The organism is Sulfitobacter sp. SK025 (assembly GCF_003352105.1).
Taxonomy (GTDB): Bacteria; Pseudomonadota; Alphaproteobacteria; order Rhodobacterales; family Rhodobacteraceae; genus Sulfitobacter; species Sulfitobacter pontiacus.
Genome location: NZ_CP025808.1, coordinates 1,560,887 through 1,616,555 on the forward strand (window position 1 = coordinate 1,560,887; position 55,669 = coordinate 1,616,555).

Here is a 55,669-nt window from a genome sequence, read left to right on the forward strand (position 1 = left end):
CGGGGCAGGGATCACCGCCCTGCGCGATTGGTCCCGTCAGATGGGGCTGCGGACATTGGCCGAGATGGGGCTGAACCCCGAGGATCACCCAGAGGTGGCACGCCTCTCTGCCGGTGCATCCTCGATGAAGGGCACGCCCTTCGCGCTGACGCAGGACGAACTGATCGCCATCCTGCGCGCCTGACGCTTATCGGGGCGGGTTACAGCCCCAGCGATTTGCGCAGCATGTTCAGCGCCACGAGGATCAGGAAGACCGCAAACACCCGTTTCAACGGTTTCGGGTCCATCGCATGGGCCAGCCTAACCCCCAGCGGCGCGGTGATCAGCGTCATGGCGATGACAATGGCAAAGGTGGGCAGGTTCACCGCCCCCACCGTCAGCGGCGGGCTGTTGGGCGCGGCATCAACCAGCAGGAACCCGATGACAGAGGGCACGGCGATCAGCACGCCAAACCCCGCAGCGGTGGCCACGGCACGGTGGATCGGCACGTTGAACAGGCTCATCAGCGGCACGCCAAAGCTGCCCCCGCCGATCCCCATCAGCACCGATAGAAACCCGACTGATGGCGACAGCGCCGCGCGGGCGGCCCCACGGGGCATCGCCTGTCCCAAGCGCCAATGCGCCCGCCCAAAGGCCATGTATAGTCCGACGACCAGCGCCAGCCCGCCAAAGATGCCCTGCAAGACGCTCGTGCGCAGCTGTGCCACCACCAGCATCCCGATGATGGCCCCGATCACGATCCCCGGTGCCCATGTCTTGAGGATCGCCCAATCGACCGCGCCCTTTTTATTGTGGCTGTGCACCGACCGCAGCGAGGTTACGATGATCGTCGCCAGCGAGGTCGCCAGACACATCTGCATGAGCTGCGGGCTGTCATAGCCAAGCGCTCGAAACGCATAGAAAAACGCGGGCACCAAGACGATGCCGCCACCGACACCCAGCAGCCCCGCCAGCACACCGGCAAAGGCACCGATGGCCATGATCATAAGGACAATTTGCAGAAGGAGGGTGGGGTCTTGCATGGGGGGCGATCCTGAATGTCGAGTGGTTGCCCCTGTTGCTATACCGCTTCTTGCGCCTCGGCCAGTGTTTGCATCGCGTCCAGCGCCTCTAGCAGCACCTGACGGTCGGCACCGGGGCGGGAGGCCTGCTCGGACAGGGTACGCCGCCAGACCCGTGCGCCGGTGCGACCGGCAAAGAGCCCCATCATATGGCGCGTGATCTGGTTCAGCTTGCCGCCGCCGTCGATATGCGCGTCGATATAGGGCAGCATCTGCGCCACGACATCCTCGGGTGTGGTGTCTGCGCCGGTGCCGTAAATGCGGCGATCCGCCTGCGCCAGAATATCGGTCGGGTTATGATAGGCGCTGCGCCCGATCATCACGCCATCCAAACCGGCGTCCAGAAACGCCTCTGCCTGATCGAGCGAGGTGATGCCCCCGTTGATCGAGATATGAAGGTTCGGGAACAGCCCCTTCATCCGGTGCACCAGCTCGTAGTCCAAGGGGGGAATGTCGCGGTTTTCCTTGGGGCTGAGCCCCTGCAGCCACGCCTTGCGCGCGTGGATTGTCACCCGTTCACAGCCCGCGCCGACGATCTGCGCCAGAAACTCGGGCAGCACCTCGGCGGGGTTCTGGTCATCCACGCCGATCCGGCATTTGACGGTCACGTCCACATCCACCGCGCGGCGCATCGCCGCGACGGATTTGGCCACCAGCGCCGGTTGCTCCATCAGCACCGCGCCAAAACAGCCCGATTGCACGCGATCCGACGGGCAGCCGACGTTCAGGTTGATCTCGTCATACCCCGCCTGCGCCCCGATCCGCGCCGCCTCTGCCAGCTCGTCCGGGTCAGACCCGCCAAGCTGCAAGGCCACGGGATGCTCAGAGGTATCATGATCCAGCAAATGCAACGCACCGCCGCGTACCAAGGCAGGCGAGGTCACCATTTCGGTATACAGCAACGTCTGCTTCGAAAACAGCCGATGCATGTAGCGACAATGCCGGTCGGTCCAGTCCATCATCGGGGCGACCGAAAGCCGTGCGGCGCGGGTGAGATCGGATCTATGTCCCATGATGGTCTAAGCCTTATCGTCTATCGAGCTGGAAATATGGGGGTTCGGGAGGGTCAATGCTATAGCGGGGCGGGCATGGCAAGGGGCAGGGGGCCGATATCACGCGCCTGTTGTCTGCCTAAATCCGCGGCATTGGGCCGGAATGTGCAGGGCCTGATGCGTTTATTACCCTGATTTTGCCCAAATACTGCCATATCTTAACACTTATATCACACTGTCGGAGCCAAACTACCGACAGGCGACCGAGAATCGAATCGACCGGCGCACAAATTGAACGACCCGAGAGATGGCAGAGATGAACATGACAGATACAGCGCAAGACCCGCAGACCAATATCCTTCGCTTCGTGCCCGCAGCGGCGACGTGGCAATGCGTGACCGTGGCGCAGCATTTTGGGGCGACCCCCGTGGTGCCAGCGGCGAATGACAATTACGCCCCGCAAGATCACGAAGGGGCCCAGACCAGCAGCGAAATGCTTGATTTTCTGTACCGCGTGGCCCGCTGAATCCTCTTCAACGGTTCGGACGGCCTAGCCGGTTCGCCAGATCAGCCGATGCTGTCACGCTTGAGCCGCGCAGAACGGCCCCCCCGCCGCTTCGTCAACGCACCCGCCCGCGATGGCAGCTCTGCCATGATGCTGCGGCGCTCCTCGGGCGTCATACGCGACCACGCGCCGATCTCGTCAATGGATCGGTAACACCCTGTGCACAGGCGCGTCTCGGGGTGCACCACGCAAAGTTTCACGCAGGGGCTTTCGACTTCGTTCCGCTTCCAGATCTCGTCACTCATCGCTTTATCCTCGCGCTGTCGCGCTTATCTGGCCTCAGGCCGACGCGCCCTGCGCCTTGATCACACGCAAACGGTCCAGCACCCCTTGCAGGATATAGCCCGCGGCCACGTGGTCGATCACCTCGGCGCGGCGGCGACGCGATGTATCGGCCTCCAGCAGCGCACGCTCCGCGGCGACCGTGCTCAGCCGTTCATCCCAGAACCCGATAGGAATATCTCCCAGCCGGTCAAAGTTCCGCGCAAAGGCCCGTGTCGACTGACAGCGCGCGCCTTCCGATCCGTCCATATTGCGCGGTAGGCCCAGCACCACCCCGCCGATCCCGCGGGCGGCAATGATCTCTGACAGGCGGGTGGCATCAACTCCGAATTTCTTGCGGCGCACCGTTTCCAGCGGGGTGGCGATCGACAGAAAACTGTCGCTGACCGCAACGCCGATGGTCTTTTCCCCAAGGTCCAGCCCGATCAACGCCTGCATCGGGGGCAGGGCGGCGGCGAAATCTGTTATGTCGTCATAGATCATTCGGTTACCCCGGCGCGTTCGCCCGCGCGCTGAATATCATCCATCGCGGCGGGGTCATCGGCAAAGACCTCTACCGCATTCTCGTAAATCGCCCGTGCCCGTGCCGTTTCCCCCAGCACGCCAAGCGACGTGATCAACCGCGCCCAATCCTCGACCGGCCCGCCCTGGCTGGCAAGCCGCGACGACAGGCTTTCGACCATGCCGCCGATCATCTCCATCCGTTCGGCAGGGGTCATATCCTGCGCCGCGTCGATATCCTCGGCCGAGGGGCCGCGCAGCGCGCCGCTGCCAATCTCGGGCACGGTATAGTCCACACCGGCCATCGTGGCGATAGGGGTGATCTGCGCCAGGATTGGCGCGATCCACGGGGCATCCTCAGGGCCGCGGCGCAGCAACCCGTCCCACATGCGGAACGCCAGATCAGGGCGCCCGGTTTGCACCAGCATCAGCCCCCAATAATACCGCGCCGTGCCGTTTTCGACATCACGGGTCAGCACCGCGCGCAACACCGCCTCGGCTTCGGGCGATACATAGCCCCCCGCCGCCATCACCAGCAGCTCCGCATAGCCCGACACATCGTCAATCGAGGCTTCCGCCCCCTTGAGGCGCACAACCTTGCCCTGCGCGGCGGCGGCGGCGGCATAGTTGCCAACGCGCGCCTCGTTCTGGGCCAGCAGGACATGGCCCTGCACATCATCGGGCCGCGCGGCAACCGTTTCGCGCAGGCGGGTCAGCAGCGCTTCATATTCGGGGCTGAGCTCGGGCGGCAGATCGGCGGCGGGCAGCTCTGCCTCGGCGGTGGCCTGATCGGGTCGGTTCCGGCGCATGTCTTCGGCCCGCGCGATACGGTCCTGCAACGCCAGATCCCCATAGCCCGGCGCACCCAACTGCCAGTAGAGCCCAAGGCTTCCGCCCAGCAAGACCAACGCGATCACCACGATGACGATGGGCGACGGCGTGCCACTTGCGGCGGGAGTATTTTGTCCGGCAGCATCCGCGGCCAGAATACGGCGCGAGATTTCGGTGCGCACGCGGATGGCGTCTGCTTCGGGCAACACCCCGCGCGCGACATCGCGTTCAACCTCGGCCAGCTGGTCGCGATAGACCTGCACGTCATGGGCGGCACCGGTCTCGGCAGGCGCGCTGGCCCCACGGGTCAGGGCACGCGCCAGCAACACGGTCACAAGGGCGGCACCGGCGGCGGCGATGATCCAGAAACTCATAAAGATGCGGTCCAGTAATTATAGGTGCTGCACATCTAACCGCTACGGCGGGATGACAAAAGAGCCCATATTGCTGCACCTTGTCGCGGCGGCGGGTTGGTTTTTGCCAGATTGCGGCGGATGTCGTAAAACTGTTAAGGAATGCCGCGCCGGGTATCCTCTTTTTCGCCCGAAGACCCAGAAAGAAGCCAAGCCTACGCCACGGCGTACGAATCTTTGCCGGAGACCGCTTTCATGAAGAAATACTCAGCCTTTGCCGTCGCCCGCGAATCCCTGCGCCATCATACCGGCTGGCAGCGGGCCTGGCGCGATGCGCAGCCGAAGAAACGCTATGACGTGATCATCGTCGGGGCCGGGGGGCATGGTCTGGCGACGGCCTACTACCTGGGTAAAAACTTCGGCATCACCAATGTCGCCATTCTAGAAAAAGGCTGGCTCGGGGGCGGCAACACGGGCCGCAACACCACGATCATCCGGTCCAACTACCTGCAAGACCCCTCCGCTGCGATCTATGAAAAGGCGCGCTCGCTCTACGAGACGATGAGCCAGGATCTGAACTATAACGTGATGTTCAGCCCGCGCGGCGTGATCATGCTGGCGCAGACCCAACACGAGGTGCGCGGCTACCAGCGCACGGCCCATGCCAACGCGCTGCAAGGGGTGCAGACCGAATTCATCGCGCCCGAAAAGGTCAAGGAACTGGTGCCGATCATCAATATCGACGGGCCACGCTACCCGGTTCTGGGCGGGCTCTGGCAGCGCCGTGGCGGCACGGCACGCCATGATGCGGTGGCCTGGGGCTATGCGCGGGCCTGTTCCGACATGGGCATGGACGTGATCCAGAAATGCGAGGTCACCGGCATCCGTCAGGAAAACGGCAAGGTGACGGGCGTGTCGACCAACCGTGGCGATATCGACTGTGACAAGCTGGGCATGGTGGTCGCCGGCCATTCCGGCCATCTTGCTGATATGGCGGGCTTCCGTCTCCCGATCGAATCTGTCGCCCTTCAAGCGCTGGTGTCAGAGCCGATCAAACCCTGCATGGATGTGGTGGTCATGGCCAATACCGTGCATGGCTACATGAGCCAGTCCGACAAGGGCGAGATGGTGATCGGCGGCGGCACGGACGGCTATAACAACTACACCCAACGTGGCTCTTTCCATCATATCGAGGAAACGGTCCGCGCCTTGGTCGAGACCTTTCCGATGGTGTCCCGTCTCAAGATGTTGCGCCAATGGGGCGGTATTGTGGATGTGACGGGGGACCGCTCTCCGATCCTGTCCAAAACGCCGGTCGAGGGCGTGTTCGTCAACTGTGGCTGGGGCACCGGCGGGTTCAAGGCGATCCCCGGCTCGGGCTGGGCCATGGCCGAGCTGATGGCCAAGGGGCGGTCGCCGCTGACGGATGCCTTCGGCCTGAACCGGTTCCAGGAAGGGCGGTTCATCGACGAATCCGTGGCCGCCGGGGTGGCGCATTGATCGGCGCGCGGAAACCTGCCCGCACAATGGGGCTGTGGAACTTTTTGCCCGTGAACGGGGTTTGCACTTCATATCAAGTTTATGAAGGACCATTCCCATGGCTACGCCTGACAACAACCAAGCGCCACACACCACCGTCAACAAAACCAGCGGCACCGGATCGGGGATCGTCATCGGCGTTCTCGTCGTTCTGGTCCTTGGCTTCGGCTTTTACTTCTTCGCCGGTGGCAACCCGATGGACGACTCTGGCGACATCAACGTCAACGTCGAAGGCGCGGCCGATGGTGCTGCCGATGCTGTTGAAGGCGCGGCCGAGGAAGCAACCGGCAACTAAGCCGCTTTCCACTCTATCCAATATGATCAAGGCTGGCCCTCGCGCGGGGGCTGGCCTTTTTGCGTTTCAACCGACCCTAGAAAGGAGCGCCCCATGCTGACCCTGACATGCCCCAACTGCGGCATCACCGCCGAGGAAACCGAATTCCACGCGGGCGGCGAGGCGCATCTGAAACGTTTTGGTCCGGGGTCCTCTGACAGCGACTTCGAAAAATACCTGTTCATGCGGGAAAACCCCAAGGGCGTGCATTTTGAACGCTGGCGGCATGTCTATGGCTGTGGCAAATGGTTCCACGCCGCGCGCGATACCATGACGCTCGAAGTCTTCGGCACCTATACCGCCCAGACCAGCACGGTCCCGCAAGAGATCATCGACAAGATACAGGACCGTCGCCCCGATTGGCAGGCCTCCGCCGCCCCATGACCGCTGCCGTTCTTCATTTTGCCAAGAAAACTCCCGCCGGAGGCGCCCGCGCTTTCGCCCCACACCAAGGTTTGACTTCATGAGCACCAGAATTGCCACAGGCGGCCGCCTGCTGAACAAATCAAATGCTGTCAGTTTTTCGTTCAACGGAAAGCAGCTGCGCGGGTTCGAGGGCGATACCCTGGCCTCGGCCTTGCTGGCGAATGACCAGATGCTGGTGGGGCGGTCGTTCAAATACCACCGTCCGCGCGGCATCGTGGCGGCGGGCCCGGAAGAACCCAACGCGCTGGTGAACCTCGGGCAGGGCGACCGGTTCGAGCCCAACCAACGCGCCACGACCACCGATCTGTTCGACGGGCTCAAGGCGGAAAGCCAGAACCACTGGCCCAGCCTCGAATTCGACATTGGCGCGATCAACAAACACCTGAGCCGCTTTCTGCCCGCGGGCTTCTACTACAAGATGTTCATCCACCCGCGCCCCTTCTGGAAGCATGTCTACGAGCCGATCATCCGCCACTCTGCCGGTCTGGGCAAAGCGCCCAAGGAGACCGATGGCGATACCTATGAGCATTTCCACGCCTTTTGCGATGTGCTGATCATCGGCGGTGGTGTCGCGGGGCTCGAGGCCGCGCGCACGGCGGCCCTGTCCGGTGCCAAGGTCATCGTGCTGGAACAGACCGCCCATTGGGGCGGCCGCGCGCCTGTGGATGGTGGAACGGTCGATGGCACGCCTGTCGCCGATTTCATCGACGCGCTGGTGGCAGAGCTGTCGGGGATGGCAAACGTCACCCTGCGCACCCGTGTCATGGGGGCGGGGGTCTATGACCACGGCTATGTGCTGGGCTATGAACGTCTGACGGACCACGCGCCCGAGACTGCCGGGCCGCGCCACCGGCTCTGGCGCATTCGCGCCGGTCATATCGTGACCGCCACCGGCGCGATTGAACGGCCTTTGTCCTTTGCTGGCAATGACATCCCCGGTGTGATGCTGGCCGCATCTGTGCGGGATTATCTGGTGAACTATGGCGTGTTGGTCGGGGATCGCACGGTGGTGGTCACCAATAACGACGACGCCTACCGCACCGCCATCGCCTTGACCGAGGCCGGTCTGACCGTGCCCGCCATTCTGGATGCCCGCGTGCTGCCGCAGGATTCCGCGCTGATGACGCGCGCCAAAGATCTGGGCATTCGCGTGATGATGGGTCATGCCGTGGCGCGGGTGACGGGCGGCAAACGCGTCACAGGCGTAGAGGTGTGCAGCCAGGCGGGCGAGGGTGCGGTGCTTGAAACCTTCCCCTGTGACGCCGTGGCCATGTCGGGCGGCTGGTCGCCGGTGGTGCATCTGTGGTCCCATTGCGGCGGCAAGCTGACCTGGGATACCGCCGGGGCCATGTTCCGCCCCGATGTGAACAATCCGCCGCTGGGGGCGGACGGGCATGGTTTTGTCACCGCTGCCGGTGCCGCGGGTGGGTTCTTTGCGCTGGATGACATCTTGCACGACGCCCATGCCGCCGCGGATGGGGTGGTCACGACGCTGGGGTTCAAGCTGCCCGCCGATGCCGTCTCGCCGAATGCCGACCGGCAAGAGGAAGCGCCGCTCGCCCCCGTCTGGATGATGCCCCAAGGCGCAAATGTGAAGCTGCGCGAGAAGACGTGGCTGGATTATCAGAACGATGTCAAAGTGTCAGACGTGCGGCTTGCCGCGCAAGAAGGCTTTGTCAGCGTCGAACACGCCAAACGCTATACCACGCTTGGCATGGCGACGGATCAGGGGAAGCTCAGCAATATCAACGGGCTGGCAACGCTGGCGGGCGCGATGGATGCGGATATTCCCGCCGTTGGGACCACCACCTTCCGCCCGCCGTACCACCCGATTTCGATGGGCGCGATTGCGGGCGAGGCGCGTGGCGATGTCTTCCAGCCGATCCGCCGCACCCCGCTGCATGACTGGCACGAAGCGAACGGCGCTGAATGGGAGCCCGTCGGCCAATGGCGACGCCCCTATGCCTATCCGCGCAAGGGCGAAACCACCCATGACGCGGTGATGCGCGAGGTCACCAACACGCGTAGCAAACTGGGGATGCTGGATGCCTCCACCCTTGGCAAGATCATCGTCAAGGGACCGGACGCGGGGCGTTTCCTCGATATGCTTTACACCAATATGATGAGCACGCTGAAACCGGGTAAATGCCGCTATGGCCTGATGTGCTCGGAAAACGGGTTCCTGATCGACGATGGTGTCGTTGCGCGGATCGATGACGACACCTTCCTGTGCCACACAACGACAGGCGGCGCGGAAAGCATCCACCAGCATATGGAAGAATGGCTCCAGACCGAGTGGTGGGATTTCAACGTCTATGTTGCCAATGTCACCGAGCAATATGCGCAGATCGCCGTGGTCGGCCCCAATGCACGCAAATGTCTGGAAAAGCTGGGCGGCATGGATGTCAGCAAGGACGCGCTGGCCTTTATGGAGTGGGCGGACGGCACGCTGGGGGGCTTCAAGTGCCGCGTTTACCGGATCTCTTTCTCGGGCGAGCTAAGCTACGAGATCGCGGTGGATGCAGGGCAGGGGCAGGCCTTCTGGGATGCGCTGATGGTGGCGGGCAATGATCTGGGCGTGATGCCCTATGGTACGGAATGTCTGCACATCCTGCGCGCCGAAAAAGGCTTTATCATGATCGGGGACGAAACCGACGGCACCGTGATCCCGCAGGATCTGGGGCTGAACTGGGCGATCTCGAAAAAGAAGGATGACTATTTGGGCAAGCGCGCGCAGCAGCGGTCCCATATGGTGGACCCGACGCGCTGGAAACTGGTGGGGCTGGAAACAACCGACGGCAGCACCCTGCCGGATGGGGCCTATGCCGTGGGCGAGGGCGAGAACGAGAACGGCCAGCGCAATATGATCGGGCGCGTCACCTCGACCTATCATTCGCCGACCTTGGGCAAGGGGATCGCGATGGGGCTGGTCCTGAACGGGCCGGACCGCATGGGCGAGGTGCTCGATTTCCCCGGGACCGACGGCAAGACCTATCAGGCGAAAATCGTCGATCCGGTGTTCTATGACAAAGAAGGGGCCAAGCAAAATGTCTGAGGCGGTAAGCGCATTGAAAGCGGCGGAATTCACCGGCGGCATTGCCGAGGTCACCCTGATGGACCCGATTGGCATGATCTCTGTTCGCGGGGATCTGGGGGCGGGCTATATGAAGAAGGCGCTGAAAAAGGCCGTCGGCCTCGGCCTTCCCGACACCCGCAGCGTCCAGATCAACGGGGATCGCGGTGTCGCGTGGATGTCACCGGACGAGCTGTTGTTGCTCTGCCCCTACGATCAGGTCAGCGACACCATCGACATGCTGACCAAATGCTTTGGCAGCAATCACACGCTGGCGGTCAATGTATCCGATGCGCGGGCGGTGTTTCGCATCAGCGGGGCGCACAGCCGCGATGTGCTGGCCAAGCTCGCCCCGGTGGATCTGTCGCCAGAGAGTTTCACCCCCGGCATGATCCGCCGCACGCGGCTGGCGCAGGTGCCCGCCGCGTTCTGGATCGAGGACGGTGACAGCTTCCGTCTGGTTTGCTTCCGCTCGGTCGCGCAATATGTGTTTGATCTGCTCAAAACCGCGGCACAGGCCGGGTCCGCCCCCGAATATCATAGCACAGCGCGGTAAGCCGCTGGTCAGGGGCAGGGCGGCAGACTGGCGGGAACATTCGCCCCAGCCAGCCGTTTTACCCTTAAGTGGGTGACGATAGAAGCGCCCCGTCAGCCGTGCCGGTTTCCCCCTTGCGGGTCGATCAGCACTTGACCTTATGACGGGACGGGCTTCATGTGACCCAGACGCAATTCAATAACGGAGGCTTTTCTCATGGCTTTTACTCTTCCTGATCTTCCCTATGCCCACGATGCGCTTGCATCCAAAGGTATGTCCAAGGAAACGCTGGAATATCACCACGATAAGCACCACAATGCCTATGTGACCAACGGCAACAAAGCCATTGAAGGCACCGAGTGGGAAGGCAAGACCCTCGAGGAAATCATCAAGGGCACCTACAACCCTGACGCGGTTGCGCAAAGCGGTATCTTCAACAACATCAGCCAGCTGTGGAACCACAACCAGTTCTGGGAAATGATGTCCCCCGAAGACAGCAAAATGCCGTCCGAGCTGGAAAAAGCGATCACCGAAAGCTTTGGCTCTGTCGATAAGTTCAAGGATGAATTCAAGGCAGCCGGTGGCGGTCAGTTCGGCTCCGGTTGGGCGTGGCTGGTCAAGGACACCGACGGTGGCCTGAAAGTGACCAAGACCGAAAACGGCGTGAACCCTGTCTGCTTTGGTCAGACCGCACTGCTGGGCTGCGACGTTTGGGAACACTCGTACTACATCGATTTCCGCAACGCGCGCCCCGACTACCTGTCGAACTTCCTCGACAATCTGGTCAACTGGGACAACGTCGCATCGCGCATGTAATCGCGATATGATGGGTTAAGGCATCACGCCAACCTGTTGAAATATTTATATGAAAGGCCCTGCAGCAATCCGCTGTGGGGCCTTTTCTTGTGGAACCACCAACGTGATTGGGGCGTTTTACCTGTGAACCCACAAGATGAGAAGGAGACCACGATGGCAGAGCGTCACAGATCGAAGGACGGCGTCAAGGAAACCGACAAATACATCAGCGAAGCCGATGATATTGACCATCAGGGCCGCTCGGGCGGGGGGCTGCAACGCGATGTCGGCACGCAAGACGAAGAGAAACAGGTGGTCGACAAACCCGGCGCTGACACCCGCGTCACTGGCGAAGACAAACGCAACCACGGAGAAGACGCATGACCAAGATTGAAAATGGCACTTGGGTGCTGATCGCAGACGGTGAAAAAGCGCTGTTCATGGTGAATGAAACCGACGGAGAGGATCCGTTCCTGCAGGTCTTCCGCGAGGAAGAGCAGGACAACCCGCCGAACCGCGATCAGGCCGCCAATCGTCGTGGACGCTTTAATGATGGCCCGTCTGTGCACCGCTCGGCTGTAGACGACACCGACTGGCACCAACTGTCCAAGGACCGCTTTGCCAGCGAGCTGGCGGATATCCTGTACAAACAGGCGCATAAGGGCAAATTCGACAAGATCATTCTGGTCGCACCGCCGAACACTCTGGGTGAGTTGCGTCACGAGATGCACAAAGAGGTCGCAGACAAAGTCGTGGGCGAAATCCCCAAGACGTTGACGAACCACCCCATCGAAGAGATCGAGAATATCGTGAAATCGACGCTTGAAACAGCGTGAGGATGTGGCCGCATAGCAACAGTTGAATTCTGGCTATGCGGCCGGATCTATAGGTATTCGGGTTGCCGCAGGGCGGTGATTTGAAAGGGCATCCAAACCTGGGTGCCCTTTGCTGTATCGCGCTTGCTATCGGCGAACAGGGTGAATGGCGTTGGCGGTTTTCACCTACCGCCTATAGCACTCCTGATCCTGCTTCGCCGCCGATCAACCCGTTGCCGCGCAGGCGTTTTCTGCACCACCGCGCGGGCTGCCGTGCCTCACTTTACGCGGTCAGGCTGCGGCGCAGAACGTCCAGCGCGCCGCCAACGTCATCGACCGTATCCACATAGCCAAGCAGGCTTTCTTCGGCAAAGCCACAGGCGACGACATGATCCAGAAGCGCTGTTAGGGGATTCCAGTAACCATTTGTATTCAATAGGATTACCGGCTTCTGATGTAGCCCCAACTGGCGCCAGGTCAGCACTTCGAACAGCTCGTCCAGTGATCCGGCACCGCCGGGCAGGACCACCACGGCATCGCAATTCATGAACATCACCTTTTTGCGTTCATGCATGGTTTCGGTCACGACATAGGTGGTCAGATCGGTCTTTCCGACCTCCCATTTCACCAGATGATCGGGGATCACGCCAAAGGTCGTGCCGCCCGCCGTTTGTGCCGCGCGTGCAACGGTGCCCATCAGCCCCACGTCCCCCGCGCCATAGACCAGCCGCCAGTCGTTCTGGGCCAAAGCGCGGCCCAAAGCGTCGGCTTGTGCGGTATATTCGGGGTCATCACCGGGGCGTGAGCCGCAGTAAACACATACGGATTTCTGGACCATAAACGGGGGTCCTTTTTGCGAATATGCACATGGCATGCAGCTGCATTTTGACCCGTGATAGCCTGCTTGGTACAAGTCCTCAATGTGGGGAAGTTCAAAGGGATGAACGGGATGTCGGTGTTTCAAACGCGGGGTGCTCAGTTTGCGGGCGCCGCGCTGGTCGTGGCGGTTGCCGTTGCGGGATATATCTGGTCGCAAGATGCGGGTCCCGTCGTGCCGGATACGGCGAAGGACACCGCGGCCCAGCCGAAACCCGCGGCCCAGCCCCCCGCGCAGACCACCACCGCACCCAAAGACACCACGGCCGCCGCCACGGTTCCCCCTGCGCCCCAAACGCCTGATCCCGCCGCGTCGCCCGCCACCCCCAGCTTTGACGAGGTCCGCCGCGAGGGGGACGGGATGACCGTGATCGCAGGCCGCGCAGCACCAGGGGCCCGCGTCAGCGTCATCAGTAACGGGGCAGAGGTCGCCAGCGCGCAGGCCGACCGCTCTGGCAAGTTCGCCACGCTTGCCATTTTGCCGCCCGACGGCAGCGGCAAGATCCTGAGCCTGAGCGCGGATGCAGAAACAGGCCCCGTCGCCTCGGTCGAGGAAGTCATCTTGGCCCCGATCACCGCACCTGCCGTGGCACAGGTGGCACTGGCGGCACCGGCAGACGTATCCATCGGTGCCACATCAGAGGCCACGCCCGACGACACGGCCCCTGAAACGGCCTCCGCTCCGGTCGTGGAACCGCTGGGTGAAGCACCCGAGGACAGCACCCCCGAGATGACCGAGGTCGCCGCCGTGGCGCCGCAGCCCGATCCCGCGCCCCCGTCTGCTGATACCCCCGTCGCCCTGTTGAAATCCGACGCCGATGGTGTGGAATTACTGCCCGGCACCGCGCCCGAGGTAACCGACCGCATCGCGCTCGACACGATCACCTATTCGGATGAGGGCGAGGTCCGGCTGGCGGGGCGCGCACAGGCGCAGGCGTCTTCCGTGCGGGTCTATCTGGACAACCGCAGCGTCGGCGCGCTTGAGGTGGACCCCCAAGGCCGTTGGCGCGGCGATATCGAGGATATCAAGACCGGCATCTACACCCTGCGCGTGGATGAGCTGGATCAGGGCGGCGACGTGATCAGCCGCGTGGAAACCCCCTTTAAACGTGAATCCCCCGAGGTGCTGGCCCGTGCCACCGCAGACAACGACGGCCCGATCAAGGCGGTGACCGTGCAGGAAGGGGCCACGCTTTGGGCCATCGCCCGCGAACGTTACGGCGACCCGACGCTCTATGTGCGCGTCTTTGCCGCCAACCGCTCATCAATCCGCGATCCCGATCTGATCTACCCCGGTCAGGTCTTTGATCTGCCCGATTGACGCGCGGCTATGCGGACAGATGAAACTGCTGCACTGGCATGATCCGGCTGACGGCCCTATGTAAGGGACAACCACACAGGATCGTTCATGTCAGCCGATAGCCCGCGCACTGCCAGCCAGCCCAAACCCGCCACCCAATATCCCATGACAGAAGAGGAGATCGCCCAAGCTGCAGAGCGGCAGTCGAACCTGCTTGTCTTGCGCAAAGTGGCCCCGTACCTCTGGCCCGACGATATGCCTTGGGTCAAGAAACGCGTGGTCTGGGCGTTGATCTTCTTGGTGGTGTCCAAGCTGATTTCTGTTGTTATTCCCGTACTTTACAAAGACGCGGTGGATGCGCTCGCGAATGAGGGCGTGCCGTTTCTGGCGCTTGGCGCGGTGGGGCTGACGATTGCCTATGGTATGGCCCGCGCGATGAACGTGGGCTTTCAACAGCTGCGCGACGCGGTCTTTGCCCGTGTCGGCCAGCGCGCCCTGCGGATGCTTGCGCTGGAGACGTTCGAGCATATTCACAAGCTGTCGATGCGCTATCACATCACGCGCAAGACCGGCGGGCTGAGCCGGATCATCGAACGCGGGGTCAAGGGGGTGGAATTCCTGCTGCGCTTCTTGCTCTTCTCGATCGGGCCGCTGATTCTGGAGCTGCTGCTGGTCGGCATCATCCTGACCGTGCTGTTTGACGCGTGGTATCTGCTGATCGTGACGGTCACCATCGGGCTTTACGTCTGGTTTACCTTCGCGGTGACCGAGTGGCGCGTGAAGCTGCGCCGCCAGATGAACGACCGCGACACAGATGCCAACCAAAAGGCCATCGACAGCCTGCTGAATTATGAAACCGTCAAGTATTTCGTCGCCGAACAGCGCGAGGCGCAGCGTTATGACGCGGCGATGGCGGGCTATGAAGAGGCGGCGATCAAGACGAACTACTCGCTTGCCTTCCTGAACTTCGGCCAGTCGTTGCTGATCACCTGCGGGTTGGTCGGCGTGATGATCCTGGCCGCCATCGGGGTGCAGAACGGTGATCTTACCGTGGGGGATTTCGTTATGGTCAACGCCTATATGGTGCAGTTGACCGTACCGCTGAACTTCCTTGGCACCGTCTATCGCGAAATCCGGCAGGCGCTGGTCGATATGGGTCAGATGTTCACGCTGCTCGATCAACCGGCCGAAATCTCGGACAAGCCTGATGCCCCTGCGCTGCACGTCTCGGGTGGGCGTGTCACGCTGGACAACGTGCGCTTTGGCTATGACAACGACCGAGAAATCCTCAAGGGCGTGTCGATCGAAGCCGCCCCGGGAGAGATGGTGGCGATTGTCGGCTCTACCGGATCGGGGAAATCCACCATCGGGCGTTTGCTGTTCCGGTTCTACGATGTGCAGGGCGGTGCCGTGCGTGTGGACGGGCAAGATGTGCGCGATGTGACCCAAGACAGTCTGCACCGCGCGATTGGCGTGGTGCCTCAGGATACCGTGCTGTTTAACGATACCATCGGCTATAATATTGCCTATGGCCGCGATAACGCCACGCAAGAAGACATCGAAGCGGCAGCAAAATCGGCGCAGATCCACGACTTTATCCAGCGTTTGCCCCACGGGTATGAAACCGCTGTTGGTGAACGCGGGCTGAAACTGTCGGGGGGGGAAAAGCAGCGTGTCGGTATCGCGCGGACCCTGCTGAAAAACCCGCCGATCCTGCTGCTGGACGAAGCCACAAGCGCGCTGGATAGCGAGACGGAGCACGAGATTCAGGATGCCCTGCGTCAGGCGGGCAAGGGGCGCACGGTGCTGACCATCGCGCACCGCCTGTCCACCGTGGCCGAGGCCGACCGTATCGTCGTGCTGGAACAAGGCGAGGTGGTCGAGCAGGGCACCCATGACGATCTGCTGGCACGCAACGGGCGTTACGCGCAACTGTGGCAACGCCAGCAATCCGAGGGCGAATAGCTGGCGTTACCAAGGTTTGGTCGGCGCGGGGGTTATTCCTCCGCGATGGCCTTATCGGTGAGCTTGTCCAGCGCGCCGGTCATTTTGGTCAGATACTCCGCGTCATCGGGCAACCCGTGGTCTGCGGCCAATGTGGCGGGGTCGTGGTAGCTGACATGCACCATGCCGCTGTCATCGGCATAGGCCAGCACGCGCATGGGCAGGTCCAGACCGGCGGTCTGACCGTCCAGCATTGCAGGCGTGCCCAGCTTGGGGTTGCCAAAGATCAGCAGCGTGGTCGGGCGCAGCTCCATATCCACTTTGGTCGCCCCTTCGGCGTGGTCCACGCGGGCAAAGACCGTGGCACCGGCTTCGGTCACGGCAGTTTCCAGACGGTCGATTGTGTCGGGCACGGAATGGGGGCTCTTCTTGGTGATGATGTCGGCGGCGGCGGGCAGGGCGGCCAGTGTCGTTAGAGCGAGCGTTGTCGCGGCGAGTGTCTTGCGGATCATGAGGTCTCTCCTTTGGTTTGCGCGGCCCGCAGGCCACGGCTTCCCTCTGGAACCTAGTACGTCTTGCCCCATGAACGAGCAAAATTCGATCAACAAGCAGTGAATTGCCGGTATATGCATACAAACAACATGGTGCATTCTTGCCGTCGGGGGCATATGTGCTAGCTCAGCGCTGGCCGAGCGCCACGACGCGCGGCACCCCCACAGCCTTGCCCATAAATTTGAAGGACTACCCATGCCTGCCGGAATGTTCCGTACCGCCATTATTCTTGGCTCTATCTGTGTGACAGGTCCTTTTGCCATCGACATGTATCTGCCTGCCTTGCCCGCGATCGAAGAGGCGCTGGATGTCTCTGTCTCGGCGGCCCAGATCACGCTGGTCGCCTATTTCCTCGCCTACGGCGTGTCGCAGCTGGTCTATGGGCCGCTGTCCGACCAGATCGGGCGTAAAAAGACCCTTGCCATCGGGATGAGCATTTTCTGTGTCGGCGCGGTGATCTGTGCTGTCGCCCCCGACATCGAGACGCTGGTGCTGGGGCGTTTGGTGCAGGGCATCGGCGGGGCGACGGTGATGGTCATTCCCCGTGCCATCGTGCGCGATATGTACACCGGTGCGCAGGCGACGCGGTTGATGTCGTCGATCATGCTGGTGATCTCGGTCTCGCCCATGCTGGCGCCCTTGGCGGGCAGCGCGGTGGTCAGCTTTGGCAGCTGGCGCGAGATTTTCCTCGCCCTTGCGATCCTTGCGGCGGCGACGTTGACGATGGCGCAGATCGCGCTGCCCGAGACGCTGACCGCAGACAAACGCCGCAAGGTCAATCTGCGCGAGCTGTCGCGCAGCTGTGGTATCCTGTTCCGCGATCCGGTGTTCGTCGGCCTGACCTTTATTGCGGGTTTCGGCATGGCAAGCTTCTTCTTGTTCATCTCCAGCGCGTCCTTCGTCTACACCGGTCAATTCGGGCTGACCCCGACCGAGTTCTCGCTGGCTTTCGCCTTTAACGCGGTGGGGTTCTTTATCGCCACCCAAGCGGCGGGGCGTCTGGCCGATATGTGGGGGCTCGCCACGCTGATCGGGCGCGGTGTCACCGGCTTTGCCGTCTGCTCTGCGCTGTTGACGGGCGTTGTGCTGGCCGGTTTCGGCACGCTTCCGGTGCTGTTGATCGGGCTGTTTCTGGCCTATTCCTTTCTGGGGGTCGTTGTGCCTTCGGCGATGGTCGCGGCACTTGATGCGCATGGGCGGCGCGCGGGTATGGCGTCCTCGCTCAGCGGAAGCCTGACAATGCTGACGGGGGCCTTTTGCATCGCTGCGACGACGCCGTTCTTTGACGGCACCGCCGTGCCCATGGTGGTGAGCATCGCGCTTTGTGGTGTGGCTGCATTGGGGCTGGTGATCTTTACCATGCCCAAGCTGCGCCAGCAGCAGGAGGCCGCGGCGGCCGACCAGATGCCCGCCGCGGCCTAAGGGTCACTCCGCCGGTGGGGTATGGGCCGGCGGTCCGGTGTCCTCCCACTGGATCACGGTTGTTTGCAGCCTGCGTGCGTCGCGCGCCAGCGCCCAGTCCTGCGCGGATTTGCTGGCGCGCCCCAGCGACATTTTGGCAAGCAGCCGCGCGATCCAGCGGGCATAGGTGGTGGCCCACACGCGGATCGCCAACAGTGACGGGGTGACCAGCAGCGTCAGCACCGTCGCGATGCCCAGACCAAAGACCACCGCTGTTGCGAGCTGTTTCCACCACAGCGCTGTGGGGCTGTCGATGGTGTAGCCGCCATTGGCAAAGTCGAGGCTCAGCCCGAACATCATCGGCGCAAGCCCTGCCATCGTGGTGATGGTGGTCAGCAGAACGGGGCGGATACGGGCCTGCGCCGTGCGAATGATCGCCTCGATCCGCGGCATGTACTGGCTGAACTCCTGATAGGTATCGATCAGGATGATGTTATTGTTCACCACGATCCCCGCCAGCGCCACGATCCCCGTGCCCGTCATGATGATCGAAAACGTCTGATCCATCACCAACATGCCAATCAGTACGCCCGTGGTCGATAGCACCACCGCCAGCAGCACCAGCACCGAGTTGTAGATGCTGTTGAACTGCGCAAGCAGGATGATGAACATCAACCCCAGTGCCGCGGTAAAGGCCGAGGACAAGAACGCCTGACTTTCGGCCTGATCCTCTTGGTCGCCGGTCCATTCATATCCGACGCCCGCGGGCAGGGGCCGGGTTTCCAGCCATTTGGTCAGCTCCGCAATCCGTTCGTTGGCATTGATCGGGATCATGCGCAGGGTGCCATTGTCCAGCTCTTGTTGCAGATCGACACCTTGGGCGGCATTGGTCCGGTTGGTGATCTTGAAGGACGCGCCCTCTGGCCCCGTGATTTCGCCAGCGTCCCCCGCAGGGCGCATCGTAGCGAGGGTGATTGTCGTCTCGCCCGCCTGTGCCGTGCCCGCCTGCGCGGTGCCTTGGGAGGCATCCACCGTGCGCACCAGCTTGACCAGCCCGGGGAAGACATCGGCCTTCACATCAAGATAGCGTTTCTGGTCGATCCGGTTGATCTCTGCCAGCTTGGGCACGGGGGTGCGGGTGATGAAGTTCGACAGCGGGACCAGCCCATCCGCCGTGCGCACCTTCAGCGTGTCCAGCGTGCTGAGCACACGGTCTTCTTGCGGCAGGCGCACCCTGATCTCGATCTCTTCGTCCGAACTGTCGACCCGCATCGTGTCCAGCAGCAGCCCGCGGGTGACCAGCTGTACCATTGCGCCGACGGTGACCACATCAGCCCCGTATTGCCCCGCCTTGGCGACATCCACGTCGATCTGCCAGTCGATGCCGGGCAGGGGGCGGGTGTCTTCGATCAGGGTCAGGCCGGGGGTTTTCTCGAAGGTATCGCGGGCCTGTGCCGTGGCGGCGATCAGGTCAGTGAAACTGTCGGATTTCAGACGCAGATGCACCGGCTTGCCCGACGCAGGGCCGCGCGCCTGTGCAAGGATTTCGATCTTGATGCCGGGGATCGCGCTCAGCGCTTCGGTGAGCTCTGCGATCACGATGTCGCCGTCCAGTTCCGGGCGCAGGGCGCGGTCTTCCCACGGGATGGTTTCAAGCTGCACCTGACCGATGCTGTCCTTGGGGGCCTGCGCCCCGCCGGTATTGCTGTCGAGCCCGCCTTCACCAGCAAAGGCAAAGGCGGTAGAGACACCGGGGTGCGCCAGCACGATCGCCTCCGCCTGCTGCATGATCGCGTCTTTTTCCGCCAGCGACAGGTTGCCCCTTGCCAGCACATAGACGATCGCCTGCTCGGGTTCGGATTCGACAAAGAATTCCACGCCTTTGCTGTTGTTGCCAAAGAAGATCATCGTGGTGCCGACAAAGACAAAGACGACCCCCGCGACCACCAGCGGCATCACCGGATTGCCCGCGATAAAGGCAATGAGCCGCCCGAAGGCTGATCGACGGTAGCCCGCCTTGATCACGGTGGGCTCTTTGCGGAACAGCCGCGATGTGACCCAGCGGCCCCGGCGGCCCATGCGGGTGAACAGCGCGAAAAAGCTGGTCAGCCCCAAAATCACGCCTGACATCGCCACCGCCACCAGCGCGCAGAGTACTGCGATGCAGATAAAGACCACGGCAAAGACCGGAATGACCGAGCCAAGGATATCCAGCCCGTCCATGCCCGCGAACTGCGCCGAGATCACGGCAAACAGCGGTTGCATCAGCGCCAATGGCAGGGCGATCATCGCGGCGACAATGGGAAAGAGCAGCAGATGCAGATAGAACCGCAGTTTGGCGATGGCAGTCATATTCTGCGCCATCCAGCGTTCCAGCCGTCCGGTGACGCCGCCCATGACGGGCAGATAGATCAGCGCCACCACCAGCGAGGCGGAAAGCACAAAGATCAGCGTGACCGGCAACATGCCCATGAACTCCCCCGGGACGCCGGGCCAGAACAACATGGGCAGGAACGCGCAAAGCGTGGTCGCGGTGGACGAGATGATGGGCCAGAACATGCGTTTGGCGGCCTCGACATAGGCGGCCATGGGGCCTTCGCCCTGTTGCTGTCGCGCGTCGGCATATTCCACCACAACAATCGCGCCATCCACCAGCATCCCCACCGCAAGGATCAGCCCGAACATCACGATGTTCGAGATGGAAATCCCCATCAGCGCGAGAAAGGCAAAACACAGCAGGAACGACGTGGGGATCGCAAAGCCCACCAACAAGGCCGCACGGATACCCAGGGCGGCGAGCACCACGATCATCACCAGCGCAATCGCGGTAAAGACCGACCCCAGAAGCTGCTGCACCATACTGTCGACAATGCGGCTTTGATCGTTCGAGGTGCCAAGCGTGACAGCGGCTTTCAGCCCCTCGGGCCAGGCGGCGCTTTGGGCGGCGACGATCTCTTTCACCTGGGTGGAGGTGTCGATCAGGTTATAGCCCTTGCGTTTGACCACCTGCAGCGCCAGCGTCTTTTCCCCGTTGAACCGCGCGGTGCCTTCGCGGTCTTCAAAGGTCAGGTTGATGGTCGCCAGATCGCCCAGTGTCACCACGCGGTCGCCGTTGGTCTTGACCGGCAGCGCATAGACATCGCGCGGTTCATCAAAGGAGGACGGAATCTTGACCGAGAAACTGCCCTGATCCGATTGCACTTCGCCCGCGGCAATCAACTGGTTGTTATTCTGCACCACATTGATCAGCTCGCCCGCGGTCACGTCATAGGCTTCCAGCCGCAAGGGATCGATCAGCACCTCAAGCATCTCGTCACGATTGCCCGCCAACCCTGCTTCAAGCACCGCATCCACGCCTTCCAGCGCGTCTTGCAGATCACGCGCGACGCGGGCCATGGTACGTTCGGGCACGGGGCCGGTGAGGTTGACGATGATGATGGGGAATTCGGAAAAGTTGATCTCTGTGATCGAATATTTCTCGTAGCCTTCGGGGAATTTGGATTCCGCCGTGCTCATCGCGTCGCGCACGTCGGCCATGATCTTGGACTTGTCCCAGCCAAATTCGAACTCCAGCGCGACACCGGCGTAGTTTTCGGCGGCGGTGCCGGTCATGGTCTTCAGGCCGTCCAGATCGGAAAGTTCCGTCTCCATCGGTTTGACCAGCAGGGTTTCGCTATCCGCGGCAGAGATGCCCGGAAACTGGACCGAGACGAAAAGCGCCGGAATCTCGATGTCGGGCTCGCCCTCTTTGGGCAGGGTGGAATAGGCATAGCCCCCCACCACGAGGCTCAGCAGGATAAACGCCATGACCATACGGGCACGGCCCGCGGCCCAATCGACGATGCCGCTCATTCCGGGGCCTCGTCGCGGAAGGTCGGGGTGACGGTCACGCCAGCGGTGACATATTCCTGTCCCAGAACGATGACATCTGCCTGTTCAGGCAGGCCGGTGACCCAGATGCCTTCGGGCGTGTCGCGCACGAGCGTGACTGCGGCGAAACTTACGGTGTTCTCGGCGTCAATCAGACGCAGGCCAAGGGTGCCGTCATCATTCAGCGTCAGGGCCGATTGCGGCAGCAGATGCGCCTCGACCCCGGCCGAGGCGATGGCGATTTCGGCGGTCTGGCCGTCGCGGATGCTCAGATCGGGGTTGGGCACCTCGATTTCCACCTGAAAGGTGCGCGTCGTCGGATCGGAGGCGCGCGAGATAAAGGTGACGGTGCCTGCGATCTCGCGGTCGCCCGCGGCCAGCCGCGCCTGCGCCTGCGCGCCAAGGCTGACGCGGTCAACCTCGGTCTCGGGGACAAAGCCCACCAGTTTGATCGGGTCAAGCTGGATCACCTGTGCGCAGAGCGATCCGGTTTGCAGCAGGCTGCCAAGCTCTGCGGTGTCGCTTTCCAGCAGCCCTTCGAACGGCGCGGTGAGGGTCAGCCGGTCAATCTCGGCCTGTGTGCTGGCAACGGCGGCCTCCGCAGCCTCAATGCCGGAATGTGCCGCATTCAGCCCCGCCTCGGCAGAGCTGAGTGCGGCGCGCGCGGCGGCGACAGCAGCTTCGGCGGTGGCCAGCGTGGTCTGCGACGAAAACCCGCCTTCGCCCAGTTTTTGTGCCGCGTTCAGCTTGATCAGGGTTTCATCCAGACGGGCCTGCGCCTCGGCCACGCGGGCCTGTGCCTCCGGGACGCGGGATTGTGCTTCGTCGCGGCGGGCCTGCGCCTCTGCCTGTTGCGCGCCACGGGTGCCGGGGTCCAGCTCGCACAGCACATCGCCCGCGTTCACGGTCGCGCCCTTGCGCAGCGGGGCCGATACCACAACGGCAGAGGTTTCCGCCTTGACTGCCACCTGCCGCGCCGCCGTGGTCTGACCGCGCACGATCACGGCAGAGGCAAGCGGTGCCGCCGCGCTGCGCTGCACCACGACCTTCACCCGCGCGGGCTCTGCCACTTCTGACGGGGACGCGGTATCGGTGCTGTCGCCATCCACCGCAGGCGCCGGAGGTTGCGCGGCCCCCTGTGCCAGCCCCAACAGGGCGTCACGTTCGAAAATTGCCATATACATCAGGGCGGATACGGCGATGGCCGCAAGAAGGGGGAAGATGCGCATTCGGGCCTCGGTTCAGTGAAACGCGGGCGTTGCGGCACCGCAGTATGTCGTATGCTATAGGGCCAAATGCTTAAGCGAATAAAACTGAACTGCATAGTTCACTATTGAAAAAACTTGCGACATGCGACCTTGTGAACAACGCGTGGGTCACTTGCTGTGCAGCCAAGCCCTTGGCAGCCCCGCAGCCGCAGGTTAAGAGGGGCGTTAAATCAGGCGGGACGGGTACCACATGAGCGATACAGACAGTTTCATCGACGAAGTAAACGAAGAGGTCCGCCGCGACCGGTTCTACTTTATGCTCAAGCGCTATGGCTGGATTGCGGTGCTGGCCGTGATCCTGCTGGTCGGTGGGGCCGCGTGGAACGAATACCAGAAAGCGCAGGCCCGCGCAGAGGCGGAAACCCTTGGCGACGCGATGTTTGCAGCGCTTTCCGCTGAAGACACAGCCGCCCGCGCTTCCGCCTTTGAAAAAATCGAGGCCACAAACCCCCGCGCCGGTGCCATGCTGGGCTTGCTGACCGCCGCCGAACAAGCCCAAGCAGGCGAGACCGACGCCGCCGTCGCCACCTTGAACGGCGTCGGGCTGGATGCGGATGTGCCCGCGATCTACCGCGAAATCGCCCAGTTCAAGGCGATTACCCTGCAAGGATCGGATATGCCCGCCAATGAACGCCGTCTGGCGTTGGAAAATCTGGCGCAGCCCGGCAGCAGCCTGCGCTTGCTGGCGCAAGAACAACTGGCCATGATCGACATCGAAGAAGACGCCCCCGAGGCGGCGATCGAACGCTATCAGGGCATCCTGAACGACGCGGATGTGACCTCGGACTTGCAACAACGCGCCCTTCAGGTGATTGTCGCCTTGGGGGGGGATCCGCAAATGGGTGCCGCAGCCCCCGCGCCGCAAACGGACACCGTGCCGGCGCTGGATGCAGACAATAACTAATCCTGCCTGAACCCTTCAGGTGACACGGACTTAAAGAGCAAAGCGAGCAGGGCCATGACCATTCTCCACAGCATCTCCTTGAAACCCACGTCGACGCGCCGTGCCTCACTTGGGATGGGGGCGGTGGTGGCATCGCTGCTGCTGTCGGCCTGCGCCGAACCTGAGGTGATCCTGCCCGGCGTGCGCGAGGATGTGCGATCGGTCCTGCAAGGCAGCGACGGCTTTGCAGCCCCCGCCGATGCGCCGGTGCCAGCCAATACAACACGCGCGATTTCGCTGCCCGCAGCGACCACAAACGCAAGCTGGTCGCAAAGCCCCGGCACGCCAAGCACCCGCGTCAGCCACCCCGCGCTTGGTGCGGCCCCGCAGCTTGCGTGGTCCGCCTCTATCGGGAAGGGCGACAGCCGCAAGCAACGCATCACCGCGACGCCTGTCGTGTCGGGCGGGCGTGTGTTCACCATCGATTCCGGCGCGACGGTCACCGCGACCTCTGCCACATCGGGGGCGACCCTCTGGACCCGTGACCTGACGCCGCAAAGCGACGGGCAGGGCGATGCGACGGGCGGCGGCTTGGCCGTTGATGGCAATACAGTCTATGTCTCGCTCGGCTTCGGGTCGGTCACGGCGCTGGATGTCGACAGTGGCGGCACGCGCTGGACGCAGGATATCGATGGCACCGGATCGGGGGCCCCGACAGTCTTTGGCGATATGGTCTATTTCACCTCCGGCGACGATACCGGCTGGGCGCTGAACAAATCCAACGGCCGCGTGCAATGGCAGACCGGATCGACCAGCAGCATCAACAATGTGCTTGGCGCACCGGCCCCCGCCGTGGGGTCGCAGATCGCCGTGCTGGCCTTCGGCTCGGGCGAGGTGCAAGGGCTTTTCCGTCAGGGCGGGCTGGATCGTTGGAACACGTCCGTCGTGGGCAAACGCCCGGGGCGCGCGCTGGCCAATATCTCTGATGTGACAAGCGCGCCGGTAATCTCTGGCGATACCGTTTACGTGGGCAACCAGTCGGGCCGTCTGGCGGCGCTGAGCCTTGGCGGCGGCGAACGCCAGTGGACCGCGCGCGAAGGCGCGATCGGCCCCGTCTGGCCCGCAGGCGACAGCGTCTTTGTCGTGACCGACCTGAACGAGCTGGTGCGTCTGGATGCCAGCACCGGCACCCGCATCTGGGGCACACCGCTGCCGAATTTCGTCAAGGACAAGCCCAAGCGCCAGTCCGAGGTCTTTGGCAACTACGGCCCCATCCTTGCCGGCGGCCGCGTGATCGTGGCCTCTAGTGATGGCACGCTGCGCAGCTTTGACCCCACCAATGGCGCGCTGGTTGCACAGGTGACGATCCCCGGCGGGGCGACCACTGCGCCGGTCGTGGCGGGGGGCGTTCTGTACGTCGTATCCGCGAAAGGGCAATTGCACGCTTTCCGTTAGGCCGCAAATAGGCTAAGCGGCGGGCTTGACCTAGTCTTCGGAGCCGTTCCATGTCTTTCACCCTCGCCATTGTGGGCCGTCCCAACGTCGGGAAATCCACGCTGTTCAACCGTCTGGTCGGTAAAAAGCTGGCGTTGGTCGATGATCAGCCCGGTGTGACGCGCGATCTGCGCGAAGGCGCGGCGCGGCTTGCCGACCTGCGATTCACCGTGGTGGATACCGCCGGACTTGAAGAAGTTACCGACGACAGCCTGCAGGGCCGGATGCGCCGCCTGACCGAACGTGCCGTGGATATGGCGGACATCTGCCTGTTCATGATCGACGCCCGCGTGGGGGTCACACCGTCCGATCTGGTCTTTGCCGATATCCTGCGCAAGAAATCCGCCCATGTCATTCTGGCCGCCAACAAGGCAGAGGGCAAAGCCGCCGACGCCGGTGTGATCGAGGCCTACAGCCTTGGCCTTGGCGAACCGATCCGCCTGTCTGCCGAACACGGCGAGGGGCTGAACGATCTTTACACCCATCTGATGCCAATCGCCGACGGTTTCGCCGAGCGGGCGCAAACCGATGCGCCGGAAACAGATGTGGACCTGACCGAGGAAGAAGCCGAACTGGGCGACGAAGAGGCACCCATGCCGGTCCCCACCAAGACCAAGCCCTTGCAGGTGGCCGTCGTAGGCCGTCCGAACGCGGGTAAATCCACCTTGATCAACCAGATTATGGGCGAGGATCGTCTGCTCACCGGACCGGAGGCGGGGATCACCCGTGATGCGATTTCGCTGCAAACCGACTGGTTCGACGTGCCGATGCGGATCTTTGACACCGCCGGGATGCGTAAACGCGCCAAGGTGCAGGAAAAGCTCGAAAAGCTGAGCGTCAGCGACGGGTTGCGTGCGGTGAAATTCGCCGAGGTTGTGGTGGTTCTGCTGGATGCGGATATCCCCTTTGAACAGCAAGACCTGCGCATCGCCGATCTGGCTGAACGCGAAGGCCGCGCCGTTGTGGTTGCGGTGAACAAATGGGACCTTGAGACGGACAAGCAGGGCAAGTTGAAAGACCTGCGCGAAAGCTTTGAACGGCTTCTGCCGCAGCTCAAGGGCGCGCCTTTGGTGACCGTTTCGGCCAAGACCGGGCGCGGAATGGACCGCTTGCACAACGCGATCATGCGCGCCTATGAGGTCTGGAACCGCCGTGTCACCACTGCACAGCTCAACCGCTGGCTGTCTGGCATGATCGAGGCGCACCCGCCCCCCGCGCCGCAGGGCAAGCGTATCAAGCTGCGCTATATGACCCAAGCCAAGACCCGCCCGCCGGGGTTCGTGGTCATGTGTAGCCACCCCGATAAGGTTCCGGAAAGCTATAACCGCTATCTTGTCAACGGGTTACGGCTGGACTTTGACATGCCGGGCACGCCGATCCGCCTGTGGATGCGCGGCCAGTCGGACGCCAACCCCTACAAGGGGCGCAAAAAAGCGAAACCGTCGAAGCTGCGCAAACATACCGACGGGCACCGCAAGGACCGCTAGAAGTTGCAAAAATCGGGACCGGAGTTTGCAAAACTCCGGTTCTTTGCGTTTAGCCGCGCCGCCATGACCGGTAGGTGGGCAGGATCAACGCAATGGCACCCCCCGCGGCCAGCGCAGCAACGGTCGGGGCCGTCGCGACATTCGCCACCACCACAGCGATCAGCGCCCAGATCACCCCGATCCCATAGGTCGGCGCGCGCATCAGCGATGATTGGACCCCCGCTGCAATCACAATCGCCAGCCCGACAAAGACCAGCCCCGCGGTTGGCCCGCTCATCCAGCCATAACCGGCCGCCAGCAGCCCCAAAGACACGCAGGAGGCTGCGCTCAGCCAGCCCGCATAAAGCCCCACGGGCAGGGCGGCAAAGCCGCGATCCTCACGCGGGGCGCGGAACAGCGCGTAAAGCGCCGACACCAGCATCACCCAGATCAGCACCGACGCCCAGATCGGGCTCGCCACGGCCACGGCAAGCCAGAAACATCCCACAAACAGCGACAGCGCGAGCGGCAGACGCATGTCGTGCCAAAGGTAATCCGCGCGGCGTTTCCAAAGGCCCCAGCCCATGCCGACGATCAGCCAGACATAGATCAGCCCCCAGATCGAGAACGCATAGCCCGCAGGCTGCACCGGCGGGTTGTTTTGGGGAATGGGGAATTGGTCCGGCGAAAAGCCGTTGAAGCCGGAGACAAAAAAAGGCGACAGGGCAAAGCCGATCGCCAGCAGAAAGGTCAGAAGGGCAATAAGGGAACGGGACATCGGGCTACCTTGCGAAAAGTGGTTCTCGCCTCAGATAGCCCGATGATCCCCGCGTTCAATCAGCTGAGCGTGCCGTCAACGCCCAAAGTGGTCTTGCCGCCCAGATAGGGGGCCAGCACGTCGGGCAGTCTGACCGACCCATCGGCCTGCTGGCCGTTTTCCAGCACCGCGATCAGGCAGCGCCCGACGGCCAGACCGGACCCGTTCAACGTGTGCACGAACTGCGGTTTGCCGCCATTTGCGGGTTTGAACCGTGCGTTCATCCGACGCGCCTGAAAATCCCCCGTGGTCGAGACAGAGCTGATCTCGCGGTAGGCGTTCTGACCGGGGAGCCATGCCTCGATGTCAAAGGTCCGGCGCGCGCCAAAGCCCATGTCACCGGTGCACAGGATCACGGTGCGGTAAGGCACGCCCAGACGTTCCAGCATGTCTTCGGCACAGCGCAGCATCCGCTTTTGTTCGTCGTCCGATTGATCGGGGTGGGTGACCGATACCATCTCGACCTTCTCGAACTGGTGCTGGCGCAGCATGCCAGAGGTGTCGCGGCCCGCGCTGCCCGCCTCGGAGCGGAAGCACAGGGTGTGGGCGGTCATCCGGCGGGGCAGGGCGGCTTCTTCCAGCACGTCACCGGCGACCGAATAGGTCAGCGTCACTTCGGAGGTGGGGATCAGCCACCAGCCGTTTGTGGTCTGATAGCTGTCGTCGCCGAACTTGGGCAGCTTGTCGGTGCCATACATCGCCTCGTCGCGCACCAGCACGGGGGTCATATGTTCGGTCAGCCCGTTTTCATCCACATGGGTGTCGATCATGAACTGCGCCAGCGCACGGTGAATCCGCGCCACGGCCCCTTTAAGCATCACGAAGCGCGCGCCGGAGGTTTTGGCAGCGGTTTCGAAATCCATTGACGCCGCGACACTGGCGATCTCGAAATGCTCTTTCGCCTTGAAATCAAACGCCGGCACATCGCCCCAGCGGTTCACTTCGACATTGTCAGCCTCGTCCGCGCCATCGGGGGCATCATCGGCGGGCAGGTTGGGGATGCGCGCCAGCATGTCGGTCAACTGCGCGTCCAGATCCTTGGCCTCTGCCTGCATGGCGGTGACTTCGGCCTTCTTGTCGCTGACCAATGTGCGCAGACGTTCGAATTCGGCCTCGTCGCCCTTGGCCTTGGCCGCGCCCACCAGTTTGGAGGCCTTGTTCTGCTCGGCCTGCGCCGTTTCCGCTGCTGAAATCTTGGCCCGCCGTGCCTCGTCCAGTGCCAGTACCTGCGCGCTTACAGGGGTGTCGCCGCGCCGTGCGAGGGCGGCGTCGAAAGCATCGGGGTTTTCACGGATGGCTTTGATGTCGTGCATGGGCTGTTCCTTTGTCGTCCGAGTCGCATGATCTGCGTTGCGCGCGTTATGCCCGATTGTGGATCGCGGTGCCAGATGTGGTTGCGCCGGGGAGGGATCCGGCCCTTGGATGCTTGCGCAAACAGCTTATTGCAGGCTGCGACACCGGGCAGCGCCATTTCCCCCCGGAACCCACCTTGCAAAGCCCCGCGTCTGACCATAGGTTCCGCCAAACTTAGACGGCAGGCCGTTTGCGGCATGCGCCCAACACAAAGGACGACCTCCATGGAAGCCATTCAGCAATTTGTACCCCTGATCCTGATCTTCGCGATCATGTATTTTCTGCTTATCCGCCCTCAGCAAAAGAAGGTGAAAGAGCATAAGGCAATGGTGGACGGTCTGCGTCGTGGCGATCAAGTGGTCACCGCTGGCGGTCTGATCGGCAAAGTCGTCAAAGTCAAAGATGACGGCGAGCTGGAAGTCGAACTGGCCGACAACGTCAAAGTGCGCGTTGTGCAATCGACCATCGCCACCGTCGTCTCCAAGACCGAACCAGCCAAGTAAGCGCCCCTTCGGGCGTGTCGAGAAAAGGGCAGTACCATGCTTCAGATTGATCTGTGGAAACGGGTGTTGATCATCCTCACCTGTGCCGCTGGCCTGTGGCTGGCGCTGCCCAATGCGTTTTACGGTCCCGTCGAACAGCACAATGATGCGGTCAAGGCGATCAGCGTTGCTGGCTCCACCCCCGAGCTTGAGGCGCAAAAGGCGCTTTGGCCCGAGTGGATGCCGGAACGTCTGGTCAACCTTGGCCTCGATCTGCGCGGCGGGGCCCATTTGCTGGCCGAAGTGAATGTCGAAGACGTTTACGCCAACCGGATGGAAGCCGCCTGGCCCGAGGTCCGCGATGCGTTACGCTCGATCACGCCGGTCCGCCGCGTTGACGCCCCCAAGGGCGAGCTGCGCGTGCGCATCAACGATGCCTCTGTCATGGCACAAGCTTTAGAGGCGACCCGTGCCTTGGCCCGCCCCGTGCAGTCGCTGACGGGCACAGGGCAAAACGACATCGTGGTAAACGGTGCCAATGACATCATCACCATCACGCTGACCGATGCCGAGAAACAAGCCACGGACGAGCGCACGATGCAGCAGTCGCTGGAAATCATCCGCCGCCGCATCGACGAGGTGGGCACACGCGAACCCACGATCCAGCGTCAGGGTTCGGACCGTATCCTTATTCAGGTGCCCGGCATCGGGTCGGCCGCAGAGCTGAAAGCGATCATCGGGACCACCGCGCAGCTGACGTTCAACCCCGTGGTGAACCGTGGTGCCAATGAAAACGCGGCACCGGGTCTGGGCAATTCGCTTTTGCCCGACGCCGAAGCGCCCGGTGTCTTCTACATCATCGAAACCGCGCCCGTCGTAACCGGCGAACAGCTGGTCGATGCGCAGCCCAGCTTTGACCAGAACGGCCGCCCCGCTGTCAGCTTCCGCTTTGACACCACCGGCGCGCGCAAGTTCGGCACCTACACGGCAGAGAACATCGGCGCGCCTTTCGCCATTGTGCTGGATGACGAGGTCATCAGCGCCCCCACCATCCAAAGCGCGATCCCCGGCGGGTCAGGCATCATCACCGGCAACTTCACGGTCGAGGAATCCACCAATCTGGCCGTCTTGCTGCGGGCAGGGGCCTTGCCTGCGGGGCTGACCTTTGTCGAGGAACGCACCATCGGGCCGGAACTGGGTCAAGACAGCATTGACGCGGGCAAGATCGCGACCAGCGTCGCCTTTGGCGCGGTGCTGTTCTTTATGTGGGCCAGCTACGGGCTGTTCGGGCTGTTTGCCAATATCGCGTTGATCATCAACGTCGGCATGATCTTTGGTTTGCTAAGCCTGATTGGTGCCACGCTGACCCTGCCCGGTATCGCGGGGATCGTTCTGACAGTGGGTATGGCGGTGGACGCCAACGTGCTGATCTTTGAACGCATCCGCGAAGAGCTCAAGACCGCCAAGGGACCGGCCCGCGCTATCAGCCTTGGCTATGAACGCGCGCTTAGCGCCATTCTGGACGCCAACATCACCACCTTCATCATTGCGACGATCCTCTTTGTGCTTGGCTCCGGCCCTGTGCGCGGGTTCGCGGTGACGCTGGGGCTTGGCATCGTCACGTCGGTCTTTACGGCGTATTTCGTCACACGTCTGATCGTGGTGTTCTGGTTTGAACGCCGCCGTCCCAAGACAATCACGGTATAGGAACGCGCACCATGCGGCTGAGACTGATCCCCGACGATACGAATATCGACTTCTTCAAACACGCCAAACTGACCTTTGGCGCGTCCTGTGTGGCGGTGCTGCTGGCCTTGGCCGTGTGGTTCACCATGGGTCTGAACTACGGCATTGACTTCCGCGGTGGCACGACCCTGCGCACGCAAAGTGACGCAGCCGTGGACGTGGCGGCCTACCGCACGGCGCTGGAACCGCTGGAGCTTGGCGATGTGTCCATCTCAGAGGTGTTTGACCCTGCCAGCGACAGCACCAAACATGTCGCGATGGTCCGCATCCAGGCCCAGGAGGGCGAAGAGGCCGCATCCCCCGAGATGATCCAGAATGTCGAGGAAGCGTTGAAAACCGTGGCCCCGAATATCGTCTTCACCTCGGTCGAATCTGTTGGCCCCAAAGTGTCGGGCGAGCTGATCCAGACTGCGTTTCTGGCGGTTGCTGCCTCCCTCGGGGCGATCCTGATCTACATCTGGCTCAGGTTCGAATGGCAGTTCTCTGTCGGGGCGGTCGCGGCGCTGTTCCACGATGTGGTGCTGACCATCGGCGTCTTCTCGGCCCTGCAGATCCGGTTCGATCTGGCGGTGATCGCGGCGATCCTGACCATCATCGGCTATTCGATCAACGACACCGTGGTGATCTTTGACCGCCTGCGTGAAAACCTGCGCAAATACAAGAAACGCGACCTGCGCGAGATCATGAACCTCAGCGTGAACGAGACCCTGAGCCGTACCTTGATGACATCGGGCACCACCTTGCTCGCGCTCATCGCGCTGCTGGTTCTGGGCGGCGATGTGATCCGTGGCTTTGTCTTCGCGATTACATGGGGCGTTGTTGTGGGCACCTATTCTTCGGTCTATGTGGCCAAGAACGTCGTGCTGTTTCTGGGCGTCAAACGCGACTGGTCCAAGAAAGACAACAACACCGGCCAATACGCCAACATTGACGCGTAATGTATTTCGCTGCCAGCGGGGCACCCCTTGCTGGCAGCACCGTTCCGCGCACGCATCGGGCGCGACGCTTTGCCCATAGGGCCCGCCCCATTTCACCGCCAGTTGACCTGTATTGTCCGCGCGTGATCCGCTATGATCGCGCAGCCCCCGCGAGAAGGAGAACATCATGCGTTTGAACGAGGTCGTGTATTCGGATGCCAAACCCGTCGAAGGCTATGGCCCCGGTTTCTTCCGCATTGGCGGCACGGTGTTCGAAGGGCCTATGATCGCAGGCACCTCTGGGGTTTCTGCGTGGCAGGGCTTCGATGATCACGCACCATTGCTGGCGCTGGCGGGCAAGATCGACATCCTGTTCATCGGCACCGGGGCCGAGATTGCGCATATCCCGGCCGACCTGCGCAGCACGCTCGAAGATGCGGGCATCGGGGTTGATGTCATGTCGTCCCCCGCTGCGGCGCGGACATATAACGTCCTGCTCAGCGAAGGCCGTCGCATCGCCTTGGCCATGATCCCCGTCTGATATGACCCTGTGTGTCACCGACCTTGCCGTCGCGCGCGGCGGTGTGCCCGTGCTGGACGGGGTGTCCTTTGCGATCGAACCGGGGGCTGCCTTGATCCTGCGTGGGCCGAACGGGGCGGGCAAGACCACGCTGCTGCGCTGCATCGCGGGGCTGCAACCGCCCTTGTCGGGGCAGATCGACGGGGCAGAGGAAACCATCGCCTACGCCGGGCACGCCGACGGGCTGAAAGCGATGCTGAGCGTGCGCGAAAACCTCACATTCTGGGCGCAGGTCTTCGGGCAACGCGATATCTCTGACGCATTGGCCGCCTATGACCTTAAGCCGCTGCAAGACCGGCTGGCGGGCACCTTGTCTGCGGGGCAAAAGCGGCGCTTGGGGCTGGCGCGGTTGATGGTCACGGGGCGGCCCATCTGGGTGCTGGACGAGCCGACCGTGTCGCTGGACGCCGCCGCCGTCGGGCTTTTCGCCGCGGCGGTGACGGCGCATCTGGAGGCCGGCGGCACGGCGCTGATCGCGACCCATATCGACCTTGGCCTGAAGGCGCATAGCTTTGACATCACCCCGTTTCGCGCCAAACCATCACAGCGCAGCGGTGCCAGTGACGAGGCTTTCCTGTGATCGCCCTGCTGCGCCGTGACCTGATGCTTGCCTTTCGGGCGGGCGGGGGCTTTGGCCTCGGGCTGGCGTTCTTCCTGATTGTCACCGTGCTGGTGCCCTTCTCGGTCGGGCCGCAACCGGATCTGTTGGGGACCATCGCGCCCGGTGTGCTTTGGCTGGGAGCGCTGCTGGCCTGCCTGCTCTCGCTCGACCGGTTGCTTGCGCTGGATTACGAGGATGGCACGCTGGACCTGCTGGCCACGGCACCGCTGCCGCTTGAGGCGGCGTTGAGCGTCAAGGCGCTGTCCCACTGGGTGACGACCGGGCTACCGCTGGTGCTGGCGGCCCCTGTGTTGGGGGTGATGCTGAACCTCGCGCCCGCGGGGTATCTGTGGCTGGTGGCCTCGCTGGGTCTGGGCACGCCCGCGCTGTCGGTGATCGGCACCTTTGGCGCGGCGCTGACCGTGGGCATCAAACGCGGCGGGTTGCTGATGTCGTTGCTGGTGCTGCCGCTTTATGTGCCGACGCTGATCTTCGGGGCAGAGGCCGCGCGCCGCGGCGCAATGGGGCTGGATGCCACGACCCCGCTGACACTACTCGCCGGCATCACCTTTGGCACCATCGCGCTCATGCCCTTCGCCTCTGCCGCGGTGCTGCGGATGACCTTAAGGTGAGTGTGTGCTTTTGACCATTGAGTGCCAGGAAACGGAGCGATAGAACCCCGCCATGTCTTTATGGGAATACGCCAATCCGGTGAAATTTTTAGGCCTCTCGGCCCGCGTGCAACCCTATGTCTGGGGGGGGGCGGCGCTGTGTCTGATGGTCGGTCTGGGCTGGGGCTTTTTCGGCACGCCGGATGATTACCGTCAGGGATCGACGGTCAAGATCATCTACCTGCATGTGCCCGCCGCGCTGATGGCGATCAACGCATGGTTCATGATGCTTGTGGCCTCGCTGGTCTGGCTGATCCGCCGGCATCACGTCAGCGCCCTCGCGGCCAAGGCGGCGGCCCCTGTGGGCGTCACCATGACAGTGATCGCGCTGATCACCGGTGCGATCTGGGGGCAGCCCATGTGGGGCACCTGGTGGGCATGGGATCCGCGGCTGACGTCCTTTCTGATCCTGTTCCTCTTCTACCTTGGCTATATCGCCTTGTGGGAAGCGGTCGAGGACCCCGATACCGCAGCAGACCTGACTTCGGTCCTGTGTCTGGTAGGCTCGGTCTTTGCGGTGCTGTCGCGCTATGCGGTCAAGTTCTGGAATCAGGGGCTGCATCAAGGCACCTCTGTTCCGCTGGCCACCGGCGGCCGTACCGTGTCGGATGTGTTTTTCTACCCTCTGCTGTTCAGTATGGTCGGCTTTGGCCTGCTGTTTCTGGCGCTGGTTCTGTACCGCACAGGGACCGAAATCCGCCTGCGCCGCGCCCGCGCGCTGCTGGCGCGCAGCGAAAGGGGCGCATGATGCCGGAACTTGGGAAATACGCCGCCGAGGTGCTGGCCGCCTATGGGGTGTCGCTGCTGCTGCTGGCGGGGCTGGTGGGGCTGAGCCTGAACAAAGGGCGCAAGGCCCGCGCCACACTTGCTGATATAGAGGCCCGTAAAGATGGCTAAAATCTCTCCGCTCATGATCGCGCCACCGCTGGTCTTCGCCGGTTTCGTGGCACTCGCCGCCTTTGGCATGTTCCGCCCCGATCCCGAAGGGCTGCCCTCGACGCTGGTGGGGCAGATGGCCCCCGCGCTGCCGGAAAAACCACTGGAAGGGTTTCCCGCCGCGGCACCGGATGTGCTGACCAATGGCGAGGTGACGCTGGTCAACTTCTGGGCCAGCTGGTGCCCGCCCTGCCGCGCCGAACATCCGCAGCTGCTTGATATGCAGGCGCAGGGGCTGTCGATCATCGGGGTCAACTTCAAAGACACGATAGGCCCCGCAACCAGCTACCTGACCAATGATGGCAACCCCTTCGAAGGCGTCGCCTTTGACCCGCAGGGGCGCACCGCCATCAACTGGGGCGTCACCGCCCCGCCAGAGACGTTCATCATCGCAGGCGACGGCACGGTTCTGTTCCGCTACGCCGGTCCGCTGGTCGGCAGTGACTACGAACAACGCTTCCTGCCGGCGCTACAAGACGCTCTGAAGAACTGACACCCGCTTCCAAGTGGCCCTAAATCCTCGCCGAAGGCATGGCCCGTAGCAGGCTGCGCCCCGATAGCGGGCCTATGCGCCACACCGCCGGTTTCGCACCGGCTGCCCCCCGGGCTGGCGCTCATCCGCTGACCAAAAAAGGAGACCTCATGCCCGTGATATTGCAAACCAGACTACCGGACGCGCAAACCGGCACGCCCGGATTGCCGGGCACGGGGCCTTGCGGGGCGGAGGACTGGTTGCTGATGGACGAAGCCTACGCGCCGCAGATGGTCTACCGCGAAGCGCTGCTGGCGGAACGACCCGAGGCTGTTTTCTACCAAAGCGAGGCCGCCAGACCCGCCGCGGCAGAGCTGTTGTCCCAGGCGCTGACCCTTCTGCCGCGCTTCGGTTTCACCCTCGGGGCGGATGCGGTGGTCTGTCCTGACGGGCGCAAGGTCACGCTGGACCGGTCGCAACCGCTGTGGACGTTGGCGCATCTGGTGCAAGAAGACCTTTGCATCCTGCAAAAACGCGGCGATGAACATGTGCTGACCGCTGCGGCACTGTGCTTTCCGGCGAACTGGCGGCTGGCGGATAAGATAGAGCGACCCCTGACGGGTATTCACACCCCGGTCGAGGAATATGACGCCGACATCGCGCGGCGCGTGCAACGTCTGTTTGATGGCGTGCGGGCAGGGCGGCCCCTGTGGCGGTTCAACAAGCTGCGCTATGCGGATGCGGATCTGCACCAGCCGCGGCGGCGCGAGACAGGCAGCGACATGCCCTTTATCCGGTCAGAGCGGCAGTGCATCCTGCGTCTGCCCGAAAGCGATGCGGTCGTCTTTACGATCCACACCTATGTGGTGCGCGACGGAGATGCGCCTGCCTGAGCGAACCCAGACAGGCGCGATGGTTCGGGAGTGATGGCGCTAGGTCAGGACCAGATGCGGCTGACCGTCAGAGGTCTTGCGCGGGGAAACCCCCTGCGCATCGACCACCGCATTGATCTGCCGCCGCATGTTGCTGAACAGGGGCGAGGTGACAACGTCAATGGCCGTGTCAAAGCGCAGGGTCAGCGACCACATGCCACTGCCCGATAGCCGCGCCGCCTTGACCACGCCGGTAAAGGGATGGCCAAGATAGCGGCCTTGCACGCGGTCCCCGGGCGTCCAGCCCTGCGCAGGGGCCGCGGCCTGCGCGCTCAGCGTGTTCCAGTCGCGCGCGCCCCATTGGTGGGCCACCATTTCCAGCGTCGCCGCATGGGACAGTGCTGTGCCTTGGGCTGCAAGGTCCGCACGCAGCCGTTTGGCTTGGGATTTCAGCACATCAGCCGAAGGTACGGCGGTGGGATGGTTTTGGGTTGTCATCATAACACTCCTGCTCTCGCAAAAGTCGAAGGGGGTCCGCGTTGCCCGTCAATCCGCGAGATTGAAGGTGTGTTCTTGATCAAGGACTTCACCGATATGCGGACGGCAGGGGCCTTTCCCTATGGGCGCTATATGGCGCTTGGGTGCTGCAATTGCAATGGGGCGGTGCGGGTGGCACGGGGCGGATGCCTTCGGCGAGGATTTTCAGCCATTTGGAAGCAAAACGCGCGCGCCGCAGGACCGGCGCGCGCGTGGCGGTTGTTTTTACTTTCGAGGGGTTAGCCGTCGATGCGGGCGGCCATAATGGCGATGGCTTTCTGGTACACGCCGGCAGCGTTCCACTGTTTGATCACATTGAAGTTGGTTTGCCCTTCCTGATAGCCGGCACCGGGTTGCCAGCCTTTCTGACGCAGGAAGTTCGCGGTCGAAGCCAGCGCATCGGTCTGGTTGTAGAAATCAACGCGGCCGTCGCCGTTACCGTCCACCCCATAGCGCAGGGCGTTGCCGGGCAGGAATTGGGTGTGGCCAAGTTCGCCATGTTTTGCGCCTTTGGTGCCGCCGTTGATCGCGCCGGTATCAACCAGCTTCAGCGCGCCGATGGCGTGGGGGGCAAAGAAATCGGAGCGGCGGCAGTCATAGGTCAGCGTTGTGATCGCAGACACCACCGAGGTATCGCCCATGAAGCCACCAAAGGCGGTTTCCATCCCGTGGATCGCGATGATCACCCCCGCTGGCACGCCGTAGCGCGCTTCGAGTGACTGGTAGAAGCTTGCATTGCGGCCTTTGCGCTTGCGACCTTGGGCGACGATCGTATCGGCACCGCGCACCTGCATGAATTTATCGAGCGAATAGTTGAAGGATTTCTGGTTGCGGTCGGCGGCGATGGTGCTGCTGGCATAGCGCGCGTTGGCCAGTGCATCGAGCCCCCGTTGACCGACACCCGCGGCGGCGGCCTCTTTCGCGAAGGCGGGTTTCCAGGCGTCGAAGCCTCCCGCGTTGTTGCCACATTGGGCCGCTGCAACTGGGGCGGCGAAGCCCAAAGAAAGCATAAGTGCCGTGGCAAGACGTTTGGTGGGGCGCATGAAATAACCTCTGACTATATGAAACTTCGGCTGACTCTAGCTCAGCTGTTTCGAACTTCAAATAGCAAGACGCATTCCAAGCGAAAGGGCGCCCCGATAGGGACGCCCTTTGCTGTTGGTCTGGCCACCCGTGCGGGGGGAAGGCCGCCGTTTAGCAGCTGTAGTACATGCCGAATTCAACAGGGTGGGGGGTGTGCTCGTATTTGTGCACTTCTTCCATCTTGAGTTCGATATAGCCTTCGATCTGGTCTTTGGTGAAGACGTCACCGGCCAGCAGGTAATCCATATCCGACTGCAGCTCTTCCAGCGCTTCGCGCAGGGAACCGGAAACGGTCGGGATATCGGCCAGTTCTTCGGCGGGCAGATCATAGAGGTTTTTATCCATGGCTTCGCCCGGATCGATCTTGTTCTTGATCCCGTCAAGGCCGGCCATCAGCAGCGCGGCAAAGCACAGGTAGGGGTTTGCCGCCGGATCGGGGAAGCGGGCCTCTACGCGTTTTGCCTTGGGGGATTCGGTCCATGGGATACGGACACAGCCCGAGCGGTTGCGTGCGGAATAGGCGCGCAGAACGGGGGCTTCGAAACCGGGGATCAGACGCTTGTAGCTGTTGGTCGCCGGGTTGGTGAAGGCGTTCAGCGATTTCGCGTGGGACAGGATGCCGCCGATGAAATACAGCGCTTCCTGGCTCAGGTCGGCATATTTGTCGCCTGCGAACAGGGGCTTGCCGTCTTTCCAGATCGACATGTTCACGTGCATGCCGGAGCCGTTGTCGCCATAGATTGGCTTGGGCATGAAGGTTGCGGATTTACCATAGGCGTGCGCCACGTTGTGGATCACGTATTTGTATTTCTGCAGCTCGTCCGCCTGTTCGGTCAGCGTGCCGAAGATCAGGCCCAGTTCGTGCTGGCAGGACGCCACTTCGTGGTGGTGTTTGTCGACCTTCATGCCAAGACGTTTCATGGTCGACAGCATTTCGGCGCGCAGGTCCTGTGCTTCGTCCGTGGGGTTCACGGGGAAGTAGCCGCCCTTGAGGCCCGGGCGGTGGCCCATGTTGCCCATTTCATAGTCGGTGTCGGTGTTCCAGGACGCGTCAGACGCATCAACTTCGTAGGATACCTTGTTGATCGAGTTCGAGAATTTGACGTTGTCGAACAGAAAGAATTCGGCTTCCGGACCCATATAGGCCACATCGCCGATGCCCGAGGATTTCAGATAGGCTTCGGCTTTTTGCGCGGTGCCGCGGGGGTCACGCTCATAGGCTTCGCCTGTGTCGGGCTCTACAACAGAGCAGTGCACGCAGATGGTTTTTTCGGCATAGAACGGATCAACATAAGCGGTGTCCGTGTCGAGCATCAGCTTCATGTCGGAGGCTTCGATGCTTTTCCAACCCGCGATGGAGGAGCCGTCAAACATGAACCCTTCTTCGACAAAATCTTCGTCAACAAGATCGGAGACGATTGTCACGTGCTGCAGTTTACCGCGTGTATCGGTGAAACGTACATCAACGTATTCGATGTCCTCGTCCTTGATCTTCTTCAGGAAGTCCTTGGTGCTCATTGGATGATATCCTTTTCTTGAATCTCGGAAATTCGATTAAAGCGCGTCTGACCCGGTCTCGCCGGTACGGATGCGGATTGTTTGTTCGATGGGGCTGACGAAGATTTTGCCGTCGCCGATCTTTTCGGTCTTCGCGGCCGATACGATGGCCTCGATGGCGGCGTCTACCTGATCGTCGTCCAACACGATCTCGATTTTTACCTTGGGCAGAAAATCCACGACATATTCAGCGCCACGGTACAATTCTGTATGGCCCTTTTGACGCCCGAAGCCTTTGACTTCGATAACGCTAAGGCCCTGAACGCCAACCTCTTGGAGCGCCTCCTTGACTTCATCAAGCTTGAACGGCTTGATTACAGCTTCGATCTTTTTCATCTGAGGCCTCCCTGCCAGACGGGTGATTTTCGGTCTACATCGGTGTCATCTCACCGTGCGGGCCGACGGTCTACCAGACGCGCGATGGAGTCCACCGGAAGAGGCGAAAATTTGTGCGCATCGGCTGTTTTATGTGCGTCGCGATTAAAATCTGTGCAGTTTGAAAATCGATGTGCTGGCAGGCTTGGCTATCGCTTGGGCAGGTGGTTTATCTTTGGGCAAAAGACGGACCAGAAAGGGGCTGCCATGCAACCGACTGCCATCACCGCAGACACGCTGGACTTTGATCAACTGGCCAAGGGGCAGGGGCATAAGTTCGATCACGGGCACGCGATTGTCGTGACCGGTGGGGCCGGGCGCACGGGTGCGGCGCGGCTGTCCGGGCGTGCGGCGTTGCGGATGGGGGCGGGGCTGGTCACGCTGGCCGTACCGCCCGCCGCGCAGATGGAGGTGGCGATGCAGATCACCGCCCTGATGCTGTCGCGCGTCACAGGCCCCGAGGATCTGGCAGAACTGGCCGGTGACAAACGTGTGCGGGCGCTGTGCATCGGGCCGGGCTTGGGGCTGAAACCGGCCCATGTGGCGCTGGTGCGGGCAGTGCTTGAATGCGGCAAGCCCTGCGTGCTGGACGCCGACGCGCTGACCCTGATCGCGCAGGAGCCCACCCTGTGGGAGCGCCTTGGCCCGCACTGTGTGCTGACCCCGCATGGCGGAGAGTTCGTACGTCTTTTCAAGGACATATCCGAGAGTGACGCCGATAAGGCGCAGGCCTGTCTGATGGCGGCGCAAAAGGCGGGGGCGGTTGTTCTGTATAAGGGGGCGACCACCCTGATCGCGCATCCCGACGGCCGCGTCACGGCGCATCACGGCACGGGCGATCGCGCGGCCCCGTGGCTTGCCACCGCAGGCGCGGGGGATGTGCTGTCGGGCATGATCACCGGTCTGCTGGCCCGCGGCATCGCGCCTTTCGAGGCGGCGCAATACGCGACATGGCTGCATGTAGAGGCCGCGCGTCAGTTCGGACCGGGGCTGATCGCCGAAGATCTGGTCGAAGAAATCCCTCGCGTCTTCAAGGCGCTGGATCTCTAGCGGCCGTCGGGTGCAGGCACGCGTGGCAGGTGACAAAAACTATACGTCATGCGCGTTTTTCCCCCTCGCCACTGGGAAATTTCTTTGATAGTGAACGCGCAATGCGGGTGTGGCGGAATTGGTAGACGCACCAGATTTAGGTTCTGGCGCCTATGGCGTGGGGGTTCGAGTCCCTTCACCCGCACCATTTCAACTTATTGATAATCATACATAATTCGCGCGCCTCAGCGCCTGCGTTTTGATGTATGTCCTGGCTGTGAACCATGCGCCGCGCCCGAAGGGTGTTCGGGCGCGGCGGGGCTGCGTGGGTTACGCGGCGGCTTTCAGCGCCTTGTCGGCCTTGTCGGCGACGGGCTCAGCGGCGGATTTGGCCGTTGATGCGGCCTCTGTTGGCGCGTTCGATTTCAGCAGGGCCGACAGGTAGGATTTGCTGGCCTGCTGGGGCGAGCTGCTGACCGGCGCGATCGAGTCGATCAGGCTGCGGGCCTGTGCGGCTTCGATCCGGGCTTCGGCTGCGGCGCGGGCTTGCGCCTCGCTCATGCCGCTGTCTTCGGCGTCCGAGGTGGCAACCGGGGTTGGGGCGACGGGGGCCGGAGCCTCCGCCGCGGGGGCTTGCGCTTTCTGCGCAGGGGCGGCGACCTGAGACGACTGCGCGGGGGCAGTTTCAGCGGTGGGCTGCGTCTCTTGCGCGGCCGCCTGGTCGTCTTTGGCTTTGGCGGTGCAATTAACCAGCATATGCTGGTCCGAAACTTCCTTCTCGCCGTATCAAGAGGGACAATATTAAGGGACGGTGGGGACCCGACAGGGCTGCGCTGGAAGCCGTCGAGTCCCGATAGATACGCAGTTAGGAAATCCTATTTACGGCAGTTCCTTGAAGCCCTTCAGGACTTTAGCGACGAAGGAACCATCATAACAACTCGGTTCTGTCAGGTGGCAGTCAGCTCAAGAGCGCGTGAGTATCAAAGGGCGAGATCGCTTCTCTACCATCTCGGCACACCAAGAACGTACTCTGGCAAGCCCAATGACAGCAGTAGATCCCTTGGCGTTCTGCATAAAAAGCGTGGTTTTGATCAAGATGTTCTCCTGAAACTACTGCAAGTCGGATGCCGACGGAGTAGATCGATGCCTGCCTTCTACAACAAGAACGGTGAACCGACGCTCGCCAGCGAGTTCAACTTGAACCTGCTCATGGCTATTATTCCAATGGTTGGTGGGGGGGCAGGTCACAATCGATATGACGCAGGCAGAATTCGCCCGCCATTTCGGCTTAACTCGGAAGCAAGTTATTGATCTGGAAAACGGGAAAGGCAATCCAACGCTCGAAACCCTGAAGAAAGTTAGTCGCCCCTTTGGCTTTCAAGTGGGTTTTGTTCGGATGGATACCTTTCCGGAAAGGTTGAGAGAAAGCGATTGATCTAGATCCGGTTGGTCGCGGCCCATTTATCTTATCATTTTTTTTTTTCCCTAAATGAAGCCCACCCAATCCTTTGGCGCGCCAAATGACTGTACAATCCGATTGGCACTGGTAAAGCCATTCTGTTTTGACGGTGCGAAACATGGTTGCTTCAACTCACAACGACAACCTTGCGCATGCCACCTGCGATCAGCGCAGCCGCGTCGGTGGCGATAAGCAGTATGTTTGCCCGAGCAGGAGCGACAAGGAACCGGGGCTCCCATTCGGGATCAAATTTGTCTTTGAAGTTTCTCAATCCATCAAAGTTGTAGAAGTGCCCACCGTGTCGATAGACAAGCGCCCCCAATTTCGTTGTCCAACGACCACCCCGTCGGCCTTCAAGGCCCGACAGAGGTGCCATTCCTAGGCTGAACTTGGAAAACCCGTCCTCTTTCAATGACAGCATCAAAGTGGTGAAAAGGTAATCCATTAAGCCCGAGGGGGCATCACTGACATGCCGCATCAGATCTATAGTGGCGGTCTCTTTTATCTCGGTCCTCAGGACATTGGCAAAGGCCACGATGCGCCCGTCATGGCGTACAACGGCGATAGGGAACTGACGCAGATAATCTTTATCAAAGCGACCGACGGAAAACTGCTTTTCAGAGCTATTTTTGTCCTCCAGCCACTGATCCGAAATCTGTTGCAGCACATCCATGGTTGCATCGTCTACGGGTGCATTCATCATCTCGAAACTAAGCCCATCGCGGCCCGCGCGATTGTACGCGGTGCGAAGTTTCTTGCGGTGGCTGCCTTCGAGCGAGAAGTCGGACAAGGACACCACGGCTTCTTCACCCATTTTGTGCATGGCGAGTCCCATCTCGGCCCAGAGGGCCAGATTATCCGCCGCAACCTCGTAGAATACCGGACGCGCATTTGCAGCGTTGGCTGCGTCTACAAACTCCCATGCCAATTGAGCCGCTTCGTTCGGGTCACCCACGGGATCGCCAAGCGCGATCCACGACCGGGCCTGGACCCTGTACATCAGGAAAGATCGGCCGCTATCGGAAAACAGCAATGACTTGTCCCCTGTCAGGGCAAAGTTCGCGTCCGGGTTGGCTTGTGTTGCAATGATTGTACGCGCCAGCGCCGTATCCTCAGCGGAGGCCAGTTCTGCGGCTACCTTTGGTGGCCGCAAAGCGGACAAAAGCGCGAAGAGGCCAATAAGAAGCGCGCCGACTAGCCCTGCGCGCGTTGCCCGTGGCGCGGATTGATCTGCAGCGAACTGCCACCAGAGTTCATGACTATAAGCTGTTGCCTTATAGGCGAAAAAATAAACGCCGAGCCCCGCAACGATTATTGACCCCAACAGTAAAGCCCAACGAAGCGACAAGGGGCTTCTTGTCAATCGCGCGCTCCGGTAGAATTCGCGCTTACAAGGCAGCAGGATAAAGATCATCACAAATAGGATGAGCGCCCGTTCATAATCAAGGCCGTGAAATAGCGATGCAACTATCCCGATCGCCAATGACCCGATGGCCAGCCACCAAGCGCCTTCGATACGCCGCATCATGCCATGCGCAATGATAAGAAGGGCCGCGCCGATGGCGCTGGACAGTAACGCGCCGCCTTCGACAAACCCCAATGGAAGGAGCAGTTCCATGTCTTCAGCAACCTCGCTTGACGCGGGAATGACCGCTGAAAAAAGCATGAAAACGCCAGATGCGAAGATCATGGCCGACATGGCCAGCGGCACAATTGAACTAACCGCACCGAAGACTGGCGCGAGAGCTTTCATGTGTGGTGACTGGACCTTCGTGCTTGCCATGCGCAGTTCGGTCAGCGCCAGAAGAACAAGGGCGAGCCCGAAGGGCACAAGATAGTAGATCAAACGATACAACAGTAGTCCGGCGGCCGCCTGATCGACGGGAACAGAGGCGGGGAGGGCCGTGATAATGATGGTTTCGAACACACCGACACCGCCAGGCACATGGCTGGCAACGCCTGCAAAAATGGCCGCCGCAAAGACAGCGAGAAATGTGGCAAACCCCATATCGTTGGGCGGCAACAGAAGATAGAGAACAGTCGCAGCCATGAGGATATCAAGGGCGGTGAACAGCAATTGACCCGTCATTAACCCCAATGAAGGTGTCTGAAAGCTGTGCCCGCGCACTGTCATCTCTGACTTTCGGATAGCGAGTGCCGCCAACAAACCGAGTGAGACGATCAAAGCCACGATACCGACCCATCTGAGGACTTGCGGACTGATTGATGTAAGGGACTGCAGAGCAAATGGGTGGTAGGCGAGCGCCCCGAATCCGACAATCGTCGCACCAAGACCGAAGGACAAAGATCCAAAAACCGCGATGGCTGCAATATCGTATGCTGTAAGCCCTAGTGATGAATAGATACGATAGCGCACGGCACCGCCGGTCACCGGGCCAGCCCCCAACGTATTTCCAAGAGCATATCCAAGAAACCCTCCGGTCGCCACAACTGGAAAGGGTAGCTTCTTGCCAATGTACCTTAAGGCGGACCAATCATACCCAATCAGCGCGGCGTAGCCCGTGAACATTGCCAGAAGCGCCAGCGCGATGATGTGCCAGGGTGTTCCACGGACCTGATCCATAACCTCCCGGAAGCTTACTGGCTTCAACAGGTGGTAAAGGGCAAAAGCCCCGAGCGCGAACAATCCCGCGGTCAGAATATACGGCGCGATCGGCTTGATCCGCGTCCAAATTCCGGTTGATCGTACGAACTGCGAAATCGACACTGCGGCCCCTTTATATCTGGCACATTCTCAAAACTTCCACCGCCTGCATACAGCGCTGAAATGACGAGCGATCTGGCATTTTTAGACTTCCCTGACGACCGCACGGCAGAGGGTAGCCTCTTGATTTTGGCGCATCAACTGGCGTCGTGCTCTCATCGGCGCATGAACTGCTTTATCAGCCGAAAAATGTAGACGCCGATCAAGCCCACTATCACGAGTGTCGAAACCGGATCAACCCAAGCCGCCACGGCATCATACTGTGCTTGCAACAAAAAACCCGCCGCAGCCAGCAAGCCGGTCCAGATCAAACTGCCGAGTGTCGTGAAAATCAGGAAAGGTCTCAGCGGCATACGTGCCATTCCGGCAGGAACCGAAATCAGCGTACGCACGCCCGGTATCATCCGGCCGAAAAAGACCGCGCGCCAGCCATAGTCGCGAAACCACGTCCCTGCGCTGTCCACGTCTTTTGGAGAAAGCGTAAGCCAGGCACCGTGCCGTGCGGCGAACCGCTGTAACCGCTCCTCGCCGATCCAGATGCCGATGTAATACCAAAACAACGCACCTAAAACAGAGCCGATGGTGCCGGCGAATATCGCCGCAGGTAGCCAGAGTTGACCCTCTGCCGATAGATATCCAGCAAGGGGCATCACCAGCTCTGACGGGATCGGGGGGAACACGTTTTCGGCAAGCATAAGAGCAGCGACGCCAACATGTCCGAGACCACTCATCCAAGTTGTAATGATATCGAACATGCTTACTCTTCCCAAGTCTCTGGCTACCGCATCCTAGATCCTAGGCGGCACCCTAAGTGTCTGGGGCACAGCTACGTCAAATGGATCTACTCCGACCTGACGGAGAGATTACGGATTGGTAATGGAAAGCATCCGCGTCAGCTGCGCACCCGGACTGATTGTGCCATACGGCTAGTCAGCGTCTGGAGGGGCAGCATTTGGATCAGCGCCAGACCGACCAAAGATCCAGCCAAGCCGCCAAAATGTGAACAACATGACAGCGGCGGAAATGACCATTAGCCCGATGGCGTAAAGATAGCCGAAACGCCAACCCAGTTCGGGTAGATTGTAAGGTGATGCCCGATCAAAGTTCATACCGTACAGACCTGCAATGAAGGTCATCGGGATGAATATTGTCGCGATCATCGTCAAGACCTTCATAACTTCGTTCATTCGATTGGAAAGCGACGACAGTTGCAAGTCGACGAGGCCTTGCGCGGTTTCGCGATAGACTTCTACCATATCGAGAAGTTGAAAGGCATGGTCAGAACAATCCCGCAAGTAGGGCAGCAAATCTGTGTTTATCTGGGGCGTGTCATCGCGCTGAAGTATGGTTAACGCGTCACGCATCGGCCAAATCGCATGTCGCAAAACCAAAAGATCGCGTTTTAACATATGGATGTTGCGCATCGCACCATCGCTGGGATTGTGCAAAATGCGTTCTTCCAAAGCCTCGATCAAATCGCCCTGTTCTTCCAGAACAGGAAAGAAACTTTCGACCACTGCATCGCAGAGAGAATAAAAAAGATACTCGCTGGAATTACGTATGCGCCCCTTGCCGCCAGCCAAGCGTTTACGAACGCCATCAAGACAGTCGCGGCGCTGTTCGCGTAGCGTCAGAACAAAATCTTGCCCCAGAACAAGTGTAATCTGATCTGTGAACGGCTGGTTTCTGACCGGCATGCGCAAAACGGTTTGAACGAGATCGCCATCAATATCTGTGTGGGGACGCTGGTCCAGGTGAAATAGATCCGCGATCGAAAGATCACTGAGACCCAAGTCCTGAGCTAATTTCGAGATTTCCGCGTCATTCTCAAGCCCGACAATGTCAATCCAACGGAACTGCCCCACTTGCGCGGGCAGCAGCCGGTCTTGCACTTCGTATGTCGTTGCGCCGTAGATATGCGTGGTGATCTCTGTTGGAAGGGCGTTCTGTGGCGCTGTAATCTCAACCGGAGATCCACCAACCGGACGACTTCGCCGCCTAAAAAGACCAAGTCGCTTCGCGCTCCGAAATCGTGATTTATAGTCGATATGAATCTCCCTAGTATTTCACCAGTGTTTTCAAAAGCATCTCCTTGGTCAATAGTGAAGGCGGAGGTGCGGAATGAATTGGCAATCGCTACAGTCTTGGCTCGTGAAACTTCATCCAGATACATGGTCCGGGGCGTTCGCCCTGGCTATTCTGTTCTGGGTTGGCGGATTGCTTCTATCGTGGACGCTACATCGCGCAATCTGGTTGGTGATAGAACGCGATCGTGATCAACGCATTGACCGTATGGCTGCCCGCTTTCTCTCCAAGGTGGCAAGTGTCTTTGTCTGGCTCATAATCATGATGCTCTATGCCCATATGATTCCGGCGCTGGACCGCCTGAGTACCGCACTGTTAGCCAGTGTATCTGTTGCCTCGATCGTGATCGGACTTGCCGCTCAATCGACGCTCGCAAATTTCGTTTCGGGCCTCAGCCTCATCTTTTACCGTCCATTTCGCCTTGGGGATCGCATTCAGATCAACGCGCCGACGGGGCTAGAAACGGGAGTCGTCGAGGATGTCTCACTTGGGTACACAATCCTGCAAACTTTCGATAACCGGCGGGTGATCATTTCGAACTCGGTAATTTCCAACACTGTGATGGTCAACTTGACCGCAGTACACCCGCGGGTAATGGCAATCGTGCCGTTCTCTATCGGCTATGACACGGATATCGACAAAGCCCGAACGCTCGCATTGGAACTTGCAGAGGCTCACCCGCAGGTAGAAGAGGTGGCAGGATGCCCGGTGGTATTGCTCGGCCCGTCCAGTGTCGACTTAACTCTGAGAGTTTGGTGCCCTGACCCCGTGATCGGGGCCGGCGTCAAATACGACCTCACTGAAGCGATCAAAAAACGGTTCGATACGGAAGATATTGAAATCCCCTTTGCATACCAAAATGTCGTCGTGAAATCGTTGCCAACGTCAGCCCCCGCGCGCAAGCCCGAGCAGAAAGACAAAGACTGTTAACAGCAGTACTGCCAACATCGAGGAAAACAGAACTTCGATTGCGCCGAACATGGATCGCCCCGCATCTGAACGCTCAATCTGTCGCCGGATAACCAAAAATCGCAACGATGCGAGGGCCACAAGCACCGCACTGGAGATCACCAATGCCAGCCCTGTCCATGTACTATTCGCGTTGCTCGGCAATCGTTCAATAACAATTCCGAAGCCTGCAATTGCGACAGCGGTTCTGATCCACGATAGATAGGTTCTCTCGTTTGACGCGTGCTCTTGAAATTTTTCGATCACATTCGTTTCCTCAATAACTCAGGTCGACACAGCCTACAGCGCATTTTACCTCTGCGCTCCCGGGGCAGCCACTTCCAACGGTCCAGGCAACATGCCGACTTCCTATCATCGCTGCCTAGTCTGTCGCTGACAAAAATCTGTGTAATGCACCGCTTTCATGACTTGGGGCGCTCTGTTCGGTGCGACTGTATCTGCGTGCTGGAATATCTTGGTTGCCCGAAAACTCGGAGCCGTAGTTTATTACATCGTTGTATTGTTGCCGTCAGGCCGCGACACGGGATGCCACCCATATCCTTAGGACAAGAAACAAGGAGATCTGACCTATGGAACGTATTAAATCTATTCTGGCAAGTATGCTCTTGGCCGTGATCGTATTCGCCGGGTTCGGCTTTGGGATTATGGCCATTGGTTTCGCGATCGTGCTCGGCGGGGCATTCGCGCTTGCTCTGCGCCTGGCTGCACCCCGTATTCTAGCCGAAGCCGAGAAACGCGCACAAGCTGATCCGGTCGGGCCATTTAAGGCGCAGCCTGCCTCCCTCTAAAATCAGTTCTACAAGCACACCAGCGGCGGGGAAGTTCCCCGCCGCTGGTCGTTTAAGCATCCAAAACCAGTGCCATTCCTGTGAACAGTGGCAGATAGGCTGTAGGGCTCCGGGTCTGGGTAAGCACTGGGATTCCGTTTAATGGGCAGACCCGTTTGTGCAAAACGGAATTTCCAACCTTACATAGATGTAATTCAACAGTCAGTCATTCGAGAATGACGCCTCCTAAATCAGTCTCATCGGACGGGATGGTCCCGCCCTACACCAAGGAGACGAAAATGAAACGTAACAAACTAGTACTCGCCGCCACCTCCGGTCTTGTCGGCCTCTCGGTTCTTGCGGGATCGATGGCATATGCTGCAAGCCAATCCGATGCAAAATCGGCCGAAGAACTTCAGCAGTTCCTGACGGCCAATCCCAAGGTCGCAGCCGTCGTCGCGGACGTTGAAACCAAAACTGGCGGCAAAGTCATGGAAGCCGAGTTTGATGACGAAGCTCAAGGGAACGGTGTTGTCGAATTCGAAGTCGTCATGGCGGATGGGTCCGAACAGGAAGTTCTGTACACTTTGGCTGACAACTCGATGACAGTTAACGCTGAGGATCAGAATGATGACGTCGACAACGACGCCGAAACAGACGACGATGGCGAGAACGAAACTAACGACGACAATGACAAGTAAGTCGCATACATCTGATAAAGGTGTAAGACTGCTGATGGCCTCGATTACGGGGCCATCAGAAACTCACGGACATAAATGATGAAAATTCTTGTGGTCGAAGACGACAAAATGACCGGGAACTACGTTGCCGAAGGCCTCCGCGAAGAGGGACATACTGTTGATTTGATGACAGATGGCAAGGATGCTTTGCTGCAAGCCAGCACCACGAGTTATGATATTCTCATTGTTGACCGTATGCTGCCCGGATTAGACGGTGTGTCGGTCGTCAAAACGATGCGAGGCACAAAAAATCAGACACCGGTTTTATTCCTGACCTCTTTGGGCGGTGTCGATGACCGAATAGAGGGCCTTAATGCAGGCGGTGACGACTATCTCGTGAAACCATTCGCCTTCGGAGAATTATCCGCCCGGGTTGCGGCACTAGCCCGGCGACCGCGTGGAACACAGGATGAAATAGTACTGCGCGCAGGTGATCTGGAAATGGACCTGGTTCGGCGGAAGGTGACACGTGCAGGGCAGCCTATTGACCTGCTGCCGAGAGAGTTCGCTTTGCTAGAGCACCTTTTACGACGCAAAGGTCGGGTTCAGACCCGCACAATGTTGTTGGAAGCGGTGTGGGACATCAGCTTTGATCCTCAGACCAACGTTGTCGAAACCCACATCAGCCGGCTACGTGCGAAGGTCGATAAACCATATGAAGTGGAGTTGATCAAAACGGTCAGGGGCGCTGGCTACCGGATCGAAGAATGACAAGCTTCCTAGAGAGTTCCCGAACCCTATTCAGGTCTACACCGTTACGTCTCGCACTGGCGCTCGTAGTCCTATTCGCATTTGTCAGCCTACTTAGTCTCGGCGCTTCCTACCTAGTCATTCGGGATTCCTTCAACAAATCAATGGAAGCAGATTTACGACAAGAGCTTGCTGGTTTTCAGGCAGCCGCTTCATCAAGCGCCGTCGCCCGGTTAATCGCAGCCGAAGCTGCCGTCACGGATCCTGAACGGCGCATCCTCAGCTACGTCACAGCAGATGGAAAATACTCCGGTAACGTTAGGGTTTCACGTTCAAACGAAGGGTTTCGTATTCTTTCGCTGCCAGATGAGCACGAGCTTTCAGAAGGTCCCTATCTTGCACTGACCTCCAACCTCTACGGCGGACAGCTGACGGTCGCCAACAGCCGTTCTCAGATCGAGGATCTGGGAGAGCTCTTTCTCAACATCCTTTTTCTCAGCGTTCTTCCTACCACCGTTATCGCACTGACCGCTGGTTTGCTCATATCGCGGCGAAGCGGACGACGCATAGATGCTATTGGTGGAGCGCTGAAGCAGCTTACTGCGGGCGATTTATCAGCACGCGTCAGGACCATGGTTGGTCGCGAAGATGATCTATCTTCGATTGCAGGCTTGGTCGACAGTATGGCAGCCGCGCAGCAATCTTCTGTCAATGCGCTCAGGCAAGTCTCCGCGGATATCGCGCATGACTTGAAGACGCCTATTCAGCGCGTTGCGGTGCTGTTGAACAAGGCCCGCGAGATGCCAGACTTGCCCGAAAAGCTGGAACCCATTTTGAATGACGCAGGGCAAGAGACGGCCAGCATCGTCGCGACGTTTCAATCATTGCTGCAAATCTCTCAGATCGAAGGCGGGAGCCCGAAGAGCAGATTCCAACCCGTGGATCTAGGCGTTCTGGCTGCAACATTTGTCGAGGTCTATGAGCCCGCTGCAGAAGAAACCAGCCATCGAATTGAAGCCGTTCTGCCGAATGGTGGCACGGCAATGATTTCGGGGGAAAAGGGGTTGCTTGGCCAAGTGCTGGCAAATCTGATTGAAAATGCCTTGCGCCATACACCAGCAGGGGCCTCGATCAAGGTTGCTGTTAGGACGCAGGCTGACAAAGTGTGCCTTGAGGTTAGTGATACCGGACCAGGCGTGCCCGCTAATGAACGGCAAAATGTGCTGAGACGCCTTTATAGGCTGGAGACAAGCAGGACGACACCCGGAAACGGATTGGGTTTAAGCTTGGTCGCGGCAATCGTCGACATGCATGATGGAGAGATCGAGCTGAGCGATAATAAGCCCGGCCTGCGCGTTGCAATGACATTTGAAAAGGATAGCTCCGATGGTTGAGGAGGCGCATGATCAGAAACACTACTCGGGACGTTCAGGCTGGTTAAGAGCGGCTGTACTAGGCGCGAACGACGGATTGCTGTCGACCTCAAGCTTGATTGTCGGCGTGGCAGCGGCAGCGACATCGTCATCACAGATTGTGCTGGCGGGCGTCGCCGGGCTTGTAGCAGGCGCAATGTCTATGGCCGCCGGAGAATATGTGTCGGTCAGTTCACAGTCGGATACTGAAAAAGCTGATATAGCGCTGGAAAAAGCAGAACTTGTTCGGAATCCCGGTGGCGAGCTTGAAGAACTTAGGGAGATTTTGATTTCTCGCGGGATGAGCCGGGCCACAGCGATCAAAGCTGCTGATGAAATGACCGCCTACGACGCGATCGGGACACATGTCCGCGAAGAAATTGGTCTTTCGGAGGTAAACTCAGCCAACCCGATACAAGCAGGGCTGGCCTCAGCGGTTGCATTCATTGTAGGCGGGCTTCCTCCAGTAGTGGTTTCCTTAGTGTCGCCGAGCGGCATACTTGCTTACTTGGTCGCGATCACAACGGTTGCAATGCTCCTGATGCTCGGCGCAGCCGGAGCAAAGCTCGGAGGGGCACCAATGGGGAAAGCGGCCCTACGCGTTGCCTTTTGGGGAGTAATTGCAATGACTGTCACCCATATCGTGGGCTCTATGATCGGAGCACAGATTTAGCCCCGGCAAAAGGCGTGCCATTGATTGGAACGTGTCGCCCCCCAGTCACCCCGCAAACTTGACAAGGGCACGAGAGATCAGCGCTTCAGCAAGAAATCCGGTGGGCAACATCATCAGATGCGCCAGATCGGCAATCGGTTCTGGAAATAACGCAGCCTTAACGACCAGCGTCATGACGCCCGCCGTCATCGCCCACTTTCGCCAACTCAGATAGTAGAGACTTGCGCCAATCAAGCCGAATCCTCCGGCTGACATACCCACGTCATAGGTATTTGGAAGCCCTGCGAAGTCACTGAAATTGAAAAACCCGATGAATACGATGAGGCCGAACATCAATAATAGCGTGCCGAAAACATCGAGAGCAAAAAACATTACGAATGTTCGCAGGGCCCCGTTGCGCCATTCAAACCAACCTATAGCGAATGCCGCAAGCATCAGTTGACGAACCAGCATATCCGCATCGTGCGAGATAAAGGAGCCTGTAATCAAGCGCAGCCATTCGCCCTGCTCCAAGCTGTTCAAGCTGACGCCGAACGCGGCTAGATCGACTTTAGTGTGAACGGCGGAGCAATACTCGGCCACGGTAGCGACGGCATAGTGTTGTCGCGGGCGGCGTAAAAGTCGTCCACTTTTGCCCTTTCGGATTTCGGGAGGGCTTGGGGATATACACCGTGGACTTGTATTTGAAGGTGCGTCACGCTCATTTCCAGGATGGATTGAGCGGGCGTCAGATTGCCCGGGATTTTGGGATCAGCCGGGACAGTGTTGCGAAGATGTTGGCCTATTCGGAACCGCCGGGATATCGGCGGACAGCGCCGATCAGGCGCCCGAAGCTGGATGCGTTCACCAGCCAGATGGACCAATGGCTTGCTGAAGACAGGAGCCGCCCTCGCAAGCAGCGTCACACCGCCAAGCGTATTTTCGAGCGGTTGCGGGACGAGTGCGGTTTTGATGGCAGCTACACCATCGTCAAGGATTACGTTCGAGACCGTAAGCGGACCGGCAAGGAGATGTTCGTGCCGCTGAGCCATCCGCCCGGTCATGCACAGGCCGATTTTGGTGAAGCGCTTGTCGTGATCGGCGGCGTCGAGCAGAAGGCACACTTCTTTGCCCTCGATCTGCCGCACAGCGACGCATGCTACATCCGGGCCTATCCTGCGGCCAATACCGAGGCGTGGCTTGACGGCCATGTCCATGCCTTTGCGTTCTTCGGCGCGGTTCCCCAGTCGGTTCTTTATGACAATGACCGCTGCCTGGTAGCCCGGATTCTGCCGGATGGCTCCCGGCAAAGAACCCAGCGGTTCAGCGCGATGTTGTCGCATTACGTGATTCGGGACCGCTATGGCCGTCCCGGCAAGGGCAATGACAAAGGGGCCGTGGAGGGGCTGGTCGGCTACGGACGTCGCAACTTCATGGTGCCGATCCCGTCCTTTCCGGACTGGCACGCGTTCAACGCTCACCTGGAAGAGCAGTGCCGCAAGCGCCAGGGTGATGTTCTGCGTGGCCACAAGGTCAGCATCAGGGAACGGCTGAAGGCCGATCTCGCGGCGATGCGGGATTTGCCCGGCACCCCCTTTGAGGCTTGTGAGTTGCAAAGTGGCCAGGTCACATCGACATCGGTGGTGCGTTATCGCGGCAATGATTACTCGGTGCCGGTTGCCTACGGCCACCGTGCGGTCTGGATCAAGGGCTTCGTGACCCGGGTTGTTATCGGCTGCGGCGCCGAGGTGATCGCTGAGCATTCGCGCTCCTATGACACCGGCGACATGGTGTTTGATCCACTGCATTACCTGGCGCTGATCGAACGCAAGATCATGTCCTTCGATCAGGCCGCGCCTCTGCAGGGCTGGGAGTTGCCCGAAGCGTTCAAAACCCTGCGCCGACTGCTGGAAGCCCGGCAGGGAAAGGCCGGCAAGCGCGAGTATGTGCAGGTCCTGCGCCTTCTGGAGCGCTTCGAGATTGACGTGCTGCATCTTGCCGTCAAAGATGCCCTGCGAATGGGAGCGGTCAGCTTCGATGCAATCAAGCACCTGATCTTGTGCAGGGTCGAGCAAAGGCCTCCGAGGCTGGATCTGGATGTCTATCCCTTCCTGCCCAGAACCAACATCACCACCACCTCCGCCGCATCCTACATGAGCCTGCTGGCAGGAGGTGGGGCATGACGGATGCACCCGAACTGCTGCTGGCCCACCATCTCAAAACGCTTCGGCTGCCCACGTTCTTGCGTGAACATGACAAGCAGGCCCGTATCTGCGCCGCTGAAGGCGTAGATCACGTGCGTTACCTGGCCCGGCTGACCGAGCTGGAACTGATCGACCGGGAACGGCGCATGGTGGAACGCCGGATCAAGGCCGCAAAGTTCCCGACCATCAAAAGCCTGGACAGCTTCGACTTCAAGGCGATCCCGTCGCTCAACAAGATGATGGTGCTGGAGCTGGCGCGCTGCGAATGGATCGAACGCAAGGAGAATGTGATCGCGCTCGGTCCCTCCGGCACCGGCAAGACCCATGTCGCCCTCGGGCTGGGACTGGCTGCCTGCCAGAAAGGATTGCCTGTCGCCTTCGTGACCGCCGCAGCCCTCGTGCACGAGATGATGGAGGCCCGCGACGAAAAACGCCTCCTGCAACTCCAGCGCAAACTCGCCAAGGTCAAACTGCTGATCATCGACGAGCTGGGATTCGTCCCCTTGAGCAAAACCGGCGCCGAGCTTCTGTTCGAGCTGATCTCACAGCGCTACGAGCGAGGGTCGACCCTGATCACAAGCAACCTGCCCTTCGAGGAGTGGACCGAAACCTTCAGCACCGAACGCCTGACCGGCGCGCTGCTGGACCGGCTGACACACCACGTCAACATCCTCGAGATGAACGGCGAAAGCTACCGCCTCAATCAAAGCCGCGCCCGCCTCGCCGCCGCTAACAAATGAACCTCACAGAATTGGCCTGACGGCCAATGCGCCTTGGACCGG

The 55,669-nt window shown here is 60.6% G+C and carries 57 protein-coding genes and 1 tRNA gene (1 of these 58 only partly in view); 37 read left to right on the top strand and 21 right to left on the bottom strand.

Annotation, left to right across the window (positions count from 1 at the left end; all coding sequences use genetic code 11):
• Positions 1-184, top strand: the 3' end of a protein-coding gene (locus tag C1J04_RS07535; protein ID WP_114865323.1) for an iron-containing alcohol dehydrogenase. It extends 950 nt beyond the left edge of the window; only the last 184 of its 1,134 coding nucleotides appear in the window; its start codon lies off the left edge, out of view; its stop codon occupies positions 182-184.
• A gap of 16 nt (positions 185-200) precedes the next feature.
• Here the strand turns inward: C1J04_RS07535 and C1J04_RS07540 are convergent, their stop codons facing one another.
• Positions 201-1,022, bottom strand: a complete 822-nt coding sequence (locus C1J04_RS07540) for a sulfite exporter TauE/SafE family protein (protein WP_009826632.1) — start codon at positions 1,020-1,022, stop codon at positions 201-203.
• Between the two features lie 38 nt (positions 1,023-1,060).
• Complete coding sequence (gene dusA, locus C1J04_RS07545; protein WP_009826633.1) at positions 1,061-2,074, bottom strand: tRNA dihydrouridine(20/20a) synthase DusA; 1,014 nt, start codon at positions 2,072-2,074, stop codon at positions 1,061-1,063.
• Between the two features lie 286 nt (positions 2,075-2,360).
• Here dusA and C1J04_RS07550 point away from each other — a divergent pair, with 286 nt between their 5' ends.
• Positions 2,361-2,579, top strand: a complete 219-nt coding sequence (locus C1J04_RS07550; protein WP_005852598.1) for a hypothetical protein — start codon at positions 2,361-2,363, stop codon at positions 2,577-2,579.
• A 41-nt stretch (positions 2,580-2,620) separates the two neighbouring features.
• On the opposite strand, the gene C1J04_RS07555 is transcribed toward C1J04_RS07550, so the two are convergent.
• From C1J04_RS07555 to ccmI, 3 genes are read right to left on the bottom strand one after another with little or no spacing between them, the layout of a single operon-like run.
• Positions 2,621-2,863: a DUF1289 domain-containing protein gene (locus C1J04_RS07555; protein ID WP_009826634.1), complete on the bottom strand. Its 243-nt coding sequence runs from the start codon at positions 2,861-2,863 to the stop codon at positions 2,621-2,623.
• 34 nt (positions 2,864-2,897) lie between these two features.
• Positions 2,898-3,383, bottom strand: coding sequence for a Holliday junction resolvase RuvX (gene ruvX / locus C1J04_RS07560; RefSeq protein ID WP_009826635.1), 486 nt, complete (start codon positions 3,381-3,383; stop codon positions 2,898-2,900).
• Positions 3,380-4,606 carry a c-type cytochrome biogenesis protein CcmI gene (gene ccmI / locus C1J04_RS07565; RefSeq protein ID WP_009826636.1) on the bottom strand — a complete coding sequence of 409 codons (1,227 nt, stop codon included), beginning with the start codon at positions 4,604-4,606 and terminating at the stop codon, positions 3,380-3,382. The genes ruvX and ccmI overlap by 4 nt, the downstream gene beginning before the upstream one ends.
• Before the next feature lie 234 nt (positions 4,607-4,840).
• On the opposite strand from ccmI, the gene C1J04_RS07570 reads away from it, so the two are divergent.
• The 8 genes from C1J04_RS07570 (at position 4,841) to C1J04_RS07605 (ending at position 12,123) form a co-directional block, all read left to right on the top strand.
• A complete protein-coding gene (locus C1J04_RS07570) occupies positions 4,841-6,085 on the top strand; it encodes a sarcosine oxidase subunit beta family protein (RefSeq protein ID WP_037954661.1) in 1,245 nt (414 codons plus the stop codon).
• Positions 6,086-6,182: 97 nt separating this feature from the next.
• Positions 6,183-6,419 (top strand): hypothetical protein, encoded by a 237-nt coding sequence (locus C1J04_RS07575; protein ID WP_005852605.1) that lies wholly within the window; start codon positions 6,183-6,185, stop codon positions 6,417-6,419.
• Between the two features lie 93 nt (positions 6,420-6,512).
• Entirely contained in the window at positions 6,513-6,842 is a 330-nt protein-coding gene (locus C1J04_RS07580) for a sarcosine oxidase subunit delta (protein WP_009826638.1), read from the top strand.
• Between the two features lie 79 nt (positions 6,843-6,921).
• Entirely contained in the window at positions 6,922-9,939 is a 3,018-nt protein-coding gene (locus C1J04_RS07585) for a sarcosine oxidase subunit alpha family protein (protein ID WP_009826639.1), read from the top strand.
• Positions 9,932-10,513: a sarcosine oxidase subunit gamma gene (locus tag C1J04_RS07590; protein ID WP_009826640.1), complete on the top strand. Its 582-nt coding sequence runs from the start codon at positions 9,932-9,934 to the stop codon at positions 10,511-10,513. The genes C1J04_RS07585 and C1J04_RS07590 overlap by 8 nt, the downstream gene beginning before the upstream one ends.
• A gap of 195 nt (positions 10,514-10,708) precedes the next feature.
• Positions 10,709-11,308, top strand: coding sequence for a superoxide dismutase (locus tag C1J04_RS07595; RefSeq protein WP_005852611.1), 600 nt, complete (start codon positions 10,709-10,711; stop codon positions 11,306-11,308).
• 153 nt (positions 11,309-11,461) lie between these two features.
• Complete coding sequence (locus C1J04_RS07600) at positions 11,462-11,671, top strand: hypothetical protein (RefSeq protein ID WP_005852612.1); 210 nt, start codon at positions 11,462-11,464, stop codon at positions 11,669-11,671.
• Positions 11,668-12,123, top strand: a complete 456-nt coding sequence (locus tag C1J04_RS07605) for a host attachment family protein (protein WP_009826642.1) — start codon at positions 11,668-11,670, stop codon at positions 12,121-12,123. Before C1J04_RS07600 ends, C1J04_RS07605 begins: the two co-directional genes overlap by 4 nt.
• A 262-nt stretch (positions 12,124-12,385) precedes the next feature.
• On the opposite strand, the gene C1J04_RS07610 is transcribed toward C1J04_RS07605, so the two are convergent.
• Positions 12,386-12,940: a TIGR00730 family Rossman fold protein gene (locus C1J04_RS07610; protein ID WP_009826643.1), complete on the bottom strand. Its 555-nt coding sequence runs from the start codon at positions 12,938-12,940 to the stop codon at positions 12,386-12,388.
• Positions 12,941-13,051: 111 nt separating this feature from the next.
• Here C1J04_RS07610 and C1J04_RS07615 point away from each other — a divergent pair, with 111 nt between their 5' ends.
• Positions 13,052-14,299 carry a LysM peptidoglycan-binding domain-containing protein gene (locus C1J04_RS07615; protein WP_037954318.1) on the top strand — a complete coding sequence of 416 codons (1,248 nt, stop codon included), beginning with the start codon at positions 13,052-13,054 and terminating at the stop codon, positions 14,297-14,299.
• A 144-nt stretch (positions 14,300-14,443) separates the two neighbouring features.
• Positions 14,444-16,243 (top strand): ABCB family ABC transporter ATP-binding protein/permease, encoded by a 1,800-nt coding sequence (locus C1J04_RS07620; protein WP_037954664.1) that lies wholly within the window; start codon positions 14,444-14,446, stop codon positions 16,241-16,243.
• A gap of 32 nt (positions 16,244-16,275) precedes the next feature.
• On the opposite strand, the gene C1J04_RS07625 is transcribed toward C1J04_RS07620, so the two are convergent.
• Positions 16,276-16,734 (bottom strand): DUF302 domain-containing protein, encoded by a 459-nt coding sequence (locus tag C1J04_RS07625; RefSeq protein ID WP_009826646.1) that lies wholly within the window; start codon positions 16,732-16,734, stop codon positions 16,276-16,278.
• A 235-nt stretch (positions 16,735-16,969) separates the two neighbouring features.
• On the opposite strand from C1J04_RS07625, the gene C1J04_RS07630 reads away from it, so the two are divergent.
• On the top strand, positions 16,970-18,196 hold the full coding sequence (locus C1J04_RS07630) for a multidrug effflux MFS transporter (RefSeq protein WP_114865324.1): 1,227 nt from the start codon (positions 16,970-16,972) through the stop codon (positions 18,194-18,196).
• A 3-nt stretch (positions 18,197-18,199) separates the two neighbouring features.
• Here C1J04_RS07630 and C1J04_RS07635 read toward each other — a convergent pair whose 3' ends face one another.
• Both C1J04_RS07635 and C1J04_RS07640 read right to left on the bottom strand, forming a co-directional pair.
• Entirely contained in the window at positions 18,200-22,027 is a 3,828-nt protein-coding gene (locus tag C1J04_RS07635; RefSeq protein WP_114865325.1) for an efflux RND transporter permease subunit, read from the bottom strand.
• The gene (locus C1J04_RS07640; RefSeq protein WP_009826649.1) at positions 22,024-23,274 is read right to left on the bottom strand and encodes an efflux RND transporter periplasmic adaptor subunit; all 1,251 of its coding nucleotides are present in this window, start codon (positions 23,272-23,274) and stop codon (positions 22,024-22,026) included. Before C1J04_RS07640 ends, C1J04_RS07635 begins: the two co-directional genes overlap by 4 nt.
• Before the next feature lie 229 nt (positions 23,275-23,503).
• Here C1J04_RS07640 and C1J04_RS07645 point away from each other — a divergent pair, with 229 nt between their 5' ends.
• The 3 genes from C1J04_RS07645 to der are packed head-to-tail and all read left to right on the top strand — an operon-like array spanning position 23,504 to position 27,177.
• Positions 23,504-24,217, top strand: a complete 714-nt coding sequence (locus C1J04_RS07645; protein ID WP_009826650.1) for a tetratricopeptide repeat protein — start codon at positions 23,504-23,506, stop codon at positions 24,215-24,217.
• A 54-nt stretch (positions 24,218-24,271) separates the two neighbouring features.
• Positions 24,272-25,651, top strand: coding sequence for a PQQ-like beta-propeller repeat protein (locus C1J04_RS07650; protein WP_005852629.1), 1,380 nt, complete (start codon positions 24,272-24,274; stop codon positions 25,649-25,651).
• A gap of 50 nt (positions 25,652-25,701) precedes the next feature.
• A complete protein-coding gene (gene der / locus C1J04_RS07655; RefSeq protein WP_009826652.1) occupies positions 25,702-27,177 on the top strand; it encodes a ribosome biogenesis GTPase Der in 1,476 nt (491 codons plus the stop codon).
• 49 nt (positions 27,178-27,226) lie between these two features.
• On the opposite strand, the gene C1J04_RS07660 is transcribed toward der, so the two are convergent.
• Positions 27,227-27,934, bottom strand: coding sequence for a tryptophan-rich sensory protein (locus C1J04_RS07660; RefSeq protein WP_009826653.1), 708 nt, complete (start codon positions 27,932-27,934; stop codon positions 27,227-27,229).
• A 59-nt stretch (positions 27,935-27,993) separates the two neighbouring features.
• Positions 27,994-29,286: a serine--tRNA ligase gene (serS, locus tag C1J04_RS07665; protein ID WP_009826654.1), complete on the bottom strand. Its 1,293-nt coding sequence runs from the start codon at positions 29,284-29,286 to the stop codon at positions 27,994-27,996.
• Positions 29,287-29,550: 264 nt separating this feature from the next.
• Between serS and yajC the strand changes: the two genes are divergently transcribed.
• The 10 genes from yajC (at position 29,551) to C1J04_RS07715 (ending at position 36,624) form a co-directional block, all read left to right on the top strand.
• Positions 29,551-29,829 carry a preprotein translocase subunit YajC gene (yajC, locus tag C1J04_RS07670; protein ID WP_005852640.1) on the top strand — a complete coding sequence of 93 codons (279 nt, stop codon included), beginning with the start codon at positions 29,551-29,553 and terminating at the stop codon, positions 29,827-29,829.
• A gap of 36 nt (positions 29,830-29,865) precedes the next feature.
• Entirely contained in the window at positions 29,866-31,515 is a 1,650-nt protein-coding gene (gene secD, locus C1J04_RS07675; protein WP_009826655.1) for a protein translocase subunit SecD, read from the top strand.
• An 11-nt stretch (positions 31,516-31,526) separates the two neighbouring features.
• Positions 31,527-32,492, top strand: a complete 966-nt coding sequence (gene secF / locus C1J04_RS07680; protein WP_009826656.1) for a protein translocase subunit SecF — start codon at positions 31,527-31,529, stop codon at positions 32,490-32,492.
• Between the two features lie 166 nt (positions 32,493-32,658).
• Positions 32,659-33,012, top strand: a complete 354-nt coding sequence (locus tag C1J04_RS07685; protein ID WP_009826657.1) for an Mth938-like domain-containing protein — start codon at positions 32,659-32,661, stop codon at positions 33,010-33,012.
• A 1-nt stretch (position 33,013) separates the two neighbouring features.
• Positions 33,014-33,631, top strand: a complete 618-nt coding sequence (gene ccmA / locus C1J04_RS07690; protein ID WP_009826658.1) for a heme ABC exporter ATP-binding protein CcmA — start codon at positions 33,014-33,016, stop codon at positions 33,629-33,631.
• Positions 33,628-34,284: a heme exporter protein CcmB gene (gene ccmB / locus C1J04_RS07695; protein ID WP_009826659.1), complete on the top strand. Its 657-nt coding sequence runs from the start codon at positions 33,628-33,630 to the stop codon at positions 34,282-34,284. Before ccmA ends, ccmB begins: the two co-directional genes overlap by 4 nt.
• A 52-nt stretch (positions 34,285-34,336) precedes the next feature.
• Entirely contained in the window at positions 34,337-35,071 is a 735-nt protein-coding gene (locus tag C1J04_RS07700) for a heme ABC transporter permease (RefSeq protein WP_009826660.1), read from the top strand.
• Positions 35,071-35,220: a heme exporter protein CcmD gene (ccmD, locus tag C1J04_RS07705; protein WP_107277682.1), complete on the top strand. Its 150-nt coding sequence runs from the start codon at positions 35,071-35,073 to the stop codon at positions 35,218-35,220. The genes C1J04_RS07700 and ccmD overlap by 1 nt, the downstream gene beginning before the upstream one ends.
• On the top strand, positions 35,213-35,752 hold the full coding sequence (locus C1J04_RS07710; RefSeq protein WP_005852653.1) for a DsbE family thiol:disulfide interchange protein: 540 nt from the start codon (positions 35,213-35,215) through the stop codon (positions 35,750-35,752). Before ccmD ends, C1J04_RS07710 begins: the two co-directional genes overlap by 8 nt.
• 149 nt (positions 35,753-35,901) lie before the next feature.
• Complete coding sequence (locus C1J04_RS07715) at positions 35,902-36,624, top strand: heme-dependent oxidative N-demethylase family protein (protein WP_037954325.1); 723 nt, start codon at positions 35,902-35,904, stop codon at positions 36,622-36,624.
• Positions 36,625-36,663: 39 nt separating this feature from the next.
• Here C1J04_RS07715 and C1J04_RS07720 read toward each other — a convergent pair whose 3' ends face one another.
• From C1J04_RS07720 to C1J04_RS07735, 4 genes are all read right to left on the bottom strand, one after another.
• The gene (locus C1J04_RS07720) at positions 36,664-37,101 is read right to left on the bottom strand and encodes a glyoxalase superfamily protein (protein ID WP_235183773.1); all 438 of its coding nucleotides are present in this window, start codon (positions 37,099-37,101) and stop codon (positions 36,664-36,666) included.
• 278 nt (positions 37,102-37,379) lie between these two features.
• A complete protein-coding gene (locus C1J04_RS07725; protein WP_009826665.1) occupies positions 37,380-38,183 on the bottom strand; it encodes a lytic murein transglycosylase in 804 nt (267 codons plus the stop codon).
• 151 nt (positions 38,184-38,334) lie between these two features.
• A complete protein-coding gene (gene glnA, locus C1J04_RS07730; RefSeq protein ID WP_114865326.1) occupies positions 38,335-39,741 on the bottom strand; it encodes a type I glutamate--ammonia ligase in 1,407 nt (468 codons plus the stop codon).
• Positions 39,742-39,777: 36 nt separating this feature from the next.
• Positions 39,778-40,116, bottom strand: coding sequence for a P-II family nitrogen regulator (locus C1J04_RS07735; protein ID WP_005852659.1), 339 nt, complete (start codon positions 40,114-40,116; stop codon positions 39,778-39,780).
• A gap of 246 nt (positions 40,117-40,362) precedes the next feature.
• Here C1J04_RS07735 and C1J04_RS07740 point away from each other — a divergent pair, with 246 nt between their 5' ends.
• Positions 40,363-41,205: an NAD(P)H-hydrate dehydratase gene (locus C1J04_RS07740; RefSeq protein WP_037954328.1), complete on the top strand. Its 843-nt coding sequence runs from the start codon at positions 40,363-40,365 to the stop codon at positions 41,203-41,205.
• A 103-nt stretch (positions 41,206-41,308) separates the two neighbouring features.
• Positions 41,309-41,392: transfer RNA gene (locus tag C1J04_RS07745), tRNA-Leu, on the top strand.
• A gap of 122 nt (positions 41,393-41,514) precedes the next feature.
• Here the strand turns inward: C1J04_RS07745 and C1J04_RS07750 are convergent.
• Positions 41,515-41,940, bottom strand: coding sequence for a hypothetical protein (locus C1J04_RS07750; RefSeq protein ID WP_009826669.1), 426 nt, complete (start codon positions 41,938-41,940; stop codon positions 41,515-41,517).
• A gap of 499 nt (positions 41,941-42,439) precedes the next feature.
• On the opposite strand from C1J04_RS07750, the gene C1J04_RS07755 reads away from it, so the two are divergent.
• On the top strand, positions 42,440-42,619 hold the full coding sequence (locus C1J04_RS07755; RefSeq protein WP_009826670.1) for a helix-turn-helix transcriptional regulator: 180 nt from the start codon (positions 42,440-42,442) through the stop codon (positions 42,617-42,619).
• Positions 42,620-42,770: 151 nt separating this feature from the next.
• On the opposite strand, the gene mprF is transcribed toward C1J04_RS07755, so the two are convergent.
• From mprF to corA, 3 genes are all read right to left on the bottom strand, one after another.
• A complete protein-coding gene (gene mprF, locus C1J04_RS07760; protein ID WP_009826671.1) occupies positions 42,771-45,371 on the bottom strand; it encodes a bifunctional lysylphosphatidylglycerol flippase/synthetase MprF in 2,601 nt (866 codons plus the stop codon).
• 152 nt (positions 45,372-45,523) lie between these two features.
• Positions 45,524-46,123, bottom strand: a complete 600-nt coding sequence (locus tag C1J04_RS07765) for a DedA family protein (protein WP_009826672.1) — start codon at positions 46,121-46,123, stop codon at positions 45,524-45,526.
• Positions 46,124-46,294: 171 nt separating this feature from the next.
• Positions 46,295-47,260, bottom strand: coding sequence for a magnesium/cobalt transporter CorA (gene corA, locus C1J04_RS07770; protein WP_009826673.1), 966 nt, complete (start codon positions 47,258-47,260; stop codon positions 46,295-46,297).
• Positions 47,261-47,489: 229 nt separating this feature from the next.
• Between corA and C1J04_RS07775 the strand changes: the two genes are divergently transcribed.
• Positions 47,490-48,383 (top strand): mechanosensitive ion channel family protein, encoded by an 894-nt coding sequence (locus C1J04_RS07775; protein WP_009826674.1) that lies wholly within the window; start codon positions 47,490-47,492, stop codon positions 48,381-48,383.
• Here C1J04_RS07775 and C1J04_RS07780 read toward each other — a convergent pair.
• Positions 48,339-48,668 carry a YidH family protein gene (locus C1J04_RS07780; protein ID WP_083779642.1) on the bottom strand — a complete coding sequence of 110 codons (330 nt, stop codon included), beginning with the start codon at positions 48,666-48,668 and terminating at the stop codon, positions 48,339-48,341. The two genes, C1J04_RS07775 and C1J04_RS07780, sit on opposite strands and share 45 nt — an antisense overlap.
• 323 nt (positions 48,669-48,991) lie before the next feature.
• Here C1J04_RS07780 and C1J04_RS07785 point away from each other — a divergent pair, with 323 nt between their 5' ends.
• The 5 genes from C1J04_RS07785 to C1J04_RS07805 all read left to right on the top strand — a co-directional run bounded on the left by C1J04_RS07785 (position 48,992) and on the right by C1J04_RS07805 (position 52,704).
• Positions 48,992-49,210, top strand: coding sequence for a hypothetical protein (locus tag C1J04_RS07785; RefSeq protein WP_037954330.1), 219 nt, complete (start codon positions 48,992-48,994; stop codon positions 49,208-49,210).
• A 278-nt stretch (positions 49,211-49,488) separates the two neighbouring features.
• On the top strand, positions 49,489-49,890 hold the full coding sequence (locus C1J04_RS07790; RefSeq protein ID WP_114865406.1) for a hypothetical protein: 402 nt from the start codon (positions 49,489-49,491) through the stop codon (positions 49,888-49,890).
• A 78-nt stretch (positions 49,891-49,968) separates the two neighbouring features.
• Positions 49,969-50,640, top strand: a complete 672-nt coding sequence (locus C1J04_RS07795; protein ID WP_037954675.1) for a winged helix-turn-helix domain-containing protein — start codon at positions 49,969-49,971, stop codon at positions 50,638-50,640.
• A gap of 143 nt (positions 50,641-50,783) precedes the next feature.
• Entirely contained in the window at positions 50,784-52,013 is a 1,230-nt protein-coding gene (locus C1J04_RS07800) for a sensor histidine kinase (RefSeq protein WP_254655169.1), read from the top strand.
• Positions 52,006-52,704, top strand: a complete 699-nt coding sequence (locus C1J04_RS07805; protein WP_009826679.1) for a VIT1/CCC1 transporter family protein — start codon at positions 52,006-52,008, stop codon at positions 52,702-52,704. Before C1J04_RS07800 ends, C1J04_RS07805 begins: the two co-directional genes overlap by 8 nt.
• A 45-nt stretch (positions 52,705-52,749) precedes the next feature.
• Here the strand turns inward: C1J04_RS07805 and C1J04_RS07810 are convergent, their stop codons facing one another.
• Entirely contained in the window at positions 52,750-53,286 is a 537-nt protein-coding gene (locus C1J04_RS07810; RefSeq protein WP_156775800.1) for a hypothetical protein, read from the bottom strand.
• A gap of 80 nt (positions 53,287-53,366) precedes the next feature.
• Here C1J04_RS07810 and istA point away from each other — a divergent pair, with 80 nt between their 5' ends.
• A complete protein-coding gene (gene istA, locus C1J04_RS07815; protein WP_114865400.1) occupies positions 53,367-54,866 on the top strand; it encodes an IS21 family transposase in 1,500 nt (499 codons plus the stop codon).
• Positions 54,863-55,627: an IS21-like element helper ATPase IstB gene (gene istB, locus C1J04_RS07820; RefSeq protein WP_009824782.1), complete on the top strand. Its 765-nt coding sequence runs from the start codon at positions 54,863-54,865 to the stop codon at positions 55,625-55,627. The genes istA and istB overlap by 4 nt, the downstream gene beginning before the upstream one ends.
• Positions 55,628-55,669: the final 42 nt, after the last annotated feature.

What these genes read in the sequence shown, in the direction of transcription:
- C1J04_RS07540 (WP_009826632.1), bottom strand. Translation starts at nt 1,022, where the DNA reads ATGCAAGACCCCACCCTCCTTCTGCAAATTGTCCTTATGATCATGGCC.
- dusA (WP_009826633.1), bottom strand. Translation starts at nt 2,074, where the DNA reads ATGGGACATAGATCCGATCTCACCCGCGCCGCACGGCTTTCGGTCGCC.
- C1J04_RS07550 (WP_005852598.1), top strand. Translation starts at nt 2,361, where the DNA reads ATGGCAGAGATGAACATGACAGATACAGCGCAAGACCCGCAGACCAAT.
- C1J04_RS07555 (WP_009826634.1), bottom strand. Translation starts at nt 2,863, where the DNA reads ATGAGTGACGAGATCTGGAAGCGGAACGAAGTCGAAAGCCCCTGCGTG.
- ruvX (WP_009826635.1), bottom strand. Translation starts at nt 3,383, where the DNA reads ATGATCTATGACGACATAACAGATTTCGCCGCCGCCCTGCCCCCGATG.
- ccmI (WP_009826636.1), bottom strand. Translation starts at nt 4,606, where the DNA reads ATGAGTTTCTGGATCATCGCCGCCGCCGGTGCCGCCCTTGTGACCGTG.
- C1J04_RS07570 (WP_037954661.1), top strand. Translation starts at nt 4,841, where the DNA reads ATGAAGAAATACTCAGCCTTTGCCGTCGCCCGCGAATCCCTGCGCCAT.
- C1J04_RS07575 (WP_005852605.1), top strand. Translation starts at nt 6,183, where the DNA reads ATGGCTACGCCTGACAACAACCAAGCGCCACACACCACCGTCAACAAA.
- C1J04_RS07580 (WP_009826638.1), top strand. Translation starts at nt 6,513, where the DNA reads ATGCTGACCCTGACATGCCCCAACTGCGGCATCACCGCCGAGGAAACC.
- C1J04_RS07585 (WP_009826639.1), top strand. Translation starts at nt 6,922, where the DNA reads ATGAGCACCAGAATTGCCACAGGCGGCCGCCTGCTGAACAAATCAAAT.
- C1J04_RS07590 (WP_009826640.1), top strand. Translation starts at nt 9,932, where the DNA reads ATGTCTGAGGCGGTAAGCGCATTGAAAGCGGCGGAATTCACCGGCGGC.
- C1J04_RS07595 (WP_005852611.1), top strand. Translation starts at nt 10,709, where the DNA reads ATGGCTTTTACTCTTCCTGATCTTCCCTATGCCCACGATGCGCTTGCA.
- C1J04_RS07600 (WP_005852612.1), top strand. Translation starts at nt 11,462, where the DNA reads ATGGCAGAGCGTCACAGATCGAAGGACGGCGTCAAGGAAACCGACAAA.
- C1J04_RS07605 (WP_009826642.1), top strand. Translation starts at nt 11,668, where the DNA reads ATGACCAAGATTGAAAATGGCACTTGGGTGCTGATCGCAGACGGTGAA.
- C1J04_RS07610 (WP_009826643.1), bottom strand. Translation starts at nt 12,940, where the DNA reads ATGGTCCAGAAATCCGTATGTGTTTACTGCGGCTCACGCCCCGGTGAT.
- C1J04_RS07615 (WP_037954318.1), top strand. Translation starts at nt 13,052, where the DNA reads ATGTCGGTGTTTCAAACGCGGGGTGCTCAGTTTGCGGGCGCCGCGCTG.
- C1J04_RS07620 (WP_037954664.1), top strand. Translation starts at nt 14,444, where the DNA reads ATGACAGAAGAGGAGATCGCCCAAGCTGCAGAGCGGCAGTCGAACCTG.
- C1J04_RS07625 (WP_009826646.1), bottom strand. Translation starts at nt 16,734, where the DNA reads ATGATCCGCAAGACACTCGCCGCGACAACGCTCGCTCTAACGACACTG.
- C1J04_RS07630 (WP_114865324.1), top strand. Translation starts at nt 16,970, where the DNA reads ATGCCTGCCGGAATGTTCCGTACCGCCATTATTCTTGGCTCTATCTGT.
- C1J04_RS07635 (WP_114865325.1), bottom strand. Translation starts at nt 22,027, where the DNA reads ATGAGCGGCATCGTCGATTGGGCCGCGGGCCGTGCCCGTATGGTCATG.
- C1J04_RS07640 (WP_009826649.1), bottom strand. Translation starts at nt 23,274, where the DNA reads ATGCGCATCTTCCCCCTTCTTGCGGCCATCGCCGTATCCGCCCTGATG.
- C1J04_RS07645 (WP_009826650.1), top strand. Translation starts at nt 23,504, where the DNA reads ATGAGCGATACAGACAGTTTCATCGACGAAGTAAACGAAGAGGTCCGC.
- C1J04_RS07650 (WP_005852629.1), top strand. Translation starts at nt 24,272, where the DNA reads ATGACCATTCTCCACAGCATCTCCTTGAAACCCACGTCGACGCGCCGT.
- der (WP_009826652.1), top strand. Translation starts at nt 25,702, where the DNA reads ATGTCTTTCACCCTCGCCATTGTGGGCCGTCCCAACGTCGGGAAATCC.
- C1J04_RS07660 (WP_009826653.1), bottom strand. Translation starts at nt 27,934, where the DNA reads ATGTCCCGTTCCCTTATTGCCCTTCTGACCTTTCTGCTGGCGATCGGC.
- serS (WP_009826654.1), bottom strand. Translation starts at nt 29,286, where the DNA reads ATGCACGACATCAAAGCCATCCGTGAAAACCCCGATGCTTTCGACGCC.
- yajC (WP_005852640.1), top strand. Translation starts at nt 29,551, where the DNA reads ATGGAAGCCATTCAGCAATTTGTACCCCTGATCCTGATCTTCGCGATC.
- secD (WP_009826655.1), top strand. Translation starts at nt 29,866, where the DNA reads ATGCTTCAGATTGATCTGTGGAAACGGGTGTTGATCATCCTCACCTGT.
- secF (WP_009826656.1), top strand. Translation starts at nt 31,527, where the DNA reads ATGCGGCTGAGACTGATCCCCGACGATACGAATATCGACTTCTTCAAA.
- C1J04_RS07685 (WP_009826657.1), top strand. Translation starts at nt 32,659, where the DNA reads ATGCGTTTGAACGAGGTCGTGTATTCGGATGCCAAACCCGTCGAAGGC.
- ccmA (WP_009826658.1), top strand. Translation starts at nt 33,014, where the DNA reads ATGACCCTGTGTGTCACCGACCTTGCCGTCGCGCGCGGCGGTGTGCCC.
- C1J04_RS07700 (WP_009826660.1), top strand. Translation starts at nt 34,337, where the DNA reads ATGTCTTTATGGGAATACGCCAATCCGGTGAAATTTTTAGGCCTCTCG.
- ccmD (WP_107277682.1), top strand. Translation starts at nt 35,071, where the DNA reads ATGCCGGAACTTGGGAAATACGCCGCCGAGGTGCTGGCCGCCTATGGG.
- C1J04_RS07710 (WP_005852653.1), top strand. Translation starts at nt 35,213, where the DNA reads ATGGCTAAAATCTCTCCGCTCATGATCGCGCCACCGCTGGTCTTCGCC.
- C1J04_RS07715 (WP_037954325.1), top strand. Translation starts at nt 35,902, where the DNA reads ATGCCCGTGATATTGCAAACCAGACTACCGGACGCGCAAACCGGCACG.
- C1J04_RS07720 (WP_235183773.1), bottom strand. Translation starts at nt 37,101, where the DNA reads ATGACAACCCAAAACCATCCCACCGCCGTACCTTCGGCTGATGTGCTG.
- C1J04_RS07725 (WP_009826665.1), bottom strand. Translation starts at nt 38,183, where the DNA reads ATGCGCCCCACCAAACGTCTTGCCACGGCACTTATGCTTTCTTTGGGC.
- glnA (WP_114865326.1), bottom strand. Translation starts at nt 39,741, where the DNA reads ATGAGCACCAAGGACTTCCTGAAGAAGATCAAGGACGAGGACATCGAA.
- C1J04_RS07735 (WP_005852659.1), bottom strand. Translation starts at nt 40,116, where the DNA reads ATGAAAAAGATCGAAGCTGTAATCAAGCCGTTCAAGCTTGATGAAGTC.
- C1J04_RS07740 (WP_037954328.1), top strand. Translation starts at nt 40,363, where the DNA reads ATGCAACCGACTGCCATCACCGCAGACACGCTGGACTTTGATCAACTG.
- C1J04_RS07750 (WP_009826669.1), bottom strand. Translation starts at nt 41,940, where the DNA reads ATGCTGGTTAATTGCACCGCCAAAGCCAAAGACGACCAGGCGGCCGCG.
- C1J04_RS07755 (WP_009826670.1), top strand. Translation starts at nt 42,440, where the DNA reads ATGACGCAGGCAGAATTCGCCCGCCATTTCGGCTTAACTCGGAAGCAA.
- C1J04_RS07765 (WP_009826672.1), bottom strand. Translation starts at nt 46,123, where the DNA reads ATGTTCGATATCATTACAACTTGGATGAGTGGTCTCGGACATGTTGGC.
- C1J04_RS07775 (WP_009826674.1), top strand. Translation starts at nt 47,490, where the DNA reads ATGAATTGGCAATCGCTACAGTCTTGGCTCGTGAAACTTCATCCAGAT.
- C1J04_RS07785 (WP_037954330.1), top strand. Translation starts at nt 48,992, where the DNA reads ATGGAACGTATTAAATCTATTCTGGCAAGTATGCTCTTGGCCGTGATC.
- C1J04_RS07790 (WP_114865406.1), top strand. Translation starts at nt 49,489, where the DNA reads ATGAAACGTAACAAACTAGTACTCGCCGCCACCTCCGGTCTTGTCGGC.
- C1J04_RS07795 (WP_037954675.1), top strand. Translation starts at nt 49,969, where the DNA reads ATGAAAATTCTTGTGGTCGAAGACGACAAAATGACCGGGAACTACGTT.
- C1J04_RS07800 (WP_254655169.1), top strand. Translation starts at nt 50,784, where the DNA reads ATGGAAGCAGATTTACGACAAGAGCTTGCTGGTTTTCAGGCAGCCGCT.
- C1J04_RS07805 (WP_009826679.1), top strand. Translation starts at nt 52,006, where the DNA reads ATGGTTGAGGAGGCGCATGATCAGAAACACTACTCGGGACGTTCAGGC.
- istB (WP_009824782.1), top strand. Translation starts at nt 54,863, where the DNA reads ATGACGGATGCACCCGAACTGCTGCTGGCCCACCATCTCAAAACGCTT.